The organism is Mycobacteroides sp. H003, assembly GCF_001440135.1.
Classification (GTDB): Bacteria; Actinomycetota; Actinomycetes; order Mycobacteriales; family Mycobacteriaceae; genus Mycobacterium; species Mycobacterium gwanakae.
This window is the reverse complement of sequence record NZ_LJYL01000008.1, coordinates 1-53,867: the sequence shown is the minus strand read 5'-3', so window position 1 is coordinate 53,867 and position 53,867 is coordinate 1. Positions and strand designations below refer to the sequence as shown.

At 63.1% G+C, this 53,867-nt stretch carries 39 protein-coding genes and 15 pseudogenes; 36 read left to right on the top strand and 18 right to left on the bottom strand.

Annotated elements, in window-relative coordinates:
• The first annotated feature begins 599 nt into the window (after window positions 1-599).
• Window positions 600-998 carry a hypothetical protein gene (locus AOT87_RS00320; RefSeq protein ID WP_174814222.1) on the top strand — a complete coding sequence of 133 codons (399 nt, stop codon included), beginning with the start codon at window positions 600-602 and terminating at the stop codon, window positions 996-998.
• On the opposite strand, the pseudogene AOT87_RS29560 reads toward AOT87_RS00320, so the two are convergent.
• Window positions 914-1,375 (bottom strand): annotated as a pseudogene (locus AOT87_RS29560) (acetyl-CoA acetyltransferase); the annotation flags it as partial. The gene AOT87_RS00320 and the pseudogene AOT87_RS29560 sit on opposite strands and share 85 nt — an antisense overlap.
• Before the next feature lie 126 nt (window positions 1,376-1,501).
• Here AOT87_RS29560 and AOT87_RS00310 point away from each other — a divergent pair.
• The 9 genes from AOT87_RS00310 to AOT87_RS00275 all read left to right on the top strand — a co-directional run bounded on the left by AOT87_RS00310 (window position 1,502) and on the right by AOT87_RS00275 (window position 9,904).
• Window positions 1,502-2,146 (top strand): TetR/AcrR family transcriptional regulator, encoded by a 645-nt coding sequence (locus AOT87_RS00310; RefSeq protein WP_007168379.1) that lies wholly within the window; start codon window positions 1,502-1,504, stop codon window positions 2,144-2,146.
• Window positions 2,147-2,195: 49 nt separating this feature from the next.
• Window positions 2,196-2,636, top strand: a complete 441-nt coding sequence (locus AOT87_RS00305; RefSeq protein WP_007168380.1) for a PaaI family thioesterase — start codon at window positions 2,196-2,198, stop codon at window positions 2,634-2,636.
• A gap of 52 nt (window positions 2,637-2,688) precedes the next feature.
• Complete coding sequence (locus AOT87_RS00300) at window positions 2,689-3,585, top strand: alpha/beta hydrolase (protein WP_007168381.1); 897 nt, start codon at window positions 2,689-2,691, stop codon at window positions 3,583-3,585.
• Window positions 3,582-3,848 carry a hypothetical protein gene (locus tag AOT87_RS00295; protein ID WP_007168382.1) on the top strand — a complete coding sequence of 89 codons (267 nt, stop codon included), beginning with the start codon at window positions 3,582-3,584 and terminating at the stop codon, window positions 3,846-3,848. The genes AOT87_RS00300 and AOT87_RS00295 overlap by 4 nt, the downstream gene beginning before the upstream one ends.
• 529 nt (window positions 3,849-4,377) lie before the next feature.
• Entirely contained in the window at window positions 4,378-5,826 is a 1,449-nt protein-coding gene (ltrA, locus tag AOT87_RS00290) for a group II intron reverse transcriptase/maturase (RefSeq protein WP_007168383.1), read from the top strand.
• Window positions 5,827-6,572: 746 nt separating this feature from the next.
• On the top strand, window positions 6,573-7,163 hold the full coding sequence (locus tag AOT87_RS00285) for a TetR family transcriptional regulator (protein ID WP_007168385.1): 591 nt from the start codon (window positions 6,573-6,575) through the stop codon (window positions 7,161-7,163).
• An 87-nt stretch (window positions 7,164-7,250) separates the two neighbouring features.
• Window positions 7,251-8,552 carry a cytochrome P450 gene (locus AOT87_RS00280; protein ID WP_007168386.1) on the top strand — a complete coding sequence of 434 codons (1,302 nt, stop codon included), beginning with the start codon at window positions 7,251-7,253 and terminating at the stop codon, window positions 8,550-8,552.
• An 11-nt stretch (window positions 8,553-8,563) separates the two neighbouring features.
• On the top strand, window positions 8,564-8,755 hold the full coding sequence (locus AOT87_RS27435) for a ferredoxin (RefSeq protein WP_074021704.1): 192 nt from the start codon (window positions 8,564-8,566) through the stop codon (window positions 8,753-8,755).
• A 132-nt stretch (window positions 8,756-8,887) separates the two neighbouring features.
• Window positions 8,888-9,904 carry an LLM class flavin-dependent oxidoreductase gene (locus AOT87_RS00275; RefSeq protein WP_033717470.1) on the top strand — a complete coding sequence of 339 codons (1,017 nt, stop codon included), beginning with the start codon at window positions 8,888-8,890 and terminating at the stop codon, window positions 9,902-9,904.
• 192 nt (window positions 9,905-10,096) lie between these two features.
• Here AOT87_RS00275 and AOT87_RS00270 read toward each other — a convergent pair whose 3' ends face one another.
• Window positions 10,097-10,966, bottom strand: coding sequence for a metal-dependent hydrolase (locus AOT87_RS00270; RefSeq protein WP_033712834.1), 870 nt, complete (start codon window positions 10,964-10,966; stop codon window positions 10,097-10,099).
• 76 nt (window positions 10,967-11,042) lie between these two features.
• Between AOT87_RS00270 and AOT87_RS00265 the strand changes: the two genes are divergently transcribed.
• Entirely contained in the window at window positions 11,043-11,747 is a 705-nt protein-coding gene (locus AOT87_RS00265; RefSeq protein WP_057969459.1) for a TetR/AcrR family transcriptional regulator, read from the top strand.
• Window positions 11,748-11,773: 26 nt separating this feature from the next.
• Here the strand turns inward: AOT87_RS00265 and AOT87_RS00260 are convergent, their stop codons facing one another.
• Window positions 11,774-12,442 (bottom strand): TetR/AcrR family transcriptional regulator, encoded by a 669-nt coding sequence (locus tag AOT87_RS00260; RefSeq protein ID WP_023900852.1) that lies wholly within the window; start codon window positions 12,440-12,442, stop codon window positions 11,774-11,776.
• A gap of 134 nt (window positions 12,443-12,576) precedes the next feature.
• Between AOT87_RS00260 and AOT87_RS00255 the strand changes: the two genes are divergently transcribed.
• The 9 genes from AOT87_RS00255 (at window position 12,577) to AOT87_RS00215 (ending at window position 23,689) form a co-directional block, all read left to right on the top strand.
• On the top strand, window positions 12,577-13,413 hold the full coding sequence (locus AOT87_RS00255) for an SDR family NAD(P)-dependent oxidoreductase (protein ID WP_007168393.1): 837 nt from the start codon (window positions 12,577-12,579) through the stop codon (window positions 13,411-13,413).
• A gap of 18 nt (window positions 13,414-13,431) precedes the next feature.
• Window positions 13,432-14,355 carry a hypothetical protein gene (locus AOT87_RS00250; protein WP_007168394.1) on the top strand — a complete coding sequence of 308 codons (924 nt, stop codon included), beginning with the start codon at window positions 13,432-13,434 and terminating at the stop codon, window positions 14,353-14,355.
• Window positions 14,352-15,998: an NAD(P)/FAD-dependent oxidoreductase gene (locus AOT87_RS00245; protein WP_007168395.1), complete on the top strand. Its 1,647-nt coding sequence runs from the start codon at window positions 14,352-14,354 to the stop codon at window positions 15,996-15,998. Before AOT87_RS00250 ends, AOT87_RS00245 begins: the two co-directional genes overlap by 4 nt.
• A 74-nt stretch (window positions 15,999-16,072) precedes the next feature.
• Complete coding sequence (locus AOT87_RS00240) at window positions 16,073-17,596, top strand: NAD(P)/FAD-dependent oxidoreductase (protein ID WP_007168396.1); 1,524 nt, start codon at window positions 16,073-16,075, stop codon at window positions 17,594-17,596.
• Window positions 17,593-18,561, top strand: coding sequence for an alpha/beta hydrolase (locus AOT87_RS00235; RefSeq protein ID WP_007168397.1), 969 nt, complete (start codon window positions 17,593-17,595; stop codon window positions 18,559-18,561). Before AOT87_RS00240 ends, AOT87_RS00235 begins: the two co-directional genes overlap by 4 nt.
• 177 nt (window positions 18,562-18,738) lie before the next feature.
• On the top strand, window positions 18,739-20,196 hold the full coding sequence (locus AOT87_RS00230) for a cytochrome P450 (protein ID WP_057980213.1): 1,458 nt from the start codon (window positions 18,739-18,741) through the stop codon (window positions 20,194-20,196).
• Window positions 20,193-20,849 carry a transglutaminase-like domain-containing protein gene (locus AOT87_RS00225; RefSeq protein ID WP_057970256.1) on the top strand — a complete coding sequence of 219 codons (657 nt, stop codon included), beginning with the start codon at window positions 20,193-20,195 and terminating at the stop codon, window positions 20,847-20,849. The genes AOT87_RS00230 and AOT87_RS00225 overlap by 4 nt, the downstream gene beginning before the upstream one ends.
• A gap of 32 nt (window positions 20,850-20,881) precedes the next feature.
• The gene (locus tag AOT87_RS00220) at window positions 20,882-22,498 is read left to right on the top strand and encodes a long-chain fatty acid--CoA ligase (protein ID WP_085981616.1); all 1,617 of its coding nucleotides are present in this window, start codon (window positions 20,882-20,884) and stop codon (window positions 22,496-22,498) included.
• A gap of 48 nt (window positions 22,499-22,546) precedes the next feature.
• Complete coding sequence (locus AOT87_RS00215) at window positions 22,547-23,689, top strand: acyl-CoA dehydrogenase family protein (RefSeq protein WP_033712837.1); 1,143 nt, start codon at window positions 22,547-22,549, stop codon at window positions 23,687-23,689.
• Between the two features lie 702 nt (window positions 23,690-24,391).
• Here AOT87_RS00215 and AOT87_RS29455 read toward each other — a convergent pair.
• From AOT87_RS29455 to AOT87_RS00200, 5 genes and pseudogenes are all read right to left on the bottom strand, one after another.
• Window positions 24,392-24,625: pseudogene (locus AOT87_RS29455) on the bottom strand (transposase); the annotation flags it as partial.
• 20 nt (window positions 24,626-24,645) lie between these two features.
• Window positions 24,646-25,806 (bottom strand): annotated as a pseudogene (locus AOT87_RS00210) (ISL3 family transposase); the annotation flags it as partial.
• A gap of 171 nt (window positions 25,807-25,977) precedes the next feature.
• Window positions 25,978-26,580 (bottom strand): hypothetical protein, encoded by a 603-nt coding sequence (locus tag AOT87_RS00205; protein ID WP_224188846.1) that lies wholly within the window; start codon window positions 26,578-26,580, stop codon window positions 25,978-25,980.
• Window positions 26,581-26,618: 38 nt separating this feature from the next.
• Window positions 26,619-26,708, bottom strand: a pseudogene (locus AOT87_RS28200) (SDR family oxidoreductase); the annotation flags it as partial.
• Window positions 26,709-26,760: 52 nt separating this feature from the next.
• Window positions 26,761-27,464 (bottom strand): annotated as a pseudogene (locus AOT87_RS00200) (histidine phosphatase family protein).
• Between the two features lie 82 nt (window positions 27,465-27,546).
• On the opposite strand from AOT87_RS00200, the gene AOT87_RS00195 reads away from it, so the two are divergent.
• The 3 genes from AOT87_RS00195 (at window position 27,547) to AOT87_RS00185 (ending at window position 29,239) form a co-directional block, all read left to right on the top strand.
• Window positions 27,547-28,419 (top strand): MaoC/PaaZ C-terminal domain-containing protein, encoded by an 873-nt coding sequence (locus tag AOT87_RS00195; RefSeq protein ID WP_007168405.1) that lies wholly within the window; start codon window positions 27,547-27,549, stop codon window positions 28,417-28,419.
• 152 nt (window positions 28,420-28,571) lie between these two features.
• On the top strand, window positions 28,572-28,847 hold the full coding sequence (locus tag AOT87_RS00190) for a type II toxin-antitoxin system Phd/YefM family antitoxin (RefSeq protein WP_007168406.1): 276 nt from the start codon (window positions 28,572-28,574) through the stop codon (window positions 28,845-28,847).
• Entirely contained in the window at window positions 28,847-29,239 is a 393-nt protein-coding gene (locus tag AOT87_RS00185; protein WP_007168407.1) for a type II toxin-antitoxin system VapC family toxin, read from the top strand. The genes AOT87_RS00190 and AOT87_RS00185 overlap by 1 nt, the downstream gene beginning before the upstream one ends.
• A 147-nt stretch (window positions 29,240-29,386) precedes the next feature.
• Here the strand turns inward: AOT87_RS00185 and otsB are convergent.
• The 3 pseudogenes from otsB to AOT87_RS29150 form a co-directional block, all read right to left on the bottom strand.
• A pseudogene (gene otsB / locus AOT87_RS00180) lies at window positions 29,387-30,546 on the bottom strand (trehalose-phosphatase).
• Window positions 30,547-30,587: 41 nt separating this feature from the next.
• Window positions 30,588-31,926, bottom strand: a pseudogene (locus AOT87_RS00175) (wax ester/triacylglycerol synthase domain-containing protein).
• Between the two features lie 158 nt (window positions 31,927-32,084).
• Window positions 32,085-32,309: pseudogene (locus AOT87_RS29150) on the bottom strand (IS1595 family transposase); the annotation flags it as partial.
• 261 nt (window positions 32,310-32,570) lie between these two features.
• Between AOT87_RS29150 and AOT87_RS00165 the strand changes: the two are divergent.
• Window positions 32,571-33,980, top strand: a pseudogene (locus tag AOT87_RS00165) (IS1182 family transposase); the annotation flags it as partial.
• 324 nt (window positions 33,981-34,304) lie between these two features.
• Here AOT87_RS00165 and AOT87_RS00160 read toward each other — a convergent pair.
• The 7 genes and pseudogenes from AOT87_RS00160 to AOT87_RS00130 form a co-directional block, all read right to left on the bottom strand.
• Window positions 34,305-35,258: an SDR family NAD(P)-dependent oxidoreductase gene (locus AOT87_RS00160; protein ID WP_007168413.1), complete on the bottom strand. Its 954-nt coding sequence runs from the start codon at window positions 35,256-35,258 to the stop codon at window positions 34,305-34,307.
• Window positions 35,255-36,832: an NAD(P)/FAD-dependent oxidoreductase gene (locus tag AOT87_RS00155; protein ID WP_007168414.1), complete on the bottom strand. Its 1,578-nt coding sequence runs from the start codon at window positions 36,830-36,832 to the stop codon at window positions 35,255-35,257. Before AOT87_RS00155 ends, AOT87_RS00160 begins: the two co-directional genes overlap by 4 nt.
• Before the next feature lie 21 nt (window positions 36,833-36,853).
• Window positions 36,854-37,743, bottom strand: a pseudogene (locus AOT87_RS28930) (metal-dependent hydrolase).
• Window positions 37,744-37,791: 48 nt separating this feature from the next.
• Window positions 37,792-38,445: a metal-dependent hydrolase gene (locus tag AOT87_RS00140; RefSeq protein WP_230487606.1), complete on the bottom strand. Its 654-nt coding sequence runs from the start codon at window positions 38,443-38,445 to the stop codon at window positions 37,792-37,794.
• Window positions 38,446-38,565: 120 nt separating this feature from the next.
• Window positions 38,566-39,867 (bottom strand): IS110 family transposase, encoded by a 1,302-nt coding sequence (locus AOT87_RS00135; protein ID WP_109233510.1) that lies wholly within the window; start codon window positions 39,865-39,867, stop codon window positions 38,566-38,568.
• Between the two features lie 287 nt (window positions 39,868-40,154).
• Window positions 40,155-40,385, bottom strand: a pseudogene (locus AOT87_RS29555) (metal-dependent hydrolase); the annotation flags it as partial.
• Window positions 40,386-40,830: 445 nt separating this feature from the next.
• Window positions 40,831-41,430: pseudogene (locus tag AOT87_RS00130) on the bottom strand (helix-turn-helix domain-containing protein); the annotation flags it as partial.
• Window positions 41,431-41,527: 97 nt separating this feature from the next.
• Between AOT87_RS00130 and AOT87_RS00125 the strand changes: the two are divergent.
• The 12 genes and pseudogenes from AOT87_RS00125 to AOT87_RS27425 form a co-directional block, all read left to right on the top strand.
• Entirely contained in the window at window positions 41,528-42,379 is an 852-nt protein-coding gene (locus tag AOT87_RS00125) for a CoA transferase (protein WP_007168421.1), read from the top strand.
• Window positions 42,376-43,551, top strand: coding sequence for a thiolase family protein (locus tag AOT87_RS00120; protein ID WP_019732177.1), 1,176 nt, complete (start codon window positions 42,376-42,378; stop codon window positions 43,549-43,551). Before AOT87_RS00125 ends, AOT87_RS00120 begins: the two co-directional genes overlap by 4 nt.
• 9 nt (window positions 43,552-43,560) lie before the next feature.
• A complete protein-coding gene (locus AOT87_RS00115) occupies window positions 43,561-45,237 on the top strand; it encodes a long-chain-fatty-acid--CoA ligase (protein ID WP_007168424.1) in 1,677 nt (558 codons plus the stop codon).
• The gene (locus AOT87_RS00110) at window positions 45,234-46,010 is read left to right on the top strand and encodes an enoyl-CoA hydratase-related protein (RefSeq protein ID WP_007168425.1); all 777 of its coding nucleotides are present in this window, start codon (window positions 45,234-45,236) and stop codon (window positions 46,008-46,010) included. Before AOT87_RS00115 ends, AOT87_RS00110 begins: the two co-directional genes overlap by 4 nt.
• A 7-nt stretch (window positions 46,011-46,017) precedes the next feature.
• Complete coding sequence (locus tag AOT87_RS00105; protein WP_007168426.1) at window positions 46,018-47,166, top strand: acyl-CoA dehydrogenase family protein; 1,149 nt, start codon at window positions 46,018-46,020, stop codon at window positions 47,164-47,166.
• A 25-nt stretch (window positions 47,167-47,191) separates the two neighbouring features.
• Window positions 47,192-47,950: an SDR family NAD(P)-dependent oxidoreductase gene (locus AOT87_RS00100; protein ID WP_007168427.1), complete on the top strand. Its 759-nt coding sequence runs from the start codon at window positions 47,192-47,194 to the stop codon at window positions 47,948-47,950.
• Between the two features lie 422 nt (window positions 47,951-48,372).
• Window positions 48,373-48,840: pseudogene (locus AOT87_RS29550) on the top strand (site-specific integrase); the annotation flags it as partial.
• A gap of 97 nt (window positions 48,841-48,937) precedes the next feature.
• The gene (locus tag AOT87_RS00090; protein ID WP_046184758.1) at window positions 48,938-50,290 is read left to right on the top strand and encodes an IS30 family transposase; all 1,353 of its coding nucleotides are present in this window, start codon (window positions 48,938-48,940) and stop codon (window positions 50,288-50,290) included.
• Window positions 50,291-50,297: 7 nt separating this feature from the next.
• Window positions 50,298-50,888, top strand: a pseudogene (locus AOT87_RS00085) (site-specific integrase); the annotation flags it as partial.
• 29 nt (window positions 50,889-50,917) lie between these two features.
• Window positions 50,918-51,244, top strand: coding sequence for a helix-turn-helix transcriptional regulator (locus AOT87_RS00080; RefSeq protein WP_007168431.1), 327 nt, complete (start codon window positions 50,918-50,920; stop codon window positions 51,242-51,244).
• Between the two features lie 140 nt (window positions 51,245-51,384).
• Window positions 51,385-52,512: an integrase gene (locus tag AOT87_RS00075; RefSeq protein ID WP_224112882.1), complete on the top strand. Its 1,128-nt coding sequence runs from the start codon at window positions 51,385-51,387 to the stop codon at window positions 52,510-52,512.
• Between the two features lie 21 nt (window positions 52,513-52,533).
• Window positions 52,534-53,636: pseudogene (locus AOT87_RS27425) on the top strand (IS256 family transposase); the annotation flags it as partial.
• Between the last annotated feature and the right edge of the window lie 231 nt (window positions 53,637-53,867).

Below are 53,867 nucleotides of genomic sequence, written 5' to 3'. Positions count from 1 at the left end.
TCAACAGAACAGGAGGACACCCCGGCGGCACTGACCGCCTAAACCACCAAGTCGAAGAATCACACGACGACGTCGTACACCACGTCCCTGGACTTGACCCCAACCCCGTCTCCCGCCGTTGGTACTGGCCGGCAGGTCATACCGAGATCATGAGGCATAGTTTTCGATTCCCGCTACCAGCAGTGCGACATTCGATCGGAAATGCACCGTCGAGTGCGGTCAGGGGGTCGAATCTGCGAGACCGGCTTTAGGAGAGCGGTCAAGCCCTTCTGGTTGAGGTCCAGAAGGGGTGTCTGAGCTGGTCATATAGCGCCATCGCACACCAAGCGAAACCACCGCGTGCCGACCAGTGCAGATAGCGGGTTTCAGGCTGCTGTGGTACGGGTCTCGTTGGCATAAGTGTGTCGTAGCGCGTGAACGAGCGCACCCGACCGTTTCCCGGATCGGACAGGTGGTTGTGGTGAGTGGTGCGGATCGGTGCGGATGTGTTGCATTGGTAGGCAGTCGATTTGGCGACAAAGGGTGCGGACAAATGGGGACACAGATGATGTTGGTCAGGATGGTAGAGCACGACGATGGGTGCGTCCTATGGTTCCCACGTGGTGAACATCAATTCGAAATCGGCAGCGCGCAAGCGTGTCCGGGAGGCGCAGAACAAGGCCAACGAGGCACGTCTGGAGCGTGAGCGTCAAAATGTCGATGACGCTGCGTCGTTCCTCGTCGAGCTTGGGCGGCTGGCCGCCGTCGACGAGTGGGAGCGCAACCGTATCCTCGAGATACACGCAGAGGGAGAGCGGCGCCGTCACGAACACCGCCAGGCCGGCGCGACAGCGTTGGCCCGGATGCAAGGCCGCGGTGAAAGCCTCACTGCGATCGCTGAACTGGCGGGAGTCAAAGTCGGTGAGGTAGCACACATCTCGGCTGGGCTCAATCCGGGACGTGTGTCGCCAAGTGACTCATCCTGTGCATCAACGGGTTTCGGATCGCGGAGCGCATGACCCGATTTGACTCTGCGGGCGGACTCGCCGGTCTCGGCTCCGACGACCAGCACCGCATCGCTGATACCGCGCACAATGTCCCCACCAAGGACCTCGACGAGGTATTGCGGTGTATTGCCGCCAATCGGGCAGCTGATGCGACGCCGGGGCGCCAGCCCAACCGCTTCGGCAATTCTCGACGCGGGATTGTCACGCGGAATCATCAGAATGCCCGGTGTCGCCACCGTATCGATCCGATGCCCGATCGCAGCGCCCGCGTCTTGCAATGCTCGACGCGCGGCTTCGCAAGCCAAATCGATGGGATCGACGACGCTGTCGCCGCGGTGCGTGATCTCACCGACCGCGACGACAACGGGAGTGCGGGGCGGAATCGCCAACGGTCAGGTCACGTTCATCGTCGGCACCTTTGTTGCGACATATTTGCGATATTGTCACATAAGTAGCCATGCGACAACCGGTTGGGTCGTTAATTCACGATCGGTCCGAGGCTGCATACTTGCTTCGTGACGAAGAAATCGTTGCGCTGGGGCACGGCACCTCCCACGACCCGCGACGTCGCCCGAGACCTCCTGCTCGATGCCGCCGAAGCGTGCCTGGAGGGCAAGGGGCTGCCGGGCACCACCATGGAGGACATCGCCAGACAGGCGGGGGTGTCGCGCGCCACGGTGTACCGCTACTTTCCAAGTCGTGAATCCGTCGTTTCCGGTGTCATCCTGCGTGCGGCCGAACGCTACCTAGACCGCATGCGTCGACGGATCGCAGTACATCGCGATTTGGGCACGGCAATACTCGATTTCGTCGAGGTCACGGTACGCGCCGCTCATCGCGAGCCGACAATCGGATTGCTGTTCGGCAGTGACGAGGAACTCGCCGGCGTGGGGTTGGCCAAGGGAACGTCGGTGGCTTTGTTTGAACTCGTGGCCGAGTTCCTTCGACCTGTCTTCGCTGCGCACTGGGACCAACTCGAGCCCGGGGTGTCGGTCGACGATGCCGCCGAATGGATCCTGCGAACCGTCCTCAGCCTGCTGTCGGTCCGCGGCCCCAGACACCGCAGCCCCGAAGGCCTCGATGCCTTTTTACGCCGATTCCTGCTTCCAGCTCTGCTCACCAACACCCAGCCTTGCGTCGATGCAACAAGTGCAGAGTAGTGTCTCAAACCATCGCATCGATATCCGTGGATGAGAAGGGGCGCTAACCATGGAGTTCGCGCAGTTCAATCAGCAGATCGCCAAGGAATTGCAGAACGCGGCGGCAACCACGGGAGGACTCTCCAAATACCTGGATTTTCGCCACACCGAGTTCGCCGCCGGGCGGCTGGTTGTGCAGATGGATGCTCGGGACGACCTTTTGACTCCGTTCGGCAATCTGCACGGCGGATGCCTGTCAGCAATGGTCGACCACTGCTTGGGCGTGGTGTTTTACCCGGTGATCCCCGCTGGATCGTGGGTCGCCACAACCGAATTCAAGCTGAACTTGCTGCAGCCCGTGTCAAGCGGAGTATGCGTCGCCGTCACCGAGATCATCGCGCTGGGCAAGCGCAGCGGTGTCGCCAGAATCGACATCACCAACGACGGGCGCGCGGTATGTGCCGCCCAAGGAACAGTGACCGTCGTTAGCCCTAGGGGGAATTCCTCGTGATGAAAAGGACCGATGGTATTGTCGTCCGACTTCACAACGGCGAGCGCACCCGATGACCGTTACGCTCGAGCGATTCCGCACCACAGACGGCGTCACCCTCACGGCGGATTGCTACCGGCACGACGCTGCCCGCGCCGTTGTGCTGCTCCTGCACGGCGGTGGTCAAAACCGACACGCCTGGGCGACCACAGCGCGCCGCTTGCACGCTCGTGGGTACACGGTCGTCGCGTATGACGCCCGAGGTCACGGCGACAGCGCGTGGGACCCTACCGGAAGATACGACCTCGGACGGCTAGCGTCCGATCTGCTGGCCGTGCGTGAACACGCGAGCACCGACCGCCCGCCGGCCGTCGTCGGCGCATCCTTGGGCGGCATGACCGTCCTGGGCACGCACTTGCTGGCGCCCGCCGACCTGTGGGGAGCCGTCGTCCTGGTCGACATCACTCCGCGAATGGAGTTTCACGGAGCACGCCGCGTCGTGTCGTTCATGGCCGCCCATCCTGACGGGTTCAGCACGCTCGACGACGCCGCGGACGTCATTGCCGAATACAACAGACATCGCACTCGGCCCAAGAACCCGGACGGACTCCGTAAAGTCTTGCGGCAACGCGACGATGGTCGGTGGATCTGGCGATGGGATCCGGCCTTCATCACTTCCAACTTCCAGTTTCTGCAAGGTGACCCCGCGACTGGTGCCGAAAAGTTCGACGCGATCAGCGAACTGCTTGTTGAAGGGGCCCGCCGCGTGCAGGCACCCACTCTTCTGGTGCGCGGCGTCCTTTCAGATGTGACATCGCAGCAGTCGGTCGACGAATTCCTCAAGGTCGTACCGCACGCCCAAGCGGTGGACGTCTCCGGCACCGGCCACATGGTCGCAGGCGACGACAACGATGCCTTCACCGCAGCCGTCGCCGGATTTCTCGACCGCACGATAAGCACTTCAGCGTGAAAAGCTCTGGGCTATCTGGCGCAGCCCGGGCTGGCCGCGCCAAAATCATGGCCGAGCTCGGCATCAAGGGGATCAGTCCGCGGAGGTTTAAGACCACCACGGTGGTCGATCCGGCCTCGTTTCCGCCGGATCTGATCGGCCAGCGCTTTGATAAGGGCCGACTCGACGCGGTGTGGTCCTCGGATATCGAGCGCCGTGAGGCGCTGTTCAACCGAACGGAGGTGAGAGACCACCGTCGCCGAGCCATCGCAGTGGCCCGGTAGAAGCTGGGGGCAGCCTGATCTAAAGAGACTTTGGTGAGGGTGGGAAGCAGCCCCGACAACGCCGGGACGGCCTGGTACTGCCAGACGGGTCGGGTCCGGCTAGCGAGACGGGAAGGTGTACGCGAGGAACCAGCGGCTGAACGCCTCTTAAGAGAAGACCACCAGCTCCAACCTGGCGGATGCGGGCTGGGCAGCGACGCGCACCCGCCCTGAGGGCGGGGAACTCGTGGGCCGGTTGATGTCGCCGGTTCGGGAGGTCACGGTGAAGGACTGCGGCGTAGCCGTGACGAGGTCGCAGGGGCATAGCTGGACACCTCACCCGTCAAACGGTTGACAGTGAACACGGGAACCACCGCGCCGGTCCCCGGTCAGATCCGGCAGCCAGCCGGGCTGGAGGGGTAGGCAGTCGTCGGCTGATGCCGGTGTGGTGGGGCGGAGGAGCCGTAGTAGTCCGAGGCCGGGAAAGCCGGTCGCATGGCAAAGGGCTCCAGCGGGTTCGCGGCGAGTACGCAGACTGTGGAGGTCACTTGTGAATACGAGTGCTTTGTGGCCCGACCCGGACACGGCCGAGCTGCGGGTACGCAGGATGCAACGCAAACTGCACCATTGGGCGGTTGATGAAAGCGACCGCTGTTTCGATGATTTGTACAACCTCGTTTATGACCCCGCATTCCTCACCCTCGCGTGGGAGCGGGTGCGGACGAACAAGGGTGCGCGCTCAGCCGGTGCCGATGGGACCGCACCGCGGTCTGTCGGTGCGGCAGAGGCGGTCGGACTGCTTCAGCGGCTCCGCGAGGAACTCAAGGAGCGGATATTCCGGCCGGATCCGGTGCGGGAGGTGATGATCCCGAAGGCGAACGGCAAGCTCCGCCGCCTGGGTATCGCGACCGTCGCCGACCGGGTCGTGCAAGCTTCGCTGAAGCTGGTGCTGGAGCCCATTTTCGAGGCGGACTTTCATCCGTGCGCATATGGGTTCCGGCCGGGCAGGCGAGCCCAGGACGCCATCGCTGAGATCCATCACCTCGCCAGCGGCTCACGGGCCTATCACTGGGTTTTCGAGGGAGACATCACGGCGTGCTTCGATGAAATCTCGCATTCGGCCCTTATGGGCCGGGTGCGGCGACGTGTCGGGGACAAACGCGTTCTGGCCCTGGTGAAGTCGTTCCTCAAAGCCGGGATTCTCTCGAAAGATCTCGGCTACCGGGACACCATCACCGGCACTCCGCAAGGCGGAATCCTCTCACCACTGCTCAGCAATGTCGCCCTGTCCGTTCTCGACGAGCACTTCGCCGCGAAGTGGAAGGCGCTCGGCCCGGAATGGACACGTGCCAAGCATCGACGCGCCGGAGTTCCGACCATGAAAATCGTCCGCTACGCAGACGATTTCTGTGTCATGGTCCACGGCACTCGCGCTGATGCCGAAGCGCTTTGGGACGAGATCGCAGCAGTGCTCGCGCCGATGGGCCTGCGCCTGTCGGTCGAGAAGAGCAGGATCTGCCACGTCGACGAGGGGTTCGAGTTCCTCGGCTTCCGCATCCAACGGCAGATCAAAAGGGGCACGACCAAGCACTACGTCTACACCTGGCCGTCGAAGAAGGCACTTATGTCCATCACCGACAAAGTCAGGAATCTGACGCGGCGACACAAACATCGAACGCTCGCTGATCTGCTGCGCCAACTCAACCCCGTCCTGCGGGGATGGTGCAATTACTTCCAGCACGGGGTGTCCAAACGCACCTTCGACTACCTCGACCACTTCACATGGTGGCGGGTGGTGACTTGGATGCGCAAACGGCACCACGGGCTGGCGTGGGGCGTCTTCCATCGACGGTTCCTGCCCAATTGGCAAATCCGCGAAGGCAAGACGGCGATGTTTCGGCCGCAGAAGGTAGAGGTCACCCGATACCGCTACCGGGGCACGAAAATCATCACCCCTTGGACAGCGAGGCCGACGGACATCACTGCACCAGTGGCCTGAATCCGTGGAGAGCCCGTTGCGGAGAAATTCGCTCGGCGGGTTCGGAGGGCGGGCCGGGGAAACGGATCGGTAGAAATGCCGACACCGCGCCCCGGTCCGACCCCTACACCTATCTGGGCTGCGGGGAGGGCGACATGTTCTTGTGCGCGATCCGCGACGAGCACTCGCGGCGGGCACTGGGTTGGGCTGTGGATGATCACATGCGCACCGAGTTGGTCACCGTGGCCGTGCAGCGGGGGGTGTTCGCGCGCGGTGGGCGCTGCGCGGGTAATGCTGGGACAACGTCGGCGCCGAGTCGCTGTGGTCGAGTTTCAAACAGGAATGCTACTACCGGCACACCCTACGCGACCAAAGCGGAATTGATTGCAGGAGTTGACAATTGGATGAACTTCTACAATAATCAACCAAGGCATTAAGCGATCGGGACGCGCTCACCTATCGACTACGAGCGGACGCTGAACCCTGTCGCGGAAGCAAGTTATCCGTGTCCATTTTTTCAGGGGAACCCCAGACTTCGATCGCGACGTTGGCATCAGCTCGAAGCGTGGCGGTCGCCAAGCCGATGTCGCGAGTTCCACCGGATGATGACAGTGCCATGGTGAGAAGTAGCGGAACCCGGACAGCCAAACCGGCGAAGTGCATTGTTGTCGGCGTGGTCCTCGATAGCCCCGACGGAACACTTGTGCAAGACGCATATCCTGCTCACCATGCCAACAGAGTCCGTTCGCCTCTCGTTTCGCCGGCATATGCGTGAGCAAGTCTTGAGGGCTGCCCGGACCCTCACTATCGAGAAGGGCTGGGATCGCGTTCGCATGGGTGAAGTCGCAGAGCTTGTCGGCGTGTCCCGCCCGACGCTCTACAAGGAGTTCACCGATAAGCAGGGACTGGGCGACGCGCTGGTTGTGGCCGAAGGCGAACGCTTCTTGAATGGCATTCACGCAGTTTTGGCACAACACGCCGGAGACGTCGGCGGGGGCATCACCGCTGCGGTGTCGTACACACTGAAGGAAGCGGAAGCGAGCCCGCTCTTGAAGGCGGTGCTGACATCGAACCGGCCTACGGACAGGACGGTCGCTGAGTCAACCGGTATGTTGCCGCTCCTGCCGACCTCTGCGTCGCTACTGGAGCTGTCCTCGGCAGCCCTCGTGACCTGGTTCAACGAGCACTTTTCAGGCCTGGACGCCAATGACGTCAATGATGTCGCCGATGCACTGGTAAGGCTGACGGTGAGTCACGTCGTGCTTCCGACCGCCGACGCCGAGACGACCGGGGAGCGCATCTCGCGGATCGCACTTCGCTATTTGGGCGTTCATTCCTCCGCAGGCGAGGCGCGTTAACACTAAGGATTTTATGTTCAAATGTTGACTCTGAAGGAATAATTGTAAACACTTGGAGTGGGGCCGCACGAACCTTAGGAGATTCTCATGATTGCCAGCACGACGTCCGCACTGAAAACGTCGGCGGAGCGGCGTTCAGCACGTCCATATGATTCTGCCGACTTGTCCTCGACTGCATTTTGGGCCGGCACCGCCGCCGACCGGGAGAAGACATACGCCGAACTGCGCAAACGTGCTCCCATCAGCTGGCACCCGCGAGTCGAGCACACCATGATCGACGACGGGAACGACCGGGGCTTTTGGGCTGTGGTTACGCATCCGTTGCTTGTCGAGGCGACCCGGCGACACGACGATTTCCTGTCAGGTCAGGGCATTGTCATGGAGTCGATCCCGCAGGAATTGCTCGACACCGCTCAAGGCTTCATTGCGATGGATCCGCCGCGTCATACCAAGATTCGACGATTGCTGGCATCCGCATTCACGCCGAAGCAGATGCGACTGATCCACCATCAGATCGAGGCCAACGCGAAGCGCGTCGTCGACGACCTGGCTCCACAGGGCAAGGCCGACTTCGTCGACGAATGCGCGGCGTTGCTGCCGATGCACAACATCTTCGACATGATGGGCGTGCCGGACTCGATGCGCCGCGACATCGCGTGGGAATCACGGTATGCCGGTGGGTGGAGCGACCCCGAGGTGATGGGCGACGACCCAGTCATACCTCGCCTTTTCCAAGCGATGGGATTCCTAGGCGACGGCGCCCGCGAAATCATCGCTGCACGTCGCCGGCAGCCCGAAGACGACCTCATGACGAACCTCGTTCAGGCTGAAGTGGACGGTGAAAAACTCACCGAAGATGAGATCGTCTCGTTTTTCATACTTCTCACGATCGCTGGGAACGACACCACGCGCCAAAGCACCAGTCATGCGATGAAAGCCTTGACCGACTTTCCCGATCAACGAGCGTGGCTGATGGAGGATTTCGACGGACGAATCAAAGGAGCGGTCGAAGAGTTCGTCCGGTGGGCCACCCCGATCATGACCTTCCGCCGAACGGCAGCTCGCGACTGCGACCTGGGCGGACAACAGATCACCGAAGGTGACAAGGTCGTACTTTTTTACAGCTCGGCCAACTGGGACACCACAGTGTTCACCAACCCGGAAAAGTTCGATTTGTCACGGGACCCCAACCCGCACGTGAGCTTCGGAGGTGGAGGTATCCACCACTGCTTGGGCAATCAGCTGGCGCGGCAGCAACTCGCCGCGCTCTTCCGGGAATTGCTGCACCGCCTGCCTGATATTGAAGTCTGCGGGCCACCCAGCTATACCGTTAGCACTTTCTTCCACGGGGTGAATCATCTTCCCGTCCGCTTCACCCCGACTACGTGAGGCAGCGTGGCATGAAAATCACAGTCGACCGCGATCGATGCTCGTCAATCGGGATGTGTGAAGGCCTGGCTCCCGACTTCTTCGAGGTCAGTAACGATGGGAAACTCCACATCCTGAATCCTGGGCCACCCGAATGTCACAGGGCACTGATCGAAGATGCCGTGGCGAGTTGCCCCACAGGCGCGCTCGCGTTGCACGATTGACAGACTGGCAGCAGCGAGATCCGGTGCAGCTGTTCGGCACTGGCTTCCGGCCGGTCCACGATGACTGCTCCTCGTCCAACGGGCTCGCCGACATCGCTCAGGAGCACAACACAACGCAATGGAGCCGCAGTAGTGAGTACCTTTGGACTCTCTGTCCTAGCCCCTGACCTTGCCGCGATGAAGGTCACCGCCACCGCGGCCGACCAGGCCGGGTTCGACGCGGTGTGGGCATCGGAGTTCTATACCCGGTCGGGATCCATCTCGATGGCGGCAATGGCCACCTCGACTGACAGGTGTCGCATCGGGTCGTCGATTCTCTACGGCGTCGGACGCAGCCCGCTGGTCTTGGCGACCGAGGCGCGCGATCTCGACGAACTGTCCGGCGGTCGCATCGTGCTCGGCATCGGCAACGGCACCAAACGGATGATGAGCAACTGGCACAGCGTCGCCGATACCAGCGCCCCCGCCCTGCGCGTCGAGGAACTCGTACCCCTTATTCGGCGCATCTGGAACCTGCACGAGGGACCAGTCCGCCACGAAGGCCGCTTCTACCAGATGAATCTCATCCCCAGCGGCCCGGTAGACCCGCCTGCGCGCGATATTCCGATCATCACCGCCGCGGTGCGCCCGCGGATGTGCGAAGCCGCCGGCCGGGTCGCTGACGGGCTGGCCGGGCATCCGCTCTTCACGACCGCCTACGTGGAGGAAGTCGTGCGGCCCGCGGTGGCCAAGGGCGCCGCACGCACCGGGCGCGATCCCGACGACGTCGAGATTGTGTCAATGGTCATGTGCTCCATCCACGACGACCCGGAAATCGCCCGTCGCGAGGTCGCGCAACAGATCGCGTTCTACGCATCAGTCAGAACCTACCAACCGCTGCTCGACTTCTGCGGATTCGCCAAACAGGGTGCCGTTATCCGAGAAGCCTTCGCACGCGGTGACTTTGCGGCCATGTTCGACGCGGTGACGGACGACATGATCGACGTGATGGGCGTCGCTGGCACCGCCAGCGAGGTGCGCGCCGGGCTGCGCCGCTACGAGGGGGTACTCGACCACATCATGCTCTACCCGCCGTCGGTGGGTATCGCACCTGAGCGGGTCGGCCAAAACCTCGGTGAGATGATCAAGCACTGCGCCCCCGGCCAGTAACATCCCGGTTCATGTAGGTGCGCCAGCGTCTGTGTCGACGACAACCCGCGGCGGTGAATGAGTCTCCCGTCTAATTCGAAATGACCGGTTCATCGACGGTGTGCTCCTGCCGGTACCGTAGGGATCGCCTTCGACGACGAGTTCGTAAGCCACCTAGTGCCAGTGCTTCTCTGCTCGCGCTCACCGTTGATGCTAGACGCGGCTCCCGATTCGCTGGGCGCCATCGGAGTCGAAGAGTTCTTTGGCCCAGCGTTCGAGGACTTCGGTGCTGTCCCAGTCGTCGGGGTGGAAGCCGGCGCGGGTGTAGGAACGGAAGCGCTGCACCGCGTCCGGGCTGAACAGTGGGGAACGACGGAAGGCTCGAAGGCTGCGCAGTAAGCGCAGTGGGTTGTAGGCTGCGCGGTCACCCGCCAGAGAGCGAGTGGTCTGGATGACCAACTCGGTGAACAAGATGACTGTGGCAATCCGCATTCCCCAGACCCTGGTGCGTTCGGTTCCACCGACCGTCTCGAAGACGTCGAAAGCGACGGCCTTGTGCTCGGATTCTTCTAAAGCGTGCCAGAGCAGAATCGGCCGGACCTCGGTGTCGCCGATCAGCTCTTGTGCCTCGTCGCTGGTCAGAATGATTTCGGCGAACGTCGCCGTGTAGTGCTCAAGGGCAGCCGTCACGGCCAGGCGCATCTTCGGAGAGAATCGCTTCTCGAGCCGGTCAACCAACTTCTTGATGTGCCGATCGATCCCGTCGGTCGGATAGCCCATCGCTTGGAGCCGCTCGTTAAGCAGCCGATGCTGGTGCCGGTGGGTGGCCTCCTGCGCGATGAATCCCTTGACCGCCTCTTGGAGGTCGGGGTCGCTGACCTGGTCACGGTACTGGCGCACCGATCGGATGAAGAAGTCTTCGCCCTCGGGGAACGTTGCCGACAAGGTAGAGACAAAGTGGCTCATCACCAAGTCGCCGTCGACGAAGTGCTGGCGACTGGTCCCAGCAGGCATTGCGAAACGGACACGGCGAGCCTTTGGCAGCACCCTCTTTGCTGGCCGTGTGGGCGACTCACTGGTCATGTGCTACTCCCATCTCCAAGCGGACCTCAATAATCTGACTTTATACCTAGTCAGATTTAGATGACAAACTGTGTCTATGCGTTCAGTCCGGGTGTATCGCGGAGTGTCTGCAGAGCAGCGCCATCAGCACCGGCGTACACGTCTCATCGACGCCGCTATCGAGCTGATCGGTACCCGAGGCGTGGCCGCCACCACCGTGACTGCCGTCTGCGCCGAGTCACGTGTCACCTCGCGTTACTTCTACCAGCATTTCTCCGACCGCGACGCGCTCTTGCGGGCCGTCTACCAGCAGCTCTATGCCACCTTCCAAGACGTAATAGTCCAAGCGATCCCAGACGCCGGCGCGCCACCCGACGTGTTGGCGTATGCCCCCATCCGCGCACTGGTCAACATGATCGAAGACGATCCTCGGCTGGCCCGCATTTTGTTCGTTGAATCCGCAACGGAGCCACTCCTTCGCGAGTTGCGGAGCCAATTGATGGCCGGTTTCGCCGACCTCGTGCTGCGCGAGGCCAGACTTCACCTGGATATCGCCGACTCTGCGGTGGGCGTCGCGCATCTGGCTTCAACCCTCGGTGTCGGAGGACTCTTCGAGGTTCTGCGCCGCTGGCTGGACGGCGAACTGGACTTCAGTACTGATGAACTCGTCCAACACTGCGCAGGTTTCCTGGGCAGCCTCGGCACCTACGTGCTGCTGCAGAACATAGGCGAGGCGCCGGTTCCTGAATCCGGGGCATCGGCAAACGCTCTATCGGCTCGCGGCCACGCCCGGCGATGCTGAGTGCGTGTCCGGTTTGACGCCCACGATCAGGACGGTAGCGTCCCGGGCACGTCATCGACGCTGAGCGCGTGCACCAGATAACGTTCAGCTAGGGTTTCGGCGAGCCGACTGGTGTGTTCGACGATCTCCTCCTGACTTACGTCGAGCAAGCCGGCATGCCAGGCGGTGATCAGCTCGACGAAGCCCCCAACCGCCACCAAGGTGTCCATGCGGAGCGCGGTTTCATCGGCATCCGGTCTCAGATGGGGCTTGCTCGCCGCGACCACGAGGTGCGTCGCCTCTTGCAGGGCAACAGCGCGCCGGTCTTGCAGCGGTGAGCTGCCCACGTGCTGGGTCAGCAAGATCTTTGCCCTGCCGGGATCTTGTGTGATGCGGTCGACCACCATAGAGATGGTCATGCGAATAGTCTCGAGGGGCGGCTGCCCGACGCGTTCTGCGAGGGTCGCGGAAACCTCACCGAGCATCTCGTTCCGTACCCCGTCCCAGGCGGCAACCAGCAACTCGTCGCGGGTCTTGAAGTCTTCATAGAAGTAGCGGTCGTTCAGGCTGGTCCGGGAGCAAACGCCCCTCATGGTGACTGCGGCCCAACCGCTTTCGCTCCAGATCTCGGTCGCGGCATCGATCAGACGCTGCCGACGTTCCGCGCGGCGTTCCGCGCCGGTACGCCCGCCCCATCGTTTCGCCTTCGTCCGCACATTTCCATCTTGACAAAGCAACGTAGGTCACACCAAACTGACGGCATGTGCCCACAATGGTGGCTGGTGCCACCAGTTGCTTTCGAGGCAGCGACGGAATCAACCGTCAGATCGCAGCAACGGCGGATACTCCGATGAGGCTGCTGCCGTTTGGGAATCCCCCCCGCCGGAGTGACCGTGCCGACGCGGTGATCACCGGTGCAGGCAGCGGCATTGGCCGCGCATTTGCCGTCGAGCTGGCGCGCCGGGGCGGCCGTGTGGTGTGCGCCGACATCGACGGCATTCGCGCCAAGGAGACAGCGGACCTGATCTCCAAGCTGGGCGGTCATGGCATCGGCGTTGTTTGCGACGTCTCAGACGAGCATCAGGTCCGGGATCTTGCCGATTCGGCCGAGAAGTGGTTCGGCGGCGCTCCCGGACTGGTGATCAACAATGCCGGAATTGGCGCTGGAGGCAACGTCGTCGGTGCGACATCCACGAGCGATTGGTCCGCGACGTTGTCGGTCAATCTGTGGGGAGTCATCCACGGCTGCGAAGTCTTTGTCCCGCGGCTCCGGGAACGTGGATTCGGAGGGCTCATCAACGTCGCGTCGGCGGCAAGCTTCGGTGCGGCCCCCCGCATGGCCGCCTACAACGTGAGCAAAGCGGGCGTACTCGCGCTGTCCGAAACCTTGGCAGCCGAGCTCAGCGGAACCGGCGTCACGGTGACCGTCCTATGCCCCACCTTCGTCAAAACAAATATCGTCGACAATCCACGCATCGAGGAATCGGCGGCCACGCTAGCCGCCAACTTGATGAAGTGGACCGGCGTATCACCAGAGTCGGTAGCACGAACCACCCTGGATGCGCACGACCGCGGCCAGCTATACGTCCTGCCGCAACTCGACGCCAAAATCCTCTGGCAGCTCAAGAGAACCATGCCGGGTACCTTCACCCACGCGATGGGACTCATCCAGCGAATAACGCGTTGACACAACCTAGGAGGAGACATGGCTTTCGAATACGGCGATATGCTGCAGACGATTAAAGACCGCCAGTGGGCGCTGGCCGACATCGACTGGGACGCACCGGGTGCCGAGTTGATCACCGACGAACAGCGCCCCAGCCTGAAACAGTTCATGTCAGACGTGGTATGGATCGAGCATGTCGGTGCCCGCGCTTTCGCGGCCATGGCCCCCAAGGCGCCGTTCGACGCGTTGGGTGAGATTTACAGGTATTTCCACGCCGAAGAGCAGCGGCACGCCAACGTGGAGCTCGCTCTCATGCATCGCTGGGGGATGCTCGAGGAGGGCGAGACTCCGGTGCCGAACAAGAACATCCGGCTGGTCATCGAATGGCTGGACCGATACGCCGAAGCACTTCCGTTGACGGTGATCGGTGCTGCCATACCGGCTTTAGAAACCGCTCTGGACGGAGCACTGTTGAAGTTTTTGGTGGACGAGGTGTCAGATCCCGTGTGCGGCGAAGTTTTCGCCAAGGTCAACAGCGACGAGTCTCGCCACCTGGCGGTGGGTTTTCAGGTGCTCAACGACCTGGGCGCCAGCCCAATGAGGATCCATGCGATTCAGACGGTGGGAGCTCTTATCGACCCGAGGGTACTTACCGGTGCGTTGCTTTACATCCCGCTGCTGACCCGGATGCTGATAAACCTGAACGCCTGGGGCCTGTCCGAGGAAAGGCTGTACAACGCAGTCACCCGCTACTCGAACGTCGGCGATCGCAGCGAGCACACCCGCCGTGTTCCCCCCTATCACATCCTCAAGGCCCATATGTCTGCCACGATCAAGCACTCCCAACCGCTGCACTTCATCTCGCAGCGCCTCGGTAGGGTGATCGACCACTTCCCCACGCAAGTGCTCGGCAAGACGCCGTCATGGACTGATGAGCTGACCTATGAACCGGTGGCCAGATGAGCGACACGACCAGTGTTCTGATCATCGGAGCCGGCTTTGCCGGACTTGGCACGGCGATCCAACTACTCAAGCGGGGTATCGACGATTTCGTCATCCTGGAGCGCGCGGGCGAGGTCGGAGGAACCTGGCGTGACAATAGCTATCCCGGTGCCGCCTGCGACATTCCGTCATTGTTGTATTCGTACTCCTTCGAACCAAATCCGGACTGGTCGCGTGCGTACTCGGGAAGCAGCGAGATACTCGCCTACATCAAGGCCATGGTCGACAAGCACGCGCTGGCGCGCTTCATCTGTTTCCACGTCAACGTGACCGGCCTGGCGTTCGACGAAGACAGCGGCACGTGGACCGTCGAAACGGATGGCGGGTCAAGCTACCGGTCGCGCACGGTGGTGATGGCAAGCGGCCCACTGGCCAATGCAAATTTTCCTGACATTCGCGGACTGCACAGCTACGCAGGCCACAAAATCCACAGCGCGCGCTGGGATCACGACTATGACATGAGCGACAAACGTGTTGCGGTAATCGGTACCGGGGCGAGCGCGGTGCAGATTGTTCCGGAATTGGTGAAGACGGCGCGATCAGTCAAAGTGTTTCAACGGACGCCCGGTTGGGTGCTTCCCCGGCCTGATTTTCCGCACCCCAGTGTTGCCAAGGCCGCGTTTGGTCGGCTACCGATTCTGCAGAGCGCCGCTCGCCAGGCATGGTTTTGGGCGCACGAAGTCATGGCCGTCGGCATGGTGTGGAACACCCCGGCCACTACCGCCATCGCCTGGGCGGCCAAGGCGAACCTTCGTCGCCAGGTGAAAGATTCGTGGATGCGGCGACAACTGACGCCCGACTTCCGGCCCGGCTGCAAGCGCATGCTGATGACCAGCGACTACTATCCGGCTCTCCGACAGAACAATTGCAAACTCATCACCTGGCCGATCGCGACCATCTCGCCCATCGGCATTCGCACCGCGGACGGCATCGAACACGAGGTGGATTGCATCGTATTCGCGACCGGCTTCGATGTGTGCAAGGCCGGCACACCGTTTCCCATCACCGGCGTGGACGGTCGAAAGCTTGCGGAGGAATGGTCTAACGGCGCCTACGCCTACAAGAGCGTCAGCGTCTCAGGCTATCCCAACCTCTTTTTCACCTTCGGGCCGAATTCCGGGCCAGGACACAACTCGGCCTTGGTCTACCTGGAAGCGGAGATCCGCTACATCGTCGACGCCATCGGCATAATCATCGAAGGCGGTATTCAGACCTTCGACGTCAAAGAGGACCGGCAGAACAGCTATCACGCCCAACTCCAGCGTCGGCTTGCCGGCACGACGTGGAACTCCGGATGCAAGAGCTGGTACCTCACCGAAGACGGCTATAACGGGACCATGTATCCCGGCTTCACCACCCAATTCGCCCGACAACTAGCGAGGGTCGAGCTCGACGATTACTCGATGAGTTCACAGCCCCCTCCCCGCAAGAAGCCCAGGCGGGCGCGGCCCGAGTTGGCCGCGGAGAGTTCGCACGGCGCAAGCAAAGGAGGACGGCAGCGCAACGACGATCGCGTGTCCGTCGACAAGCGCGAAGGTGTTCGTTTCTCGGCGCAAACCGCTTCACCCGAGGCAGCATCACCGCGGATGGTGGATCGTGCTTGAGCCGCGACTGGCTCCGGCTAGGCAGTCGGCGACAGGTGCCTGGCATCAGCCCCCAGATAAGCCAGAAGGACGGTATGGACCACAGCGATAAGCACCGCTTCGAAATCATCGTGATCGGTGCAGGATTCTCCGGGATCGGAATGGGGATAAAACTCCTGAAAGCCGGCTTTTCGGACTTTCTTATTGTCGATGAGGCAGACGACGTAGGCGGAACGTGGCATTGGAACACCTATCCGGGCATCGCCGTCGACATTCCGTCGTACAGCTACCAATTCTCCTTCGAAAAACGGTCGTCATGGTCGCGGACGTATGCGCACGGCAACGAGTTGAAGGACTACGCAAGACACTGCGCGCACAAGTACGGTCTTAGCCCACGAATCCGCTTCGCCGTCAAGGTGACTGAAGCTTGGTTCGATGAGGACGCGACCCTGTGGCGCTTGCACACGGCCGCAGGACAGGACCTATCCGCGCGCTTCGTGATCAACGCCTCGGGCGTCCTGACACGCCCCAAGCGGCCGGATATCTCCGGTGTCGATGATTTCGGCGGGATCACCATGCATACATCCCGCTGGGACCACAACGAAGACATCGCCGGCAAGAGGGTGGCTGTCATCGGAACGGGCGCGTCGGCAGTGCAGTTGATCCCGGCAATCGCGAAAGACGTCAAGGCGCTGACCGTGTTCCAGCGCACACCGATCTGGTGCCTGCCGAAACTGGACTTCCCGGTGCCGCGGCTGGCAAGAGGGTTCCTCAAATACGCTCCCGGCGGACAACTCGCGGCGCGCGCAGCGAGTCAAACCTTCGTCGAAGTCACGTTCCCTGTCGCCGCTCACTTCCACACCGCCATTCCCTTGGCGTCACTCATCGAGCGTGCCGCGTTGCGGTACATGCGCAGCCAGGTGACCGACCCCGCCGTCCGTCAAAAACTGACCCCCCGTTACGCGCTCGGGTGTAAGCGCCCAAGCTTTCACAACGAGTACCTGGCCACATTCAACCGAGACAACGTCCACCTCGAGACCAGTCCGATAAGCCACTTCGATGCCGCCGCCGTCCACACCGTCGACGGCCGATCGCACGAGATCGACGTCCTCATCCTCGCCACAGGCTTCAAAGTGATGGAACCGGAGAACATGCCGACCTATTCGCTCAGGGGGATCGGTGGACTCGATCAAGCCAAGTGGTGGGACGAGAATCGGCTCCAAGCGTACGAAGGCGTCAGCGTGCCCGGATTCCCCAACCACTTCTCCATCTTCGGACCCTATGGATACAACGGTTCCTCGTACTTCACGCTCATTGAAGCCCAGACCAGGCACATCGTGCGATGCCTTCACCATGCGCGGTCCCGGCACGCCAACTACGTCGAAATAACCCGGCAAGCCAACGACCGCTTCTTCGCCGAAATGCTCAAACGCCGCCACCGCCAAGTCTTTTGGCAACCCAGCTGCGCAACCGCCAATAGTTACTACTTCGACAAACACGGCGACGTACCGCTACGCCCGACGACCACCCTCGAATCTTTCTGGCGTAGTCGCACCTTCGACCTTGGTGACTATTCGTTCGAGCGGCGCACCACTGAAAAGGTACTTAGCTCATCGTGACAACCCTTTACTCGGAACAGCATCCGAGCACGGCAAGTTATCTCATCGCGACGTCGGCCCGCGGGATCCTGCGCCCACTGACGCAAGCACTACCGTCTAACCAGTACGGGCTCGCGGTAATGGACCGGGTGCTTCGGGCGGCGCTCATTGCGTCCCGCCCGCGGCGCGGATTGCGAGTTGAACAGGTCGACACCGTCTTTGCTGGCGATCGGGTGAGAGGCGACTGGATCGTTGCCCCGGACGTCGACCCGGACGGGCCGCCGATTCTCTATATCCACGGCGGCGCCTTTTCCATGTGCTCCCCGCAGACCCATCGTGGTCTGCTAGGCGAACTGTCTGCCGCGTCGCTCAGGCCGGTGTTCGCCGTCCGCTACCGCCTGGCTCCGCGATACCCGTATCCCGCGGCCGCCGACGACGCACTGAGGGCCTACCGGTGGTTGACCGGCTCTGAAGAATCGGCGTCAAACCGCACGGTGGCGATCGCGGGAGATTCGGCGGGCGGCCAACTCGCCGTCGCGACCTCGTTGGGCGCGCTCGCACATCGCTCCCCGCCGCCCGATGGCATGTTACTCATGTCCCCCGTCGTCGATCTGACGTGCCAGCTGGCGATGGCACGTGAAACTCGCCGCCGCGATCCTTTCGCATCGGCCCGGTCCGCAACGCGTGCGCTCAGCCTCTATGTAGGCGATGCCCACCCGACCGACCCCCGCGTCAATGTCCTCGCCGCAGATCTCACCGGCTTGCCGCCGACATTGATCCAGGTCGGTGGAAGGGAGATGCTGCTCGACGACTCCCGTCAACTCGCCGAGCGCATGCGCGCCGCAGGAGCATCCGTGCGGCTTCAGGTGTTTCGCGGCCAGATTCACGTGTTCCAAGCCCTGTTTCGACTCTTGCCCGAGGCGCGTCACGCTTTGCACCTCAGCGGAGCGTTTCTCACAGACAGGGCCGAAGACACGTTTCCTTGACGCACGGGCCGAACGCAGGCAGGCGGCTAGCGCGCAGCAACCGCTTTTGTCACGCCCCACCGCGAAGGACCCGTTTGACAAACAGGGCAATTATGTATAACTATTAACATTGGTGGCCCAACTGTAAACAGCTGGTCGATCCTCCATCCCACGACGACCACAGGCCGGGGAGCGACAATGGTTAACCCGCTACACGCACCCGTCGATAAAGCCCGGGAACGGTTATCTTCGGTCATCTTGATTCCCGCGCCGCAACGGGTGGACGACGGACTTCGCCGGTGGAGTCGGCGGTGGCCAGTGCGTGAACTAGCCGCGCCCCCGGCCGGAAGCGGACTGCGACCGGTTCTCGGTGATGCCGGGCTCCCCTTGGTCGGGCACACCCTCGACTACATCCGGTTTGGGTCCGACCTGGGCAGAGAGCGCTACGAACGGTTCGGATCTGTCTCGTGGATGGGAGCGTTCGGCACCAAAATGGCGGTCATCGCGGGCCCCCAAGCTACCCAGGAGGCGCTCACCACCAACGCAAAGGCGTTCTCGCAAGACGGCTGGGCCTTTCTCATCGACGCGTTCTTCCACCGCGGATTGATGCTGATGAGCTTTGACGAACACCTCATGCACCGGCGCATCATGCAGGAGGCCTTCACGCGGCCGCGACTGGCCGGCTACGTCACCCAAGTGACCCCTTGCGTCCGCGCAACCCTGCCCACGTGGCCGACCGGCCCGTCCGTCCGCATGTACCCGCTGTTGAAAAACCTGACCCTCGACATCGCCACCGATGTGTTCATGGGTGGCCGAGGCAAAGACAGCAGCGACGCCATTAACCAGGCGTTCGTCGCTACGGTACGCGCGGCCAGCTCACTCGTCCGCGCGCCGCTTCCCGGCACCCGCTATCGCGCCGGGATCCGCGGCCGACGGGTGCTCGAGGAATACTTCGCCCGGCACTTGCCGGCCGCCCGGGCCGGCAACAGCAATGACCTGTTCGCCGCGCTGTGCCATGCCAGCACCGAAGACGGACAACGTTTCAGTGACTCCGATGTCATCAACCACATGATTTTTCTGATGATGGCCGCTCACGACACATCGACGATCACCACCACCGCGGTAACTTATTACCTGGCAAAGCATCCAGAATGGCAGGATCGGGTTCGCGCCGAAAGCGATGTTCTCGGCGACCGGTCACCGGAGATCGATGATTTGGAAGGGCTCAGGTCGCTCGATCTGGTGATCAAGGAATCCATGAGACTCGTGGCGCCGGTCCCGCTAGTCATGCGCAAAACAGTGCAAGACACCGCAATAGACGGCCACTACATTCCCCGCGACACGCTTGTGGCGATCACTCCCGCCGTCAACCATTTCGTCCGCGAAGTCTGGCATAACCCGGATCGCTTCGACCCCTTACGTTTCGACGACCCGCGCCGCGAGGACCAAGCTCACCGCTTCGCGTGGCTGCCCTTCGGCGGTGGCGCGCACAAATGCATCGGCATGCACTTCGGCACCCTCGAGGTCAAAGCGATCCTGCACCAGATGCTGCGCACGTTCACCTTCGGCCTCGACACCGACTACCGCATCCGCTGGGACAACACATCGCTGCCGATCCCGGTCGACGGGTTACCGATCACGCTGCGCCGCCGATGAAGACAGAATTTGCGCGGTTCCTCGCAGCCACCGAATTCCTCGACTGGAAACACGATGCCGTGCAGCAGTTCACCGAATCGGCGACACGCAACGCCACCGATTCCGTCGATAAGGCGTGCCGCATCTTCACCGCTGTCCGTGATTCGATCTGGTACGACCCGTATTCCGTCTCCGACGACCCGTGCCAGTACCGAGCCAGCGCGGTCGCCGTCGCCGAGCGCGCCTACTGTGTCCCCAAGGCGGTGCTCTTGACGGCTGCGTGTCGCGCCGCGGGGATTCCGGCGCGGTTGGGTTTCGCCGACGTCCGCAACCATCTGCAGACCGCGAGTCTCCGTGAACGGATGGGTGGTTCGGACGTTTTCGTCTACCACGGCTACAGTCAAATACTGCTGAATGGTCGGTGGGTCAAGGCCACACCGGCATTCAACCGCGAGTTATGCGCGCGCTTCCGCGTCGCTCCCATCGAATTCGACGGTCAGCGAGACGCCATGTTGCACGCCTACACAGGCGACGGCTCTCAACACCTGGAATACCTCCATGACCGTGGTGTTTTCGACGACCTTCCCCTCACGGAAATCATCGACGCGCTGCGCGACAATTACGGCGAACTCATCTACGAACCTCCTCCAGTGCCGGACTCATTCACCAACTAGCAGTTTGAAGGATTGTGCCTGTGCAAAGCACCATGCAGGATATCCCCTTGACCGTAGCCTCGATCGTCAGGCACGCGACATCCATCCACGCTGACAGCCAAGTCGTCACGCCGACCGGATCGGGCTACCGCACAACGACCTACGGTGCGCTCAAGCGACGAATCAGCCAGTTGGCCAACGCACTACGGAGTCTGGGCATAACTGACGATCAGCGCGTGGCCACCTTCCAATGGAGCAATCAGGAACACCTGGAAGCCTACTGTGCGGTGCCGTCGATGGGCGCGGTGCTTCACACCCTCAACCTTCGACTCACCGCAGAACAACTTGGCTACATTTCAGATCACGCCGACGACAAGGTCATCATCGCGGACGTCTCTGTGGCACCGCTTCTAGCGAAGGCACTGCCGACGATGTCGTCGGTGCACACCGTGATCGCAGCGGGCGACGGCGACCTGGAGCCGCTGCTGGCCAGCGGTAAAAACGTGCTGCGCTACGAGGACCTGCTTGCTGATCAAGACGGCGAATTCGACTGGCCAGAGCTCGATGAGAGGTCGGCCGCGGCGATGTGCTACACCAGCGGCACTACCGGAAACCCGAAAGGTGTTGTCTACAGTCATCGTTCCACCTATTTGCACTCGCTGACTGGCTGCACACCCAACGTGCTGTCCATCGGTGAAGAAGACCGCGTCTTGGCGATCGTCCCGATGTTTCACGCGAACGCATGGGGGCTGATCTATTCCGCGCTGATGTGTGGAGCCGACCTCGTGCTGCCCGACCGATACCTGCAGGCGGCACCGTTGGTTGCCATCATCGAGGACACGCAGCCGACCGTGGCCGGTGCGGTACCGACGATCTGGAATGACGTGCAGCATTTCCTGGAATCCGAACCGGAGCACGATATTTCGTCGCTACGCCTGGTCGCCTGCGGCGGGTCGGCCGTTCCAAGGTCACTGATGGAGCACTTCGAGAGTGAATTCGGTGTCCCGATCCTGCAGGCCTGGGGGATGACCGAAACCTCGCCGCTGGCAACCGTGGCGCGCGCGCCGAAGGGGACCAACGGCGAGCGCCAATGGGAGCTACGCGCTTGTCAGGGTCGTCCCGTCTGCGGTGTCGAGATTAGGCTGCGTGGCGACGATGGCCGTACCCTGCCCTGGGACGGACGGTCTATCGGCGAGATCCAGGCCCGCGGACCGTGGGTCACCGGCTCGTACTTCGGCGACAACGACTCCGACAAGCTCGACGAAGGATGGCTGCGCACCGGCGACGTGGGTCGCATCGATCAACACGGCTACCTTACGCTTACCGACCGGGTAAAAGACGTCATTAAGTCAGGTGGCGAATGGATTTCCTCGGTCGACTTGGAGAATGCGCTCGTTGCCCATCCAGCCGTGCATGAGGCGGTGGTGATCGGCGTGCCCGACGAGAAGTGGCAGGAAAGACCCTTGGCGTTGATCGTCACGAAGACCGAAACCAGCTTGGATATCAACGAATTGCGGGTCTTCCTGGACGGCGCGGTCGCCAAGTGGTGGATCCCGGAGCGCTGGGCGTTCATTGCTGAGGTTCCCCGAACCAGTGTGGGCAAATACGACAAAAAATTGCTGAGAGCACGCCACGGCGCCGGCGAATACCAGGTCGTGTACTGCGGCTAACCCGAAAAGCCGCCAACGTCGTCAGCAGCACCTAACCGAAAGGACACCATGACAGTCGCCTCACCTTGGCTCAGCCCGGAATTGGAAGCGCTTCGTGATCTCGCCGCAAAGTTCGTTGCCACTGAGATTGCACCCCACTCAGAGCGCTTCGCCGAGCAACACCATGTCGACCGGGCGGTGTGGGAACGAGCAGGCGAGCTGGGCCTGCTGTGCATGTCGATGCCGGTCGAATACGGCGGCGGCGGCGGGACGTTCGCGCACGAAGCAGTTCTGCTCGAAGAGCAAGCTCGAATCGGGGACAGTTCGTGGGGCGCCGGCCTGCACAGCGGCATCGTCGCACACTACATCCTGCACTACGCACGGGAAGACCTGAAAAGGCAGTGGTTGCCCAAGATGGCGTCGGGCGAATTGATCGGTGCCATTGCGATGACGGAGGCTGGAACCGGATCTGACCTTCAAAGCGTGAAGACGCGCGCCGTCCTCGATGGGGACGAGTACGTCATCACCGGCTCGAAGACGTTCATCACCAATGGTCAGCAAGCCGATCTCGTCGTCGTCGTGGCCAAGACCGACCATACCCAAGGCGCCAGCGGTATCTCGCTGATCGTCGTGGAAGCCGATCGCCCCGGGTTCCGGAGAGGACGAGTCCTCAGCAAAATAGGTCAGCGCGGTCAGGACACATCTGAATTGTTTTTCGACGGCGTGCGCGTCCCCAAGACGCATCTGCTAGGCGACACCGAGGGGCAAGGCTTCTTTCAGCTGATGACGCAACTGCCGCAGGAGCGACTTATCGTCGCGGTCGGAGCGGTTGCCGCCATGGAATTGGCCTTGCACCAGACGATCGAATACACGCGCCAACGAGAAGCATTCGGGCGAACGATCTTCGGGTTCCAAAATACCAAGTTCACCCTCGCTGAAGCCGCCACCGAAACAAGGATTGCGCGAGTGTTCCTCGACCACTGCATCTGTCTGCATCTCGACGGTAAGCTCGACGTGCAAACTGTCGCGATGGCCAAATGGTGGACGACGGAACGGGCGATGAAAGTCCTCGACGACTGCCTGCAGCTGCACGGCGGGTACGGATACATGACGGAGTATCCGATTTCGCGTCTCTGGGTTGATCAGCGAGTACAGAAAATCTACGCGGGGTCTAACGAAATAATGAAAGAGATTATTTCGAGGTCGCTTTGACAAGATAGCGACGACCGAACGCCCGGTGTATCAACGCAGATGAGGATCTGCTATTCGAGACAGGCAAGCTCCACTGCAGACAAAAGCCATCCCGGTGCCGTATCGGCGGACACGGCGGATCCGTCAAGCTCCCGCGGTTCCCCCTGGCCTCAGGGCTTATTCGCGGACGAGGAGTGTCCGGCTGCAGCTGTCCTCTCGCCACGATTCGTTCTCACGACGTGAATCCCGGAATCCGGCAACGCCGTCAGCCCACGTTGCCGACCTCGGCGATCTTGATTCCAGTAAGGAAACTTCTCACATGCTGCGTCGGGGGCGTGATGCATCACGTCAAGTTGCCCGCGAAACCTGATCCATGCATCACGTAAGGAATGCCCGCGAAAACGAGGTCAACTGGCGGTCTTGTTCTGGATGCGGATGCCGGATCTGACCTCGGGTAGGGCGGTGGGGATGGCGGCGAGGTAGAGGTGTTCGGTCTTGTTCTTGGCGAGTCTGAGCAGGGCGGCTTGTAGATCGGCGATCTGGCGTGCGATCGCGGCGGGGTTCAGGGTGTCGCGGTAGGCAAGCAGCTCCGATTCTTGGGCTGGCGAGAGGACCCCGGCTGCCAGCAGCCGGTCCAGTGGGGTCATGGGCTCGTCGTAGAGGCGGCGGCGCTGGCCGTCGCGGCCAGCGCCGTAGCCGATGGGTTTGATGGCTCTTCGTAATTCAGAGTGCATTGACAAGTTGGTGGAGTGCTCCGCTGTGTAGTAGTGAGCGCCAACGGTAGTGGGTGAGGTTGCGGAATCCGAGGGCGTTGCGGCGCAATGCTTCCAGGCGGCCGTTGATGGCCTCGGTGGGTCCGTTGGAGACGTGGTGGTCGAAGAAGGCCAGGATGTCGGCGCGGCGGCGCGATAGCGTGCGGCCGAGTTGGGCGATCTCCTCCAATCCGGCGGGTACGCCGCGCCGACTTCCAGGCGGCCGTTGATGGCCTCGGTGGGTCCGTTGGAGACGTGGTGGTCGAAGAAGGCCAGGATGTCGGCGCGGCGGCGCGATAGCGTGCGGCCGAGTTGGGCGATCTCCTCCAATCCGGCGGGTACGCCGCGCCGTATCGACTCGATCAGCCTGGTCATTGCCTTCTTGCCGTGACGTCGGTTCGGGTCGGCGTAGGCGGCGATGATCTTCTGATAGATCAGCCAGGCGACCTTGACGGCGAGATGGTCGTCGCCGTCGAGCACCTCGGTCAGCCGGGTGTATTGGCGTGGGGAGAGCAGCTGCAGGCGGGTTCGGGCGATGCGCCGGATCCCATAGAGCGGGTCACCGGTGTGTCCGCGCCGACCCAGGGTCTGCTGCTGGATGCGTTGGCGGATCAGGTCGAGCTTGGTCCCGGCCAAAGCCACAACGTGGAAGGGGTCCATCACGGTGACCGCGTCCGGGATGACCTCGGTGGCGGCGGTCTTGTAGCCGGCGAACCCGTCCATCGCAATGACCTCCACGGCCCGGGCAAAGTCGGTGGGTTGGGCGGCCAACCACGTGGCCAGTGCGGTCGCTGAGCGTCCTTCGACCAGGTCGAGCAGGCGTGCCGGGCCGGTCTGGTCGTGGGTAGGCGTGAGGTCGATGATCAGCGTGACGAACCCCTCTGTGCCGCGACGCCGAGGCGCCCAGCGATGCTCATCGACACCGATCACCGTCACCCCGGCCAGCCGATCCGGCCCGGTTGTGGCGATCAGGCCGGCGGTCGCACGCATCGCGATGGAGCTGACAGTATGCCAGGACACCCCGAGTTCGGCGGCGATCGCCGAAATGGTGGTGCGGTCGATCATCAACCGCCGCAATACATACCGGGCACAGCGCCGCGTCGTCGATGAGCGCGGGGCCGCCAACTTGCCCAGATCCTGGTTGAACACTGCCCGCCCACACGCTGGCGTTGTGCAGCGGTAGCGAGGTAGGGCACCCTGCAGCACCAGCGGGTAGCCGGCCACCGGCAGATCCGTCAACGGCCGAGTCACAGTGTCGCGGTAGCGGCCCTCCCGGCCGCAGTCCGGACACCTGGCGTCACAGGCCACCGGCCTGCAGAAGATCGTCGTCGTCTTCTCGTCGACCGCGGCGTCGGTGATCGTCACCCCCAACTCGATGGTGCGCATGATCGTGTCGGCAACAACAGACGGCGGGCAGGCAGTAGCCTCAGGCAAGGGTCACCTCGGTGGTGTTGGTGAAGCGGCGTGTAGGAACCTGAATCGTCACCCACCGAGGCCCCACCTCAGCTCAACGACACGAACCCCCACCGCGGATATCCGCCAACCACTGCTGCACGCTCATTTCCGCAGAGCCGGTTTGATGGTGGGCGTCAGGTAGTTGAGCCGGTCGTTGACCAGCCTCCAGAGCCGGTTGAGCACCGCACGTTCCTCGTCGGTGTCATAGCGGTAGTAGAACCCATACTTGCGGACGAGGTGGTTGTTCTTGGACTCGATTGTGGCCTGATCGTTCTTCTTGTACGGCCGCGACCTGGTGAAGAAGATCTCCATCTGCGCAGCCCACTTGATGACGGCCTTGTTGAGGAATTCGGTTCCGTTGTCGAAGTCCAAACCGGTTACCTCGTAAGGTATTTCATGGACACCGGCTTTGAGGGCGCCGAGGATGTGAGTGTGGGCGTTGTTGCGTTCGGTGCGGGTGAAGACCCAACCGATATGCATATCGGTGAGGTTGACGGTCCGGGCGAACTCGCCTTTGAGGGTTGGACCGCAGTGCGCGACGGTGTCGCCTTCGAAGAACCCCGGAGATCCCTCGACCTCGTCGGTTGCCTTGCGGATCTTGATCGAAGACCGCAGCAACGGGGAGGCCTTGGTGGTCGATTTCCCCTTGATCTGGTCGCGCGCCTTGACCGCACGCAGGTAGCGGTCGATCGTCGCGCTGCTCATCGCCAACAGCTCGGCACGCACCTGCGGGCTGTAGCGGTCCACACCTGCGCGTCCGGCCGGGTTTCCAGCAGGCGAGGTACGACGCGGCGACCAATAAACCCGGTACCGCCGGTAACGACATAGCGCATGCAAGCCATCGTGGCGGGTCACACCGCGCACGTCAACCATGCTGTCCAGGCATCAGCCGGCGAAGTTGCGGATGCCGTCCCAGTCCACCAGCGTCCAGCCGGTCATCGGGTTTCCGGTGATCACCACGCGGCCGACGTTGGGCAGCGGATGACTGGTCGCCAGGCTGTCCTTGGCGTTCTTCGTGTTCATCAGCGTCCAGTACTCGATGGCGTACAGATGCGAGAACACCACCGGTTGGTTGTGGCCGCTGTTGTAGATCTTCTGCACGGCCGCGGTGAACCAGTCGTTGAACTCCTTGCCGGTGATCGACCCGGGGATGCGGTCTCCGACGTCGCCGTTGAGCCAGTCCGCCGGTACGTCGAGGGGGCCATCGAGACGGGCTTGCCCTCGTACCAGCCGGCGTTGATCTCTTGGATGCCTTGCAGCACCTCGACTTGCTTGCCGAGTTCGGCGGCCAACGGCGCGGCGGTCTGTTGCGTTCGCACCATGGTGGAGGCGTAGACGGCGTCGTACTTGTTGTGGGCGAGTTGGTGCGCGACCTGTTCGGCCTGCCCCTTGCCCTCCGGGGTCAGGCCCGGGCCCGGCACGTCGGTGTCGATGACGCCGCTGGCGTTGGTCTCGGACTCCGCGTGCCGGACGAACGTCACGGTGATGCTGTGGGCCTGCGGTGACCCGCCGCAGGCGCCGACGATTACCGTTGCGGCCAGCACGGCTACCGCTTTTGAGGCCTTCCTGATCAAGCTGGGATTGCGCATGGCGATAGCCTGCCCCGCCGACGGTGCCGGTGGGAAGGGTTTGCGATGGTTGGGTGGCAGAAAAGCTTGAAGGGAGACTCGTATGGCGATTGACCCGAGTGCCGTCGGTGCGACGACGGAGCCGATGCTGTTCGAATGGACGGACCGGGAGACGCTGCTCTACGCGCTCGGTGTCGGCGCCGGAACTGACGACCTATCGTTCACCACCGAAAACAGCCACGACATCACCCAGCAGGTGCTGCCCACCTATGCGGTGATCTGCTGCCCGGCGTTCGGTGCGGCGGGCAAGATCGGAAAGTTCAACTGGGCCATGCTTTTACACGGGTCGCAGGGCATCCGGCTGCACGCACCGCTGCCGCCGGCGGGCAAGCTGTCCGTGGTCTCCGAGGTCGCGGACATCCAGGACAAGGGCGAGGGCAAGAACGCGATCATCGTGCTGCGCGGCCGCGGCACCGACCCCGACTCGGGGGAGCTGATCGCCGAGACACTCACCACGTTGGTCATCCGGGGCGAGGGCGGGTTCGGGGGAGTGCCGGGTCAGCGGCCGATCGCGCCGGAGTTTCCCGACCGCGAGCCCGATGCCCGGATCGCGCTGCCCACCCGTGCGGACCAGGCGCTGATCTATCGGCTCTCCGGTGACCGCAACCCGCTGCACAGCGACCCGTGGTTCGCCAGGGACATGGCCGGTTTCCCGAAGCCGATCCTGCACGGGCTGTGCACCTACGGGGTGTCGGGCCGCGCGCTGGTCGCCGAGCTGGGCAAGGGCGTGGCCGCCAACGTCACGTCGATAGCGGCGCGATTCACCTCGCCGGTGTTTCCAGGGGAGACGCTGACCACGCTGATCTGGCGGACGGAACCGGGCAAGGCGGTGTTTCGGACGGAGGCTTGTGGCGCCGAAAGCGCGAACGCGCGGATCGTGTTGGACGACGGCGCGGTGGAGTACGCGGAGGCCTAGCCGATGGCTTAGAACCCGGTACGTCGCCCCGGCGCGCAGGCGTTCACTGGTGCGCCTGGCCTGCCGTCCAGCCATGACCTGTCCCGCATTCGGCGGGCTTCGGGGGGATCGCTCGGGCGCTAAGCTAAACAGCTATGTGCTACAGTTAGCACATGTCTACGGTGGGCGTTCGTGAGCTGCGGCAGCGGGCCAGCGAACTCCTCCGTCGGGTCGAGGCCGGCGAGACGATCGAGATCACCGACCGTGGTCGGCCTATCGCCCTTCTCTCGCCGATGCCGGAGGGCGGTCCGTACCAGCAGATGCTGGCAAGCGGCGGGATCGAACGTGCGACGCTTGACTTTGATGACCTTCCCGAGCCGGTCCGACTCAAAACGGGTATCGAGCTGCCGTCCGTGACGCTTGCGCGCCTGCGTGAGCACGAGCGTTGATGGCGGCCATCTACCTGGACTCGTCCGCAATCGTCAAGCTTGCAGTTCGTGAGCCAGAGTCGGATGCGCTGCGTCGCTACCTTCGCACCCGGCTGCCGCGGGTGTCGAGTGCCCTTGCGCGGACGGAGGTCATGCGGGCTCTGCTCCACAAGGGTGAATCAGCCCGAAGAGCCGGACGCCGGGCGCTCGCGAGCCTAGACCTACTACGCATCGACAACCGATTGCTCGATCTTGCTGGTGGGCTGCTGCCAATCGAGCTACGCACCCTCGATGCAATTCACCTGGCGACTGCCCAGCGGCTCGGCATGGATCTTGGCCGGTTGTGCACTTACGACGACCGCATGCGCGACGCCGCCGAGGCGCTCGGCATGGCAGTGATTGCCCCGTCTTGATCGGCTACCTAGGGTGGCGCGTGAGGCGGCCAACGCTTCATGTCCCGGCATGTCGCGCCAACCTCGTGCCACCGCCGAATGGGGACACCGTCGTGCTGGATCACTCGAATGTTGGCACCCTGAGCGCCGTTAGAACCGTTGCCGTCGCTAATTTACGCGGGCGTCACTTAACCGCTGTGCCAACCTTTCGGTGAACTCGGCGGCGCGCGCGGGACTGTCCAACGCAAACAGCGCGGCGGTGGCGCGGTCGCCGTCTTCGCTGTGTCGCACCAGGATCGGGATACCATCATCGCGGACCGCGTCGAACGCGTCCTCGTCGGTGATGTCGTCGCCGAGATAGATGGGCACCAGCGGACGCGCGTCGGCCTCGCGCAGGTGATCGATCACCCAGCGAAGCGTCTTTCCCTTGTCCCAGTCCATGTCCGGACGCAGCTCGATGACTTCGCGACCCGTCGTCACCCGAAGTCCGTCCCGCCGGCCCGCCGCGCGCACCGCCGCGGCAACCTCGCCCACGCGGTCCCGCGCGGCGTTGCGGTAGTGGACCGCAACGCCAAATCGCTTGTGCTCCATCATAACTCCGGGGATCGAGTCGAGCCGGTCGCGCAGCTCGGCGGCGGCCTGTTCGAGCACCGGTGTGGCCGCCGCCGCGGCGTCGTTCTGGTGGTGTGTGCCGTCGGGTGCGGTCAGCTCGAAACCGTGGCTGCCGGCATACCAGATCCCGGGCACACCGAGGCGCTGTGACACGTCGGCGAGGTCGCGGCCGGACAGAACCGCGACCGGGCATTGCGCGGCCAGCTTCCGCAGCGCCTCGACCGCGGCGGCGACGGGCCGGGCCGCGGCGGGATCGTCGACGATGTCCGACAGCGTGCCGTCGAAGTCGAAGAACATATGGCCGGCCTCCGGTCGGTGAGGGCACCGAGGGCCTGCACAGCATCGGGTAGCTGGGACATCCGGTGGTCCCCGGTGCGCACGGCGACCTCATCCAGATCGCCGACCACGGCGTCGGCGCCGACGCGCCGCAGGGCGTCACTTTGCCCTGTTCGGTCGAGGCCGATGACCAACGCGAATCCGCCGTCGCGCGCGGCCTGGACGCAAGCCGCGTTGTCGGTAAGGACGGCGCATCGCCCCGGGCGGACCGACAGCTTGTCTGCTGCCTCACTCAGGGTGTCGCGGACGTTACCGTTCGACGCGAAGACGCCGGTGTCGACGCCGGCTTCGCGCAATCGCCGGGTCAGCGCCTGGGTGCGGTCCAACGCGGTGTCGAACAGCACCGCGTCATGGCGGCGCGGGTCGATGGTGACCGGCATTGACCAACCTTCTCACGGTGTTCAACGCCGGTGAGAGCGGGTCAGTGACGTGCCGGCGTGGGTGCCGACGGTCGCGGCCGCTGCGCCTGGCCCGGAAACGCGCGCGCCGCGCGCGTGCGCCGGCGGTCCTTGCTGAACAGCAACACCGAATCCTGGCTGAGCGCCACCATCCGTGCCATGCCCAGCTCGATACCGGCTGCCAGCTGCTTGACGTCGGCCGTGGCGTCGTATTCGGCGGTGATGCCCGAATACCAATTCGTCGCCGTAGCTGAGCATCGCGACCCCGGTGCTCAGCTGCAAGGCGATCGGGGGGATCGGCAGCAGGCGCTCCATCGTCTGGCCCATCAGCCGCAGCTGATGGCGAGGCCCGGGCGCGTGGTTCGCCAGCGTTACGAGGCCGCGCTGCGGGAGCCTGGGTAACAGTTGTATGAGGTTGCCGCGCAGCATAGTTGGCAGACAATTGATCGCAGACTCCACGATACCGGGCGGAGATTTGTCGGCGTGCTGCGCTTTCCACCGGCTGTGCACGGTCCGCAATTGCTGGACCGGGTCGTCATGCTCGACGGGCAGGTATGGCAGTAGTGCCGAACGTACCGGCATCGGCACCAGGGTGCGCAGCGAGTCCGCCCGCGGTTCTTCGCCGCGGCGTAGCAGAACCCTTCGGAAGCCCTCGGTGATGGCCGCCAGCGCGACATCGTTGACGGTCACACCGAATTTGCGGCACACGCACTCGACGTCGGCAATCGGGACGCGCACCGTGCTGTAGCGCCGCAGGACCGGGTCGACCGAGGGCCGTGCCGTCGGCCAGATCGCCCCGACGAAGTTGCCGGCGAGTGCCCCAGCCCACTCCAGGGGCCAGCCGCGCTTCGAGGCCTGCGGCGGCGAATCATGTTTGTCGCCAACACCGTTCGCGAATGCATCGTGGTCGGCGTCGTCGCAAAGCCGGGTGAGCAGGTGGGCGGCTGAGTTCCCGTCGGCCAAGCCGTGGTGGATCTTCATCAAGATTGCCCACCGGCCGCCTTTCAGGCCCTCGATCACCCAGCACTCCCACGGCGGACGGTCCAGGTCGAGGGGACGCTCCAGGGCGTGGGCGATCGCGCCGGACAGCTGGGCGTCGTCGCCCGGGCGCGGAATCGCCACCCAGCGCACATGATGGGCCAGGTCGAATCCGGGACAGTCGATCCACTCGAAGCTCTGCGTCCGCAGCACCTGTGTGCAGCGCGGTATCGACTGAATCCGTTCCGCCAGCAGCTGTTTCAGCAGTGCGTAATCGGGGACGCCACCATCGACGATGGCGACCGCGCCGATCACCAGGCTGGCGTACTGATCGGGATCTTGAGCTCTCAGGTACGCCGTATCCAGTGTTATCGCTTGCGCCATGCGCAGTCCCCGCCCCTCGTTTCTCGCACTTGTACCAGTATTTGCGCGGGACCTCCGGGGCGGTAGGCCAGGAGCGTTAAGAATGTGTTTAGACCCGTTAAACAGCTCGCCTAAGTCGAACATACTTATTGCTTATCTGCTTAAGTGGACTCGTTTGCTTAAAAAAATTCGTCAAAAGTACTGCCGGGCAGTGGTTTAGCAGTTGCTCGCAGAGTTTGCTCTTGGCCTTCGGCGGCGCCGATGAGGTCGGCTAGTGGGTGGGGATCGGTGTTGACGCTTTGTTGCAGGAGTCGGTAGAAGAGCATTCCGCGGGCTTTTGACCTGCGGCGATTGAATCTGAAGGTGAACTCGTCGAGGTAGTACTGCAGGTGCTCGCGTTCCACGCGGGTGTAGCGGCCATGACAGGAGCGATCGTCGGCGCCCGCGACGGCGTTGAATCCATCCCTGCTCGCTGGCTCGAAGCACTCGAAGACGGCGACCGCGGACGCACCCACGTGAAGCAGCTCGCCGCGCTTCTGCTCAGGTAGCGCGCTCTGCGCCCTACCCCCCCGCTCACCTAGGTGCGTGGGTCGGTATCCACGAGTTGTTGGTGTGTCACGCTGATGGCGACGTGGATGGTCGGGAAAACTGTGTCCATGGATTTGATGACGGCCCAGGATCAGCTGTTTGAGACCGAGTCCGCGCGGCCTCGCTCGTCATCGTCACCGGGCGAGGTTTCGGTGGACAAGACGTTTCGGGCCTATGACCAGGATCAGTCGTTTTTGATGCCGCCGTCGTTGCGGGATTGGTTGCCTGACGATCATCTGGCGTTGTTTGTGTCCGAGTTGGTCGATGAGGTGCTTGATCTGGCAGTGTTTTTCGCCTCCTACAGCGAGGCCCGGGGCTTTCCGCCGTATCACCCGCGGCTGATGCTCAAGCTGCTGCTCTACGGGTACACCAGCGGGGTTCGTTCATCTCGCAAGATCGAAGCCCGTTGCCATGACGATGTGGCGTTTCGGTACCTGGCCGCCAACACCGCACCGGACTTTCGCTCCATCGCCCGCTTTCGGCGCCGTCACCTCGCCGCGCTGGAAGCCCTGTTCCTGCAGGCGCTGACCCTGTGCCAGCAGGCGGGCATGGTCACGATGGGCCGGGTGGCCCTCGATGGCACCAAGGTCAAGGCCAATGCCTCCCGTCACAAGGCGATGAGCTATGACCGGATGTGCGAGGCGGAGCCGGCCCTGCAAACCCAGGTCGAGCAGATCATGCGGGAGGCCGAACGCGTCGATATCGACGAGGACCAGGCCCACGGCCCGGACAATCGTGGCGGTGACCTGCAGGGCGAATTGGCCCGCCGTGAGAGCCGGCTGGCCAAGATCCGCAAGGCCAAGGCCGACCTGGAACAACACGCCAAAGACCAGGCCGCGGACAAGGCCCGGGCAAGGGCGCAAAACGCCGGCCATGATGACGACGCGGCCGCGCGGGCCGCCGAGCAGGCAGCACAGTGCGCGACCGTCAAGCCCAAGGCGCAGCGCAACTTCACCGACCCTGACGCCCAGATCATGAAGACCGCCGACGGCAGCTTCCACTACTGTTACAACGCGCAGGCCGTCGTCGATGAAGAACATCAGGTGATCGTTGCGACCGACTTCGCCGAATCCGGCGCCGACAACCCCGCATTCGGCGAGCTGCTCGCCCAGACCATCACCAACACCGCGACCACACCGCGTCAGACGCTCGCCGACGCCGGCTACTTCAGTGAGAACAACATCGACGCCGCCCACAAGGCGGGCACCGATCCGCTGATCGCGACCGGCCGGCTCGCCCACGGCGAGCAGGTTCCCGACGCGCCACGGGGACGGACACCGAAAAATGCGACACCAAAGGCGCGGATGGCCCGCAAACTTCGCACCAAGAAGGGCAAGGCCGCATATTCGCGGCGCAAGGTGATCGTCGAGCCGGTGTTCGGGCAGATGAAGACCACCCAGGGGGCGAGTCGACTCCTGCTCCGCGGCCACCATCACGCCCGCGCCGAATGGCGCCTGCTCGCCGCCTGCCACAACCTGCGAACCCTCCTACTACAACATTGCAGCGCAGGCTGCGGCCGGCTGAAAGGGTCGTGCGCAGCGAGTTACGGCCACCGATCCGCCATCCCGCGGAATGCGGCCCGCCCGATCACACCACCAGGCCAACAAAACGCCGCCCGATGCCCTCCGTCCAGGACAAATCCACCTGCCGACCCGACAAATCCGTTACCGACCCACGCACCTAGCCGGGGGCAGCAGGAATCAAGATCACTACAAGTCAAGTCCCCACGGAATCAGGGGAACCCCTTCACCCGAGCTGCACGGCGTATTGACGGCAGAGCACCTACGATTGGCCGCTGATCAGCCCGCACCCTACTTTCCCGTGCTGGTGACCGGTGCCGCCGCCTCGGCTCCACCGGCGGCAAGCTCACCCTGGTCCGCAGCACCCACTGTCTTTGACAGGCGAGCACCCAGCCGCTGAAATGCGTCCACCGAGAATGGCTGCATCATACGGCGGTTGACACCAGGGGCGATACGGAGCATGAAATAGCCCAGCCAGGCCTCGGTGCGCACCGGCACGACCGCCAAATCAAACCGTACCGCACGTACGACGGCACGAGCTACGAGGTCCGAGCTCATCGGCGAGACCCTAAACTTCTCGCTAAATTCCTGGAGCTTCTTCGTGAACTGCTTTCCTTGTTCGATCAGGTTCTGATCGACGCCGACTACGATCGCGCGATCAGCGATGTTGGTGTTGATCACACCCGGGCACACGGCGCTGACGCCGATGCCTCTCGGTCCGAGTTCGAGCCGCAAGCACTCGGTCAGCATCTTCACGCCCGCCTTGGACACCGAGTACGGCGCCATCACCGGCGTGGGTGTGAACGCCGCCGCTGACGCGATGTTGACGATGTGGCCACCGCCGCGCTCAACCATCTGGGCGCCGAACACACGACATCCGTGGACGACACCCATTAGGTTCACACCGAGTTGGCGGTCCCAATCCGAGGGACTCAGCTGCAAAAAGTGGCCGCCCACCAAGATACCTGCGTTGTTGACCAATACATCGGTGTAACCGTGATCGGCTAACACATCGCGACCGAACACCGCCCAGGCGTCGGGGTCGGTGACGTCCAACTGCGCCGCCGACGCGCCGAGGCCGTAACCGCGGATCATCGCGGTGGTCGCTTGTGCCGCATCCAGATCGATGTCGGAGACCACGACGTGGGCGCCGAGCTTAGCGAACCTGATCGCTGTCGCCCGGCCAATGCCGCTTCCAGCCCCGGTGACCACCACCAGGCGCGGTCGCAATCGGTTGAACTTCACAGGCTCTCCTTCGTCATGGCCGCGGCTGCGTCCAGAACCGCAACGCCCCTGCTGTATCGGTAGACATCAAGGTTGTAATAGCGGTTCTGCCAGTACATTTCGCCGTGCGTCGACGGCCGAAACGGTGAATCGCCCTGGTTATTAATGTAGTAGGTGTTCGAACCCGCACACGCCGGAGTGAACAGGAAGTTATTCTGTTGGCGCTTCAGGCATTTCCGAAAATACTCGTCGTGGGCTTCCTGACGAATCTCGCAGACCGTTGCACCGCGGCGCTTCGCTTCGGCTATGGCGCGGCTCAGGTGAGCCGATGTCGCTTCGATCATCCACAAGTACGAGCCGAGCACGAATCCGTAGGGCCCGGTGATTGAGAACATGTTCGGAAATCCGGGAACCGAAACACCCTGGTACGACTGGTATCTCTGCTCACTCCAGAACCGCCCGAGATCGACGCCGCCCCGCCCGATGACGGGGAAGGGAGGCACCGCGCCCGCCTCCCACAGCTTGAACCCGGTCGCGCAGATCAACACGTCGATCTCGTGCTCCACGCCGTCCGCCGTCCGTACCCCCTTCTTGGTAATGCACTCGATCGCATCGGTGACCAGGCTGACGTCGTCGCGGTTGAAGGTACGCAAGTAGTCGTTTGACATCGACGGGCGCTTGCAGCCTAACCCGTAGCGTGGGATCAGCTTCTCCCGAACGACCGGGTCATCGATCTGGCGGCGCATCCAGCGGCGGGTAGGAACCTCAAGCATCCGGCGGCTCGCGTTCGTCAGCCACTGTGGACCGACCCACATCCCGGCCATGCCGACCTCGGTTGCGACGGTTCCCACCAGGCGGATACCCGAACGGATTCGCTTACGCCCCAGAACCCACCGGATGGCGGACGTGACCTCCTTGTCAGGTTTTGGGAACACCCATATCGGTGTTCGTTGGAAGACTGTCAAATGTTCGACTTCGTCGACAATGGCCGGGACGACCTGCAGCGCCGTTGCGCCAGTGCCGATGACCGCGACGCGCTTGCCCGCCAGCGCCACGTCATGGTCCCAGAGTGCGGTGTGCATGAGCACACCCCCGAACTCGTCGAGACCCGGGATATCAGGCATCTTCGGGCGTTCGAGGCCACCGACCGCCATGACTACATTTCGGCCGGTAATCTCCTGATCGGCGTCGGTAGTCAATCGCCATAGGCTATTGCGCTCATCGAGCACCGCCGAGGTGATCGTAGTGTTCAGCCGCAACTTTTGAGCTAGGCCGTACTTGTCCACAAGGTCGCTGGCGTAATCGCGAAGCTCGTAACCCGGAGCGAAGATCCGCGACCAATCACCACGCTGCTCGTAGGAAAAGCTGTAGACAAACGAGGGAATATCCACCGCCACACCCGGATAAGTGTTCGCATGCCAGGTGCCGCCCACCTGATCCCACTTGTCGACAATCACGAAGTCGTGAATGCCTCTGCGTTGCAAGGAGATACCAGCACCGATACCGCCGAATCCAGCGCCGACGATCACGACTTCATGGTCTGGAGTGACACGCTCGACAGTCGGTAACTGCTCGATGTCGATCGTTGTACTCAACTTGAACTCATGGCCTTCCTGCTACTTGAGATGACCGACAAGGGCACCGTCGTCGCCGAACAGCTCCTGCCGCCACTGCTGCACCAGCGCGGTCGTGTCGATGTCGTCGGGATGGAAGCCCGGCTTTAGGTACATGCGCAGATCGGCCATCAGCCCCTGCACCAACGGGTCCCGGAACACCGCACGCGTTTGACGCGCCACTTTGATCGGGCGCCATCCCCGCGGATCGGCCAAAATAGACAACAGCACCCCGATCGACACCACCGGGATCGTCAGGATGTACAGCACCGCCATCACCCCGATCCGGAGCCACTCCGGCCCATCGACGGCCCGGTAGACGTCGAACGCCACCGACTTATGTTCCAGCTCTTCCACCGCGTGCCAGTTGAGCAGGTTTCGCACCTCGGGATCGCCAGGAATCTTTTGTATCTCTTCGCCCAGCATGCGCTCAGCCAGTGTCGCGGTGTAGTGCTCGGCCGCCGCCGTGACCGCCAGGGGTACCCGCGCTGGCAGCAGGTTCTCAATTCGCACGATCAACCGGCTCCCGGCGGCTGTCATGCGGGAACATAAACAGCCGGACAATCGGGTAGCCCATCTCGATGAGCTTCTCGTTGAGCCGGCGGTGTTCCTGGCCGTGCACCGACTCCTGGCCAAATGAATCCGGCCACCCGCTTCATCAGTACCGGATCGGTCATCTGATCGGCAAAGCGCCGAACCGACCGGATAAACAACTCCTCACCTGGCGGAAACACGCCGGACAGCAACGCCACAAGGTGGCTGAACACGATATTGCCCTCAACGAAATGGTGGTCCATCGGCTCGGGATCGCCGAACCAAAACCGAATCCGCCGAGCCTTAGGATACGTACTCTCGGCTACTTTTTCGGCTGCTGTTCCGCTTTTCGCAGCCATTGCCTGACTAGCTACCATGGCAATCCCTTTTGTTGTGGATGTTCGCAATCACTTCAGGTAGCCGACGAGTTCTCCGTCGGTGCCGAAGAGTTCCTCTTGCCAGTGCTCCAACAACGCGTTCGTGTCGATGTCGTCAGGATGGAATCCCGGTCGCAGATATTTCGTAAGGTCTGGGATCAAACCCCGGAAGATGGGGCCACGGTACAGCCGATAGGCCTCCCGTATCACCCGTAGCGGCTGACGACGCCCATCCGGGTCGTGCGCCAGCGAGTAAACCAATGTGACGGCTATGAGGAGAAGCAGGGTCGGAATCATCACGGCCATCACACTCCTGCGCATCCGCTCCGTACCTCCCGCCACCGTGCGGAAGACATCGAATGCGACCGATTTGTGCTCAAGTTCCTCCACGGCATGCCAGTTCAGCACGTTCCACACCTGCAACTCGCCCGGAATCGCCTGGATTTCCTCTTCGCCCAGCGTGCGCTCAGCAAGTACGGCGGTGAAGTGTTCTGCAGCTGCTGTTACCGCCAGGGGTAGCCGCGCAGGCAGCCGCTCCTCCAGTCGCTTGACCCAGTCGTTAAACTTCTTCGAATCCCACCAAGCGATCGGGTAACCCATGTCGATGAGTTTCTCGTTCAGCAGGCGGTGTTGCTGTCCGTGGACCGATTCCTGGCCGATGAAGCCCGCCACCCGTTTCTTCAACGTGGGATCGGTGACCTGACCGGAAAATAGACCCAGGTGACCGGACGCGGCGGAGCCACCCGGCGCAGCCGGGTGTTCTTTCTCGCAGTTGTCGGGTTGTGTTGTGGGAGTTGGCCGGTGTCAGGCGACGGGTTCGAGGGTGACGCGATAGCCCAGGGCTGCGAGCTGCGCGACGTGGTTACGGGTCCGGCGTTCGGTGTTGATGCGGGTCGCGTGGTAGTCGGCACCGAGATCGTGGAAACGGGCCGTGGGGTCGTGCAGCAGGTTCCAGATGATGACCAGGATGGATCGGGCAACAGCGACGAGGGCCTTGAGCTTGCCGCGGCGTTTGACGATGCGCCGATAGCGTTCACCGAGGAAGGTGTTGGTCTTGGCAGCGGCTGTCGCGGCTTCGCCGAGAGCACCTTTCAGATATGGGTTGCCTTTGCCCGCCTTGCCCGAACGTTGCACCGGACCGGACTGGATGGTGCGTGGACACAGTTTTGCCCACGACACCAGGTGTCCGGCCGTGGGGAACCGGCTCATGTCGAGCCCGATCTCGGCGAGAATGATCTGCGCGTTCACCGGGCCGACGCCGGGAATCTCATCGAGTCGGTCGATCGTGGTCAACTCGCCGGCTTTGCGCGAAGCGGGGTTTGCTCCGCCGGTGGCGTCCCCACCGTTGACAGGTTCGGGCTCCATTGCAGCCAACAGTTGGTCGATGCGGGTGGTGAGCCTGCCGATCTTGGCGTCCAGCGCGTCGATCTGATCGAGCAGCATCTGGGCAAGTTCGGCGTGGTGATCGTCGAATCTGCCGGTCAGCGCCTCGACCAGAGCGGCTTGCTTGGGTCTCATCTTGCCGCGCGCCAGCCCGGCCAGCCGGCGCGGGTCCCGCTCGCCAGCGATCAGCGCCTTGAGCATGTCGCGCACCGACAGGGTGTCCAGAGTCGAGGCCACCGACGACACCTTGATCAGCGCGTCCTCGAGCAGCTTCTCGATCCGTTGCCAGTACCGGGAACGTTCGCGAGTCATATCGATCCGTAACCGGGTGTAGTCGCGTAACTCGCGGATCGGCGCCGGCGGCACGAAACTTGGCCGCAGCAGACCTTTCTCGGTGAGCTTGGCTAGCCAGACCGCGTCGAGTTTGTCGGTTTTGGGCCGACCGGGCACGTTCTTCACGTCGCGGGCGTTGACCAGCTGCACGTCGAGCCCGGCCGCCTCCAGCAGGTAGTACCAGATCCGCCAGTAATCCGACGTGGACTCCACAGTGACCTTCTCAATCCGCTCGTCAACGAGGTAGTCGGTCAACTCACCGACTGCGCCGGACGTGGCGGCCACGTCCCACACTTTGCTGACCCGCCTGCCCGCGCGGCTGCCCACACGCACGCACACCTTGCCCGAGGCCTTGGCTACATCGATCGCGCACACACGCTCGATCACCAACTCATGCTCGGTGTCAGCAATCTCCTCCGGCTGCTGCTGCTTCAACTCGCTTGCCCTCCATCAACATCGACGCTCTCAACAAGGCGGGCCGCCCGGGGGCCTCGGTTCAGGGAATCGAAATTCTGACCGGCGTGCTCGAAGCAACAGTGCGTGACCCTTCCAGGTCGGGCCCCGGCACCAGGCTCATCAACAGGCTCACAAAACCCAAGTTAACGTCGGCGTCGGCAGGCAACCCGACCCCCATTTTCACGCCTGCGAGGCGTCACCCGAAGGGAAACAGGGGGCTCATCTGAGAATCGACGCACCGACCGAATAAACAACTCCTCCCCTGACGGGAACGCACCCGATAGGTTCGCCACGAAGTGGCTGAACACGATGTCGTCGTTGACGAAGTACTTGCCGTGTGTGCCGCCGTCGCCGCCAAACGGAAAGCTTATCCGTCGGGTCCTCGGATAACGGGATCCAGCGCTCGCTGCGGTCACCGACTTTGCCTCTTGCCTTGCGTGGTCACTCGCCATGAATGCTAGCCCCTTCCTTGAACGTGTGACGTGTAGTTCCAGGTACCAATAGTACTAGGTGTTGGAACCACGCTACTGCGGATCCACGAGGTCGGCAAGCATCCGGCAAGCATCACGAAAAGTGCCCGCGAAACGCCCTCGGTGCATCACGTAAGAATGCCCGCGAAACGGTGATCCCCGCCAGGCATGGAGAGTGGGCTGTCGATGTCGTCTCGTGCCGAGATCACCGCGAAGTTCGCCAAGGCGTATGTGAAGGCGTCGAAGGCGAATAAGGGGCAGATTCTGGATCAGGTGGTGGAGGTCACCGGCTGGTCGCGTGACAATGCTCGGCGCCGGTTGACGGCCGCGGCCCGGCCGCCGGGAGCGGGCCGGCAGGTCGCCAAACGACCTCGCCGGCAGCGCAAGCCGAAGTATTCCTATGACGCGCTGAAGGTGCTGGGCCACTGGAGCGAACGGCGACGTGCAGTGTCGGTTTGTCGTCGTCTGACTCGTCTGGGCGGGAGACTTGATCCCACATGGTGTCGATCATCGGTTGCAGGAAGAGCTGTCCCAGCTGTCGGACCATGATGTCGATGATCTGGGTGGATCCGCTTCGCTCCGCATTTGCGATACCGGCGTCGCGGGCTTTGATGAGCTCCGTTCGGGTCAGCTCTGTCAATCGCTGGAGCAGTTGGCCTTTAGACCCTGCGGGGTCCAGTAGCGCGCGGCGCAGATAGTTGACGACGGCTGGGTTCGATTCGAGCATCTCCTTCACAGCCACGTCACGCGCCGTGGCGACTTGTCTTGGTGTTCCATCAACGGGGACCTGCGCGATCGTCTGCGCGAAGTAGTCGACGACGAGTTGTTCAACGGCGCGGCGGATTCCGTCCTTGGTCTTGAAGTGGTGGACAACCAGCCCGACCGTGACGCCGGCTCTCGAGGCGATATTTCGCATCGACGTGCGGTCCTCCCCGAACTCCGCGAACAGGTCCATCGCGGCGTTGCGAATGCGCGCCTTCGCGGTCAGGTCGTCTGCGCCTGCGCGTGGATCGGCGAACGGTCCCATGCGTCTCCTTCGTTCCGGGCAAGTGTACAGTGAACATCACTTCTTGTACAGATAGGAAGCTTCCTGTACAGTCGTACGGTATCAATTGAAGGACCACATGGTGCAGGGCAGTCTGAACGGCGTTCGCATCGTGTCGCTTGCGGTGAACATCCCGGGCCCGCTCGCGGCGGCACGGCTGGCGCGCTTCGGCGCGTCGGTAACAAAGGTGGAGCCCCCTACCGGAGATCCCTTGGCCGCGGTCGCGCCCGGCTGGTACGCAGAGCTCGCCAGCAAGCAGACGGTCTTGGTTCTGGACCTCAAGGACGCCGGCGACCGCGCCAAGCTGGACGTCGAGCTGACTTCCGCCGATGTGTTGCTCACCGCCATGCGCCCTTCGGCGCTACGCAGGCTCGGGCTCGACGACGCGCATGTCAGGTATCCGGGGCTCTGTCACGTCGAAATCGTGGGCTACGACGGTGACCTCGAGGAGCGTCCTGGCCACGACCTGACCTATCAGGCCACGCACGGCACCCTGCAGCCCCCGTTGATGCCGGCGGTTCCGGTCGTGGACCTCCTGGGTGCCGAACGTGCCGTGTCCGGGGCCCTGTTGGCGCTGCTTGATAGGCCGAATTCCGGTGCCGGCCAACACGTCCGGATCGTACTGGCGGACGCCGCAGCCGACGCCGGCGCAGCCGTGCGGTACGGCGTCGCAGGGCCCGGCGACCCGCTCGGTGGCGCGACTCCGACCTACGGGATCTACGCCAGTGCCGACGGCTATATCGCCCTGGGCGCAATCGAACCGCATTTCCAGAAGCGGACCCTCGAGGTCCTGGGCGCAGCAGATACCCACGAGGATCTCGCACGAGTCTTTGCCGGACAAAGCACGCGCCACTGGGAAGAAGTCGCCGAGACGGTTGACATCCCCATCGTTGGAATTCGTACACCGGAACAAGGAGGAGTGGAACATTGAACGCGCGCGAAGCAGTGATTGTCGGGGCGGTGCGCACGCCGGTGGGTAAACGAGGTGGCGCTTTGAGCCGGTGGCATCCGGCCGACTTGCTCGGTCACACCTTGCGAAACCTGGTGGAGCGCAGTGCGATCGATGCCAAAGACATCGATGACGTCATCGTCGGCTGTGCGATGCAGCATGAGCACCAGTCCGGAAATATCGGGCGGCACGCGGTGCTGGCTGCGGGTCTACCCGAATCGGTGCCGGCGGTCACCATTGATCGCCAATGCGGGTCCGGTCAGCAGGCGGTCAACTTCGCTGCATTCGGCGTCACCGCGGGCATCTACGAGCTGGCGATTGGGTGCGGTGTGGAGTCGATGTCGCAGGTGCCGATGCCTGCGTCGTTCATGCCGGGCGCGCCGCTCGGTCCGCAGTACTCGCCCGTGGAGTTGGCCCGCTACGACGACAACTTGGTGGCGCAAGGGGCGGCGTCGGAGTTGCTGAACTCCAAGTTCGGTATTTCTCGCGAGGAACTCGACGAATTCAGTATCCGAAGCCATGAGCGAGCATTCGCCGCGACCCGGGCGAAAAAGTTTCGCGCGCAGTTGGTGCCGATCACCGTCGATCCGCTGGATCCGTCGGCGGCGCCCGTCAGTGCCGACGAAGGAATCCGTGAGCAGTTGGATCCGGCGAAGATCGCGTCGCTGGAGCCTGTTTTCGCGGCCGACGGCCGCACAACCGCGGCCAATTCTTCCCAGATCAGCGACGGGGCAGCGGCGTTGCTGATCGCCGAGCGTGGCTACGCAGAACGCAGCGGGCTGGTTTCGCGGGCGCGGTTCCTGGCGATGACGGTCGCCGCGGCGGACCCGGTACTGCAGTTCACCGCGGTACTGGACGCCACCCACAGGGCGCTCGAGCGCGCCAACCTGAGTGTCAGCGACATCGACTTGTTCGAGGTCAACGAGGCCTTCGCCGGGGTGCCGCTGATGGTGCAACGCGAGTTCGGCATTCCCGATGACAAGCTCAACGTCAACGGAGGCTCGGTCGCAATCGGGCATCCGCTCGGGTCGACCGGGGCCCGCATGCTCACCGATCTGCTGTGCGAACTCGAGCGCACCGGACAGCGCTACGGCCTGCAGACCATCTGCGAGGCCGGCGGAACCGCCAACACCACCATCATCGAACGAATCTAAGGCACAGACATGGTCAGGGAAATCGTGAAGGGCGTGCCGTCGACGCACGGCGACCACTACCAGCTCAACACCACCAACCTGATCAGACATGCGGCGCGCACCTATCCCGAGCAAGAGGTCGTCTACCGCACCACGGAGGGCGACTGGCAGCGGTACACCTACGCAGACTTGTACGTTCGGGTCAAGCGGGCGGCGAACGCGCTCAGAGGAATAGGGATCGGCCCGGCCGACACAGTCGGAGTGCTCGACTGGAACAGCAAGCGGCACTTTGAGCTCAGCTGGGCCATTCCCGGCATCGCCGCGGTGATGCTGCAGATGAATCTGCGGCTGGCCACCGAAGACCTGAGCTACGTCACTGACCACGCCGAGGCGCAATGGATCCTGGTCGACGAGACACTCCTTCCGGTCGCCGAGGCGTTGGCTCCACACGTGCCGAAGGTCAAGGGCTGGATCGTAATGTCGGATAAGCCGCTCACCGAGATCGACACCACGCTGGAAAACGTCTTTCACCTCGAGGACCTGATGGCCGAGTCCGACACCGAGATCGACTGGCGGGTCATCGACGAAACCTCTGCTTACAGCGCGTGTTACACATCGGGAACGACGGGTCGGCCGAAGGGCGTCTACTACTCGCATCGTGGCAGCTACCTACACGCGATGGCGATGGCAGCAGCGATCAATCTCCGTCGCGAGGACACCGCGATGCTCATCACCCCGATGTTTCACGGCCAGTCGTGGGGGCTTCCGCACACCGCGATGTGGACCGCGGCGAAGGTGATCCTACCCGGCCGCTACCTGGCCGAGAACACGCAAATGCTCGTCGACGTGATGATCGCGGAGAATGTGACCGTCGCGAACGGCGCACCGGCGATTTTCCAGCCGATGCTGGACTACATCAAGACCCTTGCTGTGAAGCCAGATTTCAGCAGGACGAGACTGCTGTCCGGTGCGACCGAGCCGGCGAAGTCGCTGATGCGCGATTTCCACGAGCTCACCGGCGCCGATTTTGTGCAGGGCTACGGTGCGACCGAGACGACGCCGCTGATCACGATGAACATGGGCATCAAACCGTCCCTGCAGGGCACGATCACCGACGACGAGAAATGGGATTTCAAGCGTTTTCAAGGGCTGCCCGCTTCCGGTATCGACATCCGGATCGTCGACGACAACGGCAATGACCTGCCGCACGACGGTAAGAGTGTCGGCGAGGTACTGATGCGTGGGCCCTGGGTCATCGAGCGATACCACCAGCTCGACGACGACGACAACGCCGACCGCTTCCTCGACGGTTACTGGCGCAGCGGCGATGTCGGCACAATCTACCCGAACGGGTATCTCAAGCTCACCGACCGCCTCAAGGACGTAGTCAAGAGCGGCGGTGAATGGATTTCCTCTATCGATATGGAGAACGCCATCGTCGGACATCCGCTGGTGAAGGAGGCCGCGGTTGTGGGGATCAGCCATCCGAAGTGGCAGGAACGTCCGCTGGCCATCGTCGTGCCCGTCGAAGGTGGCGTGCTGACCCGCGATGACATCGTCGGTTGTCTGCAGGGGCAGTTCGCCAAGTGGCAGATGCCCGACGCGGTTCTCTTCGTCGAGGCGTTGCCGCGCACCAGTGTCGGCAAATTGGACAAGAAGATCCTGCGGGCCGAACACGCCGACGTTTACCGGGATGCGGTCACGTGAACAAACAAATTTTGCGATCGACTCGCGACGGTGCGGTGGCCCTGCTGGAGATCAATCGCCCGAAGTCGAAGAACAGCCTCAACGACGAGCTGTTGGGCGCGATGGGGGCCGAGCTGGCGGCGTTGCGGTCCGACACGGCCGTGTTGGCCGTGGTCATCGCGGGCGCCCACGGCATGTTCTGCGCCGGCGCCGACATCACGGCGTTCGACGAGATCCGGGCCCGGCCACTGGTCACCGGAGAGTCCAATGAGAGCTTCTGGTCGATACTGGCTGCGTTTCCGAAGCCGGTCATCGCCGCGGTCGAGACATACGCACTCGGGGGCGGCTGTGAGCTGGCGTTGGCCTGCGACATTGTCATCGCCGGCGAGTCGGGCCAATTCGGACTTCCCGAGGTGAAGATCGGCGCAATCCCTGGCGCTGGCGGAACTCAACGCCTCATTCGGGCGATCGGCAAATCCAAGGCTATGGCAATGCTTTTGACGGGCGATTCCATCAAGGCCCAGGAGGCGTGCGATGCAGGGTTGGTAGCCGAAGTCGTCGCCGACGGCGAGGCCGTGCCACGGGCGCTGGCGATGGCGCAACGGATCGCGACGAACTCCCCGCTAGCGGTGGCGCTGGCCAAGGATGCCGCTGTGCACGCGTTTCAGACATCACTGACGCAGGGACTCGAACACGAGAAACGGAATTTCTACGTGGCGGTGCATTCCGCCGACAGTCACGAGGGCCAGGCGGCATTCCTCGCCAAGCGCGCGCCCCAGTTCACCGGAAAGTAGGTAAAGCATGCCCGGACTCTTATTCCCGGACTACGTCGTTCCGTGGGAGACCGAGGATCAAAAACTCCTGCGCAAGCACGCCGCCGAGTTCTTCCGCAAGGAAGCGACTCCCAACCAAGCCAGGTGGGCGAAACAGCAGAAGGTGGACCGAGAATTTTGGAACAAAGCCGGCGCTGCCGGGCTTTTGGGCCTCGACCTGCCCGAGCAATACGGCGGTGGTGGCGGCAGTTTCGGTCACGAGGCGGTGGTGATGCAGGAGCGCGCCTACGCGCACGACACCGCGTTCGGTTTCTCCGTGCATTCGACGCTGGCTTCCCACTACATCGCCGAGTATGCCTCCGAGGAGCAGAAGAAGCGCTGGATCCCGAAGATGGTCAGCGGGGAGATGGTGATCGCCGTCGCGATGACCGAACCGGGCACCGGGTCAGACCTGCAGTCGATTCGCACCACCGCGGTTCGCGACGGCGACGAGTACGTCATCAACGGCTCGAAGACCTTCATCTCCAACGGTTCCCACTGCGACCTGGTGGTGATCGTGGCCAAAACTGAGTCCGGACTGTCGCTGATGGTGGCCGAAACCGAAGGGCTGGCGGGTTTCCAGCGCGGCCGGGTTCTGGAGAAGGTCGGCCAGCACGGCCAGGACACCCGGGAGCTTGCGTTCACCGACATGCGGGTGCCGGCCGCAAACCTGCTCGGCGGCGTTGAGGGCAAGGGCTTCGCCCAGTTGATGGAGCAACTTCCGCGCGAGCGGTTGACCATCGGGGTCGAGGCGATCGCGATGGCGGAGGCGGCGGTAGTAGAGACGATCCGTTATGTCAAGGAGCGCACCGCGTTCGGCAAGCCCCTCCTCGCCTTCCAGAACACCAAGTTCGTGCTGGCCGAATGCAAGGCGGAGGTGCTGGCCGGCAAGGCGCTGATCGACTACTGCACCGGCCGGTACCTCGACGGAAAACTCGATGCCGCAACCGCATCGATAGCCAAGATGTGGGGATCTGACAAACAAGTAGAGGTCACTGACAAGTGCCTGCAGCTTTTCGGTGGATACGGCTACATGATGGAATACCCGATCGCGCAGATGTATGCGGCGGCTCGGGTGCAGAAGATCTACGGCGGCACCAACGAGATCATGAAGGTGCTGATCGCGCGAAGCCTGTAGACAGACACACAAAAGGAGCAGCCGAATGGACATCGCAGCTAGCAGCGCGGTCGTCACCGGTGGCGCGTCCGGGCTCGGTTTGGCGACGGTGGAGACGCTGGCGCGGTCCGGAGCGCGGGTGGTCGCCGTCGACCTGCCCAATGCAAACACGGACGCGCTAAGCCTCCTCGGCGACACCGTCCGGTTCGCGCCCGCCGACGTCACCGACGAGGATGCAGTGACCAGGGCCATCGAGATCGCCAACGCGGACAAGACATTGCGTATCATCGTCAACTGCGCCGGCGTCAGCGATGGCACCAAGACCGTCAGCAAGAAGGGCCCTTTCCCGCTCGACGCGTTCGAGAAAGTAATCAAGATCAACCTGATCGGGACCTTCAACGTCGTGCGCCTGGGCGCATACGCAATGTCGCAGAACGACCCCGTCGGCGGCGAGCGTGGCGTGATCGTCAACACTTCCTCCGGCGCGGCCTTCGACGGCCAGATCGGGCAGGCGGCCTACTCCGCTTCCAAGGGAGGTGTGATGGCGGCGACGCTGCCGATCGCGCGTGATCTGTCGTCGTACTTGATCCGGGTCAACACGATCGCTCCGGGGCTGTTCGAAACCCCGCTTCTCAACTCACTTCCAGAGGCTGCGCTAACCGCTCTCAAGGCGCTGACGTTGCACCCAAACCGACTCGGTGATCCTGCCGAGTACGCACACCTGGTCGTAGCCATCGTTGAGAATCCGATGCTCAACGGCGAGACGATCCGTCTCGATGGCGCAGTACGGATGCCTCCGAGGTGATGTCCGGCCGTCAGAGTTGCTGATTGGATCCCACAACTCCAGGAGAGAATCAACGTGCAGGACAGTGTCCGCGTCGTCGTCGACCATGTGAACGAACACGGAAAATCGCGGCTGAGCGAGCGGCGGGTGGTGGCATCGGTGGGCCAGGCACTGCGTTGCAAGATGCGCAACGAGCGTGAACGCAGTTTCGTCTTCGTCACTCCGAGTCGGAGTCGGAGAGAGAGAGGCTTAGTCACGTTAGCCAACAGTCGACGAGTTCCTGAGCCCACGGGTATCGCCCGTTAGCCCTTTCAACGCCTGGAACAGCCGTTGTTGGCGTGTCCCTCCATCAAAACTCTCTGATGAACCGGCATCATTCTTGCTGACTGAATAGTTGATCAGATGATGTTTCTTCACTTTAGGTGAAGTCGAGGAGGCGTGGGTTGGCTCTGGCTGTGGTCCGCGATCTGCGGGAACATCGAGTACCGGCGAGCGAGGAGGAGCTTGCCGACTTCGAGACCGATGTGTTGGCCGGGTTCGTGCTGGCACGGGCGTCGGCCGGATTGGTCGACAGCACGATCCGCAACGACATCAACCACCTCGAGCTGATCCACGACTGGTTCGGCCGGCCGCTGTGGGAGATGCGGCCCGCCGATGTCGACGTCTATTTCGGCAAGGTGCTGCGCGACGCCAACCCCTCGACTCGCACCGGGCGGGCGGCGGCACTGACCGTGTACTTCCAGTTCTTGGAGCTTCGGCACAAGATCGACCTGCACAACATGACAGGTCGGGTCGTCGAGTGCCCGCTGGACGAGATCAACCGGCCGCGAGCCTCGGTCGATCCGCAGCTGCGTATCCCTCCGACCGCCGACGAGGTGGAGCAGCTGTTCGCCGGGTGGCGCCAGGAACTGGCTGGATTCAATCGGTCGTTGCAACACCTCGATTCCTCGGAGGTGTGTGGTGGCGTATGGGAAGCGGCAGTTGGAGGTTCGTGCGTATCGGGGGCAGATGCCCTCCCCGGGGCGGCCGTCGGTGGCCTGGCGGCAGGACAGGGTCCGGTTCTGGGCGGGGATCGCTGCCGGAGCGATGACCGAGGACGCCGCTACCGAAGCGGGCGTGTCTTCGCCGGTCGGGTTCCGCTGGTTCCGCCATGCTGGCGGCGTGAATCCACGCTTGCCAGAAACTGTTTCGGGCTGCTACCTATCCTCGAATGAGCGCGAAGACATCGCTTTATGGCGTGCCCATGGTGCCGGAGTGCGCGAGATAGCCAGGAGGCTGCGCAGGGCGCCGTCGACCATCTCGCGTGAGCTGCGCCGTAACGCCTCGACGCGCACGTATCGGCTCGACTACAAGGCCTCGGTCGCGCAGTGGCATGCCGAAAGGCGGGCGAGGCGCCCGAAGACGGCCAAGCTGGTCGGCAACGACCGGCTGCGCCAGTACGTCCAGGACAAGCTCTCCGGTGTCGTTCGTGGCGCTTACGGGCAGATCATGGCTGGTCCGGCCGCGACGCCGTGGAAGGGACGCAACAAGCCGCACCGAGGGGATCGGGCCTGGGTGACAGCATGGAGTCCTGAGCAGATCGCCCATCGGATCAAGCTTGACTTCCCTGATGATGAATCCATGCGGATCAGCCACGAGGCCATCTACCAAGCGCTCTACGTGCAAAGCCGCGGTGCGCTCAAGCGGGACTTAATCACCTGCCTGCGCCGGGGTCGGGCATTGCGGGTGCCGCGGGCACGGTCTCGGCAGAAAGCGTGGGCGCACGTCACGCCGGAGACGTTGATCAGCGCTCGGCCGCCGGAGGTCGCTGATCGCGCGGTCCCGGGACACTGGGAGGGAGATCTGCTGATCGGGTTGCAGCGCAGCGCGATCGGCACGCTGGTCGAGCGCAGCAGTCGGTTCACGATGTTGATCCATCTTCCGCGGGAGGCCGGATACGGGCTGATTCCGCGGACCAAGAACGGGCCGGCTCTGGCCGGCTACGGCGCCCTCACGATGGCCAACGCCCTAGCGCAGACGATCACCTCGCTGCCCGAGGAACTGCGCCGGTCGCTGACCTGGGACCGGGGAAAGGAACTGTCGGCGCATGCCCAGTTCTCGATCGCCTCCGGGGTCAAGGTGTACTTCGCCGACCCGAAGAGTCCGTGGCAGCGTGGCACGAATGAGAACACCAATGGCCTGTTGCGCCAATGCTTTCCGAAGGGCACCGACCTATCCCGGTGGAACGCCGACGACATCGCGGCGATCGCTCACACCCTCAACACCCGACCACGCAAGACCCTCGGATGGCGCACCCCGGCCGAAGCGTTCAACGAACACCTACACTCACTTCAGCAAGCCGGTGTTGCAACGACCGATTGAATCCAGCCTGGTCACCTGCCGCAAGTTCGCCCCGGCCGCCCGCAACTACGCGGTCGCCCGGCTGGCGGCCGACGTGGGACTGCGCATCAACGAGGCGCGGATGCTCGACCTCGACGATGTGCGGTGGGAGCTGGGGCGGTTCGGCAAGCTGAACGTCCGTCACGGCAAGGGATCACGCCGCAAAGGCCCCAAACCGCGACTGGTGCCGCTGATCAACGGCGCCGACCGCAGCCTGAGATGGTTCATCGAAGACGTGCTTGGACTGTTCGATATCGACCCGAATAGCCATGCCGCGCCACTGTTTCCGTCCGAACGCAAGAACATCGACGGGACGTGCATGCGCGCGACAGCTGACGTCTATCGCCGATCGTTGGCGGAGGCGGCGGACCGGCATCTGCCTGCGTGGTCGGGGAAGCTGACCCCGCATGTGCTGCGGCACTTCTGCGCGTCCCAGCTTTACCTCGGCGGAATGAACCTGTTCGCCATCCAGGAATTATGTGGTCACGCCTGGACGGCCACGACGGCTCGATATATCCACGTCCACGCCACCCACGTCGAAGATGCCTGGGTCACAGCACAACGTAACAACACGAAGTAACTGCACCTACGAACTTAAGGATTGGCTCAATGAAGTGGAATCTACGCCTGACCGCGGCCAACCGCGGCATTTGGAAGGCCAGCGAACTCCAACGGATGCTGGCCGAGCGCGGCCTGGTGATCAGCGCCGGCAAGATGTCGGGCTTGTGGTCGGGCAACCCCAACGCCATCAAGCTCCACGATCTCGATGTATTCTGCGCCGTGCTCGACTGCGCCATCGACGAACTGCTGATCCCCGAGCCCGAAACCGTGGCCGCACCCACGCCGAAGGGTAGCGAGGAGGCCGCCGCTGCGGCCGGTGAGGCACGTCCCGTCACCCCGCGCGCTCGGACGGGAAGGTCGCTGCCGCCGCGATGAATTGCCTGCAATGCGGAGCCGAACTGCCAGCCAACGGTCGCCGCGACCAAAAATACTGCGGCAGAAGCTGTTCAAAAAAAGCGCACTACTATCGCGGAAAGGCGGGACTGCCTGCTCGCCCGCCCCGGCGGCATCCAGCCTTGGAATCCGACGACCCCGTGCTCGTGGCCGCTGCGGTATACGCCCGGGAACGCGCTGCCGCCCACGATTGGTGCGGTGAGACCACAAACCGATGCCTCGACGCCCTGGTCACCCTTCTGGCCGGTCGGCCCCCCGGTGATCGCGTGCCGCTCAAAGAGGTTCGAACACGGCCGCATCGGCTCGCGTCCCGTCGCAGGCTTGTCGAAATCCTCTCCCACTTCGACCTGCTGACAGACGACACCGAACCTCCGATCCGTGCCTGGATCGACCGCGTCACCGCGGAACTTCCGCCAGGGTTCGCCGAGCCGTCGCACCACTGGCTCCTTACCCTGTTGGTCGGCGGCGCACGTGCTCGCCCACGATCGCCCAGGACCCTCTACAGCTACTTCGGCGCGGTCAGGCCCCTTCTCGCGCACTGGTCCACCTCCTACGACCATCTCAGGGAGGTCACCAGGGCCGACGTCGACGCGACGCTGCGGCCGTTTCAGGGAAACCAGTGCCACAATCTGATCAAGGCGCTGCGGTCGCTGTTCCGGCACGCCAAGAAGAATGGTCTGGTCTTCAGCAACCCAACAGCGGGTTTGAAGAGCCAACCAGTAGACCAAGACCTCGTGCCCATCACCGATGATGAGGTGCGCTCGATCGAACAGCTCGCGAGCGAACCGCGTGCACGCCTAGTTGTGGCATTGAGCGTCGAACATGCCTGCCGCACAAGCGTTATACGCAAACTGGTGCTCGACGACATTGACCTGCCGAACCGGCGGATCACCCTTGCTGGACAACCAACGGCTCGGCGAGCTCACCCACAGAGCGCTGATCACATGGCTCGACCACCGCCGGGACAGATGGCCCCACACTCCGAACCGGCACGTTCTACTCACGACGAAAACTGCATTGCGCACAACGCCGGTGAGTCAAACATCGGTGAAACAATCGTTGAGCGACAATGGGTTCACGATCGAACGCATCCGTGCCGACCGAATCCTTCACGAAGCGCTGACCGCAGGCCCCGACCTGCTGCATCTGTCTCTCTCGTTTTCGGCATCTCCCACAACACCGCGCGGCGCTACACCACCGCGAGGGAGTATCCGAAATTCGGTGTAAGTGGCCCGACACGCCGGGTGTGAGCCTGGCGGGGAAGGTCCACGATGACCGAAACGATGAGGGCTGTGACAGCAACAGCCGATGTCCACGATGATGAAGTGATGGTCAGCTCTCCGACACCGGAGGAGCTGGCGACGGCCCGCGAGCTGGTGCGGGCGGCCCAGGCCCGCGGGGTGTCGTTCGCCGATACCGCTGACGGGGTGCTTAAGGCGCTGACCAAGACGGTGGTCGAGACCGCGCTGGAAGAGGAGCTCGCCGATCACCTCGGCTATGACAAGCACGATCCGGCCGGGCGGGGGGCGCCGAATTCACGCAACGGCACCCGCACCAAAACCGTGTTGACCGACACGGTCGGACCGGTCGAGATCGCCGTGCCCCGCGACCGCGGCGGCAGCTTCGAGCCCCAGATCGTCAAGAAAGCATCAACACCGGTTGACCCGGGTCGATGAGATCGTGTTGTCGTTGTATGCCAAGGGATTGACCACCGGGGAGATCGCCGCCCACTTCGACGAGCTCTACGACGCCAAGATCTCCCCGGACACCATCAGCAGGATCACCGACAAGGTCCTGGCCGACATGGCGGAGTGGACCGCGCGGCCGCTCCGTCTACGCCGCAATCTTCATCGACGCGCTGAGCGTGAAAGTGCGCGACGGTCAGGTCGCCAACCGACCGTTCTACGCCGCGATCGGGGTCGATCTGGCCGGGCACAAGGACGTGCTCGGACTGTGGGCCGGCGACGGCGCCGGGGAATCAGCCAAGTTCTGGTTCGCCGTATTGACCGACCTGCGCAACAGAGGCGTCACCGACACGTTCTTCTTGATCTGCGACGGACTTAAGGGGCTGCCCGACGTTGTCGGTGAGGTGTGGCCGGCCACCATCGTGCAGGCCTGCACCGTGCATCTGATCCGCAACAGCTTCCGCTACGTACCGCGCCAGCACTGGGACGCCCTGCGCCGCGATCTCAAACCGATCTACACCGCCCCGACAGCGGCGGCCGCAGAAGCGGCGCTCGAGGCGCTCGCCGACCGCTGGGGCAGCCGATATCCGGCCCTGATCCGACTGTGGCAGTCGTGTTGGAATGAGTTCATCCCGTTCCTGGATTACGACACCGAGATTCGGCGGGTTCTGTGTAGCACCAACGCAATTGTTATCTGGAGTCCTCCGGGCGGTGTCCTTGATGTCCGACACGAGGCGTTCAGATCCCAGGTTCTGCGTGGTGGACGTGATTATCTGCAGTCGTCCAGGAGGCAAGAACCTGCGGAGGGACGATGCAGATTGCGGTCAAGTCCAGGGACGTGGTGTACGACGTCGTCGTGTGATTCTTCGACTTGGTGGTTTAGGCGGTCAGTGCCGCCGGGGTGTCCTCCTGTTCTGTTG

Coding starts and splice junctions, on each gene's coding strand:
- AOT87_RS00265 (WP_057969459.1), top strand. CDS start 11,043: ATGCGTTCAGTCCGGGTGTATCGCGGAGTGTCTGCAGAGCAGCGCCAT.
- AOT87_RS00100 (WP_007168427.1), top strand. CDS start 47,192: ATGGACATCGCAGCTAGCAGCGCGGTCGTCACCGGTGGCGCGTCCGGG.
- AOT87_RS00090 (WP_046184758.1), top strand. CDS start 48,938: ATGCCCTCCCCGGGGCGGCCGTCGGTGGCCTGGCGGCAGGACAGGGTC.
- AOT87_RS00300 (WP_007168381.1), top strand. CDS start 2,689: ATGACCGTTACGCTCGAGCGATTCCGCACCACAGACGGCGTCACCCTC.
- AOT87_RS00220 (WP_085981616.1), top strand. CDS start 20,882: ATGCAGGATATCCCCTTGACCGTAGCCTCGATCGTCAGGCACGCGACA.
- AOT87_RS00250 (WP_007168394.1), top strand. CDS start 13,432: ATGGCTTTCGAATACGGCGATATGCTGCAGACGATTAAAGACCGCCAG.
- AOT87_RS00285 (WP_007168385.1), top strand. CDS start 6,573: ATGCGTGAGCAAGTCTTGAGGGCTGCCCGGACCCTCACTATCGAGAAG.
- AOT87_RS00245 (WP_007168395.1), top strand. CDS start 14,352: ATGAGCGACACGACCAGTGTTCTGATCATCGGAGCCGGCTTTGCCGGA.
- AOT87_RS27435 (WP_074021704.1), top strand. CDS start 8,564: ATGAAAATCACAGTCGACCGCGATCGATGCTCGTCAATCGGGATGTGT.
- AOT87_RS00205 (WP_224188846.1), bottom strand. CDS start 26,580: ATGAGCAGCGCGACGATCGACCGCTACCTGCGTGCGGTCAAGGCGCGC.
- AOT87_RS00195 (WP_007168405.1), top strand. CDS start 27,547: ATGGCGATTGACCCGAGTGCCGTCGGTGCGACGACGGAGCCGATGCTG.
- AOT87_RS00190 (WP_007168406.1), top strand. CDS start 28,572: ATGTCTACGGTGGGCGTTCGTGAGCTGCGGCAGCGGGCCAGCGAACTC.
- AOT87_RS00270 (WP_033712834.1), bottom strand. CDS start 10,966: ATGACCAGTGAGTCGCCCACACGGCCAGCAAAGAGGGTGCTGCCAAAG.
- AOT87_RS00185 (WP_007168407.1), top strand. CDS start 28,847: ATGGCGGCCATCTACCTGGACTCGTCCGCAATCGTCAAGCTTGCAGTT.
- AOT87_RS00225 (WP_057970256.1), top strand. CDS start 20,193: ATGAAGACAGAATTTGCGCGGTTCCTCGCAGCCACCGAATTCCTCGAC.
- AOT87_RS00115 (WP_007168424.1), top strand. CDS start 43,561: ATGGTCAGGGAAATCGTGAAGGGCGTGCCGTCGACGCACGGCGACCAC.
- AOT87_RS00305 (WP_007168380.1), top strand. CDS start 2,196: ATGGAGTTCGCGCAGTTCAATCAGCAGATCGCCAAGGAATTGCAGAAC.
- AOT87_RS00230 (WP_057980213.1), top strand. CDS start 18,739: ATGGTTAACCCGCTACACGCACCCGTCGATAAAGCCCGGGAACGGTTA.
- AOT87_RS00215 (WP_033712837.1), top strand. CDS start 22,547: ATGACAGTCGCCTCACCTTGGCTCAGCCCGGAATTGGAAGCGCTTCGT.
- AOT87_RS00280 (WP_007168386.1), top strand. CDS start 7,251: ATGATTGCCAGCACGACGTCCGCACTGAAAACGTCGGCGGAGCGGCGT.
- AOT87_RS00105 (WP_007168426.1), top strand. CDS start 46,018: ATGCCCGGACTCTTATTCCCGGACTACGTCGTTCCGTGGGAGACCGAG.
- AOT87_RS00080 (WP_007168431.1), top strand. CDS start 50,918: ATGAAGTGGAATCTACGCCTGACCGCGGCCAACCGCGGCATTTGGAAG.
- AOT87_RS00125 (WP_007168421.1), top strand. CDS start 41,528: ATGGTGCAGGGCAGTCTGAACGGCGTTCGCATCGTGTCGCTTGCGGTG.
- AOT87_RS00240 (WP_007168396.1), top strand. CDS start 16,073: ATGGACCACAGCGATAAGCACCGCTTCGAAATCATCGTGATCGGTGCA.
- AOT87_RS00255 (WP_007168393.1), top strand. CDS start 12,577: ATGAGGCTGCTGCCGTTTGGGAATCCCCCCCGCCGGAGTGACCGTGCC.